Annotated in this window: 49 protein-coding genes and 3 pseudogenes (2 of these 52 cut by a window edge); 37 read left to right on the top strand and 15 right to left on the bottom strand. The window is 40.4% G+C overall.

All coding sequences use genetic code 11. From position 1 onward, the window contains the following. The 8 genes from MFF31_RS22605 to rarD form a co-directional block, all read left to right on the top strand. Positions 1-428 carry the 3' end of an alpha/beta hydrolase gene (locus MFF31_RS22605; RefSeq protein WP_238191255.1) on the top strand. 526 nt of this gene lie to the left of the window's left edge, so 428 of the gene's 954 nt are visible here — the last part of the coding sequence; the start codon falls outside the window, past its left edge; it ends in the stop codon at positions 426-428. Between the two features lie 195 nt (positions 429-623). Beyond that, entirely contained in the window at positions 624-842 is a 219-nt protein-coding gene (locus tag MFF31_RS22600) for a DUF896 domain-containing protein (RefSeq protein ID WP_238191253.1), read from the top strand. 42 nt (positions 843-884) lie between these two features. After that, complete coding sequence (locus MFF31_RS25495) at positions 885-1,097, top strand: NADPH-dependent FMN reductase (protein ID WP_375541349.1); 213 nt, start codon at positions 885-887, stop codon at positions 1,095-1,097. Then, positions 1,036-1,290, top strand: coding sequence for an NADPH-dependent FMN reductase (locus tag MFF31_RS22595; RefSeq protein ID WP_238191251.1), 255 nt, complete (start codon positions 1,036-1,038; stop codon positions 1,288-1,290). The genes MFF31_RS25495 and MFF31_RS22595 overlap by 62 nt, the downstream gene beginning before the upstream one ends. A gap of 287 nt (positions 1,291-1,577) precedes the next feature. After that, positions 1,578-2,108, top strand: coding sequence for a GNAT family N-acetyltransferase (locus MFF31_RS22590; RefSeq protein ID WP_238191249.1), 531 nt, complete (start codon positions 1,578-1,580; stop codon positions 2,106-2,108). Positions 2,109-2,368: 260 nt separating this feature from the next. Then, the gene (locus tag MFF31_RS22585; RefSeq protein WP_238191247.1) at positions 2,369-2,917 is read left to right on the top strand and encodes a hypothetical protein; all 549 of its coding nucleotides are present in this window, start codon (positions 2,369-2,371) and stop codon (positions 2,915-2,917) included. Further along, positions 2,895-3,641 (top strand): type I methionyl aminopeptidase, encoded by a 747-nt coding sequence (map, locus tag MFF31_RS22580; RefSeq protein ID WP_238191245.1) that lies wholly within the window; start codon positions 2,895-2,897, stop codon positions 3,639-3,641. The genes MFF31_RS22585 and map overlap by 23 nt, the downstream gene beginning before the upstream one ends. 131 nt (positions 3,642-3,772) lie before the next feature. Then, complete coding sequence (gene rarD / locus MFF31_RS22575) at positions 3,773-4,660, top strand: EamA family transporter RarD (RefSeq protein WP_238192209.1); 888 nt, start codon at positions 3,773-3,775, stop codon at positions 4,658-4,660. On the opposite strand, the gene MFF31_RS22570 is transcribed toward rarD, so the two are convergent. After that, the gene (locus MFF31_RS22570; RefSeq protein WP_238191243.1) at positions 4,657-5,496 is read right to left on the bottom strand and encodes an alpha/beta fold hydrolase; all 840 of its coding nucleotides are present in this window, start codon (positions 5,494-5,496) and stop codon (positions 4,657-4,659) included. The genes rarD and MFF31_RS22570 overlap by 4 nt on opposite strands. Before the next feature lie 125 nt (positions 5,497-5,621). On the opposite strand from MFF31_RS22570, the gene MFF31_RS22565 reads away from it, so the two are divergent. Then, complete coding sequence (locus tag MFF31_RS22565) at positions 5,622-6,212, top strand: TetR/AcrR family transcriptional regulator (RefSeq protein WP_238191241.1); 591 nt, start codon at positions 5,622-5,624, stop codon at positions 6,210-6,212. A 28-nt stretch (positions 6,213-6,240) separates the two neighbouring features. Here the strand turns inward: MFF31_RS22565 and MFF31_RS22560 are convergent, their stop codons facing one another. After that, positions 6,241-6,576: a hypothetical protein gene (locus MFF31_RS22560; protein WP_238191240.1), complete on the bottom strand. Its 336-nt coding sequence runs from the start codon at positions 6,574-6,576 to the stop codon at positions 6,241-6,243. A gap of 500 nt (positions 6,577-7,076) precedes the next feature. On the opposite strand from MFF31_RS22560, the gene MFF31_RS22555 reads away from it, so the two are divergent. The 5 genes from MFF31_RS22555 (at position 7,077) to MFF31_RS22535 (ending at position 16,329) form a co-directional block, all read left to right on the top strand. Beyond that, positions 7,077-8,831: a methyl-accepting chemotaxis protein gene (locus MFF31_RS22555; protein WP_238191238.1), complete on the top strand. Its 1,755-nt coding sequence runs from the start codon at positions 7,077-7,079 to the stop codon at positions 8,829-8,831. Positions 8,832-8,934: 103 nt separating this feature from the next. Next, complete coding sequence (locus tag MFF31_RS22550; RefSeq protein WP_238191236.1) at positions 8,935-12,618, top strand: non-ribosomal peptide synthetase family protein; 3,684 nt, start codon at positions 8,935-8,937, stop codon at positions 12,616-12,618. Positions 12,619-12,848: 230 nt separating this feature from the next. After that, a complete protein-coding gene (locus tag MFF31_RS22545) occupies positions 12,849-14,378 on the top strand; it encodes a spermidine synthase (protein ID WP_238191234.1) in 1,530 nt (509 codons plus the stop codon). Between the two features lie 140 nt (positions 14,379-14,518). Further along, positions 14,519-15,115 (top strand): TetR/AcrR family transcriptional regulator, encoded by a 597-nt coding sequence (locus tag MFF31_RS22540; protein ID WP_238191232.1) that lies wholly within the window; start codon positions 14,519-14,521, stop codon positions 15,113-15,115. A 62-nt stretch (positions 15,116-15,177) separates the two neighbouring features. After that, positions 15,178-16,329, top strand: coding sequence for an MFS transporter (locus tag MFF31_RS22535; RefSeq protein ID WP_238191230.1), 1,152 nt, complete (start codon positions 15,178-15,180; stop codon positions 16,327-16,329). Between the two features lie 423 nt (positions 16,330-16,752). On the opposite strand, the pseudogene MFF31_RS25490 reads toward MFF31_RS22535, so the two are convergent. Together MFF31_RS25490 and MFF31_RS22525 are read right to left on the bottom strand one after the other, a co-directional pair. After that, positions 16,753-16,864, bottom strand: a pseudogene (locus tag MFF31_RS25490) (alpha/beta hydrolase); the annotation flags it as partial. Between the two features lie 514 nt (positions 16,865-17,378). Further along, positions 17,379-17,528, bottom strand: coding sequence for a hypothetical protein (locus MFF31_RS22525; RefSeq protein ID WP_248565553.1), 150 nt, complete (start codon positions 17,526-17,528; stop codon positions 17,379-17,381). A gap of 254 nt (positions 17,529-17,782) precedes the next feature. On the opposite strand from MFF31_RS22525, the gene MFF31_RS22520 reads away from it, so the two are divergent. The 6 genes from MFF31_RS22520 (at position 17,783) to MFF31_RS22495 (ending at position 26,874) form a co-directional block, all read left to right on the top strand. Further along, the gene (locus tag MFF31_RS22520) at positions 17,783-19,744 is read left to right on the top strand and encodes a putative thiazole-containing bacteriocin maturation protein (RefSeq protein ID WP_238191228.1); all 1,962 of its coding nucleotides are present in this window, start codon (positions 17,783-17,785) and stop codon (positions 19,742-19,744) included. Next, positions 19,741-21,684, top strand: coding sequence for a TOMM precursor leader peptide-binding protein (locus tag MFF31_RS22515; RefSeq protein WP_238191226.1), 1,944 nt, complete (start codon positions 19,741-19,743; stop codon positions 21,682-21,684). The genes MFF31_RS22520 and MFF31_RS22515 overlap by 4 nt, the downstream gene beginning before the upstream one ends. 66 nt (positions 21,685-21,750) lie before the next feature. After that, positions 21,751-23,331, top strand: coding sequence for a SagB family peptide dehydrogenase (locus tag MFF31_RS22510; protein ID WP_238191225.1), 1,581 nt, complete (start codon positions 21,751-21,753; stop codon positions 23,329-23,331). Positions 23,332-24,050: 719 nt separating this feature from the next. After that, positions 24,051-25,667, top strand: a complete 1,617-nt coding sequence (locus MFF31_RS22505) for a glycosyl hydrolase family 18 protein (RefSeq protein WP_238191223.1) — start codon at positions 24,051-24,053, stop codon at positions 25,665-25,667. A gap of 149 nt (positions 25,668-25,816) precedes the next feature. Next, entirely contained in the window at positions 25,817-26,143 is a 327-nt protein-coding gene (locus MFF31_RS22500) for a PadR family transcriptional regulator (RefSeq protein WP_238191221.1), read from the top strand. Next, positions 26,140-26,874: a VanZ family protein gene (locus tag MFF31_RS22495; protein ID WP_238191219.1), complete on the top strand. Its 735-nt coding sequence runs from the start codon at positions 26,140-26,142 to the stop codon at positions 26,872-26,874. The genes MFF31_RS22500 and MFF31_RS22495 overlap by 4 nt, the downstream gene beginning before the upstream one ends. Positions 26,875-26,993: 119 nt before the next feature. On the opposite strand, the gene MFF31_RS22490 is transcribed toward MFF31_RS22495, so the two are convergent. Further along, positions 26,994-27,254 carry a hypothetical protein gene (locus MFF31_RS22490; protein WP_248565552.1) on the bottom strand — a complete coding sequence of 87 codons (261 nt, stop codon included), beginning with the start codon at positions 27,252-27,254 and terminating at the stop codon, positions 26,994-26,996. Then, positions 27,220-27,861, bottom strand: coding sequence for a formylglycine-generating enzyme family protein (locus MFF31_RS22485; RefSeq protein WP_238192207.1), 642 nt, complete (start codon positions 27,859-27,861; stop codon positions 27,220-27,222). Before MFF31_RS22485 ends, MFF31_RS22490 begins: the two co-directional genes overlap by 35 nt. A gap of 203 nt (positions 27,862-28,064) precedes the next feature. On the opposite strand from MFF31_RS22485, the gene MFF31_RS22480 reads away from it, so the two are divergent. From MFF31_RS22480 to MFF31_RS22470, 3 genes are read left to right on the top strand one after another with little or no spacing between them, the layout of a single operon-like run. Then, complete coding sequence (locus MFF31_RS22480; RefSeq protein ID WP_238191215.1) at positions 28,065-28,412, top strand: ArsR/SmtB family transcription factor; 348 nt, start codon at positions 28,065-28,067, stop codon at positions 28,410-28,412. Next, positions 28,405-28,899 (top strand): SRPBCC domain-containing protein, encoded by a 495-nt coding sequence (locus MFF31_RS22475; RefSeq protein WP_238191213.1) that lies wholly within the window; start codon positions 28,405-28,407, stop codon positions 28,897-28,899. Before MFF31_RS22480 ends, MFF31_RS22475 begins: the two co-directional genes overlap by 8 nt. A 13-nt stretch (positions 28,900-28,912) precedes the next feature. Continuing rightward, entirely contained in the window at positions 28,913-29,713 is an 801-nt protein-coding gene (locus MFF31_RS22470) for an alpha/beta fold hydrolase (protein WP_238191211.1), read from the top strand. A gap of 138 nt (positions 29,714-29,851) precedes the next feature. Here MFF31_RS22470 and pdxR read toward each other — a convergent pair whose 3' ends face one another. Next, positions 29,852-31,267, bottom strand: a complete 1,416-nt coding sequence (gene pdxR, locus MFF31_RS22465; protein WP_238191209.1) for a MocR-like pyridoxine biosynthesis transcription factor PdxR — start codon at positions 31,265-31,267, stop codon at positions 29,852-29,854. 156 nt (positions 31,268-31,423) lie between these two features. Here pdxR and MFF31_RS22460 point away from each other — a divergent pair, with 156 nt between their 5' ends. The 3 genes from MFF31_RS22460 to MFF31_RS22450 all read left to right on the top strand — a co-directional run bounded on the left by MFF31_RS22460 (position 31,424) and on the right by MFF31_RS22450 (position 34,590). Continuing rightward, positions 31,424-32,479 carry an LLM class oxidoreductase gene (locus MFF31_RS22460; protein WP_238191207.1) on the top strand — a complete coding sequence of 352 codons (1,056 nt, stop codon included), beginning with the start codon at positions 31,424-31,426 and terminating at the stop codon, positions 32,477-32,479. A 214-nt stretch (positions 32,480-32,693) separates the two neighbouring features. Further along, positions 32,694-32,996 (top strand): pyroglutamyl-peptidase I family protein, encoded by a 303-nt coding sequence (locus MFF31_RS22455; RefSeq protein ID WP_238191205.1) that lies wholly within the window; start codon positions 32,694-32,696, stop codon positions 32,994-32,996. Positions 32,997-33,198: 202 nt separating this feature from the next. After that, positions 33,199-34,590 carry a TraB/GumN family protein gene (locus MFF31_RS22450; RefSeq protein WP_238191203.1) on the top strand — a complete coding sequence of 464 codons (1,392 nt, stop codon included), beginning with the start codon at positions 33,199-33,201 and terminating at the stop codon, positions 34,588-34,590. Positions 34,591-34,667: 77 nt separating this feature from the next. On the opposite strand, the gene MFF31_RS22445 is transcribed toward MFF31_RS22450, so the two are convergent. Further along, positions 34,668-36,128 (bottom strand): MFS transporter, encoded by a 1,461-nt coding sequence (locus MFF31_RS22445; RefSeq protein ID WP_238191202.1) that lies wholly within the window; start codon positions 36,126-36,128, stop codon positions 34,668-34,670. Positions 36,129-36,294: 166 nt separating this feature from the next. Beyond that, entirely contained in the window at positions 36,295-37,161 is an 867-nt protein-coding gene (locus tag MFF31_RS22440; RefSeq protein WP_238191200.1) for a phosphatase PAP2 family protein, read from the bottom strand. Positions 37,162-37,292: 131 nt separating this feature from the next. Between MFF31_RS22440 and MFF31_RS22435 the strand changes: the two are divergent. The 5 genes and pseudogenes from MFF31_RS22435 to MFF31_RS25485 all read left to right on the top strand — a co-directional run. Next, positions 37,293-38,058: pseudogene (locus tag MFF31_RS22435) on the top strand (NAD(P)-dependent alcohol dehydrogenase); the annotation flags it as partial. Between the two features lie 178 nt (positions 38,059-38,236). Further along, on the top strand, positions 38,237-39,550 hold the full coding sequence (locus MFF31_RS22430; RefSeq protein WP_238191197.1) for a phytoene desaturase family protein: 1,314 nt from the start codon (positions 38,237-38,239) through the stop codon (positions 39,548-39,550). Further along, a complete protein-coding gene (locus MFF31_RS22425; protein ID WP_238191195.1) occupies positions 39,551-40,420 on the top strand; it encodes an RNA polymerase sigma-70 factor in 870 nt (289 codons plus the stop codon). Positions 40,421-40,750: 330 nt separating this feature from the next. Further along, the gene (locus MFF31_RS22420) at positions 40,751-42,814 is read left to right on the top strand and encodes a S8 family serine peptidase (protein ID WP_238191193.1); all 2,064 of its coding nucleotides are present in this window, start codon (positions 40,751-40,753) and stop codon (positions 42,812-42,814) included. 254 nt (positions 42,815-43,068) lie between these two features. Continuing rightward, complete coding sequence (locus tag MFF31_RS25485) at positions 43,069-43,224, top strand: IS3 family transposase (protein WP_375541348.1); 156 nt, start codon at positions 43,069-43,071, stop codon at positions 43,222-43,224. A 310-nt stretch (positions 43,225-43,534) separates the two neighbouring features. On the opposite strand, the gene MFF31_RS22415 is transcribed toward MFF31_RS25485, so the two are convergent. Both MFF31_RS22415 and MFF31_RS22410 read right to left on the bottom strand, forming a co-directional pair. Next, entirely contained in the window at positions 43,535-43,978 is a 444-nt protein-coding gene (locus tag MFF31_RS22415) for a hypothetical protein (protein WP_238191191.1), read from the bottom strand. A 357-nt stretch (positions 43,979-44,335) separates the two neighbouring features. After that, positions 44,336-45,738: pseudogene (locus MFF31_RS22410) on the bottom strand (IS1380 family transposase). Positions 45,739-46,021: 283 nt separating this feature from the next. Here MFF31_RS22410 and MFF31_RS22405 point away from each other — a divergent pair. Beyond that, complete coding sequence (locus MFF31_RS22405; protein WP_238191189.1) at positions 46,022-46,891, top strand: alpha/beta fold hydrolase; 870 nt, start codon at positions 46,022-46,024, stop codon at positions 46,889-46,891. 77 nt (positions 46,892-46,968) lie between these two features. On the opposite strand, the gene MFF31_RS22400 is transcribed toward MFF31_RS22405, so the two are convergent. Beyond that, positions 46,969-47,685, bottom strand: coding sequence for an ankyrin repeat domain-containing protein (locus tag MFF31_RS22400; RefSeq protein WP_375541347.1), 717 nt, complete (start codon positions 47,683-47,685; stop codon positions 46,969-46,971). Positions 47,686-48,414: 729 nt separating this feature from the next. Between MFF31_RS22400 and MFF31_RS22395 the strand changes: the two genes are divergently transcribed. Beyond that, positions 48,415-49,041: a TetR/AcrR family transcriptional regulator gene (locus MFF31_RS22395; protein ID WP_238191187.1), complete on the top strand. Its 627-nt coding sequence runs from the start codon at positions 48,415-48,417 to the stop codon at positions 49,039-49,041. Positions 49,042-49,374: 333 nt separating this feature from the next. Here the strand turns inward: MFF31_RS22395 and MFF31_RS22390 are convergent, their stop codons facing one another. The 3 genes from MFF31_RS22390 to MFF31_RS22380 are packed head-to-tail and all read right to left on the bottom strand — an operon-like array spanning position 49,375 to position 53,009. Further along, the gene (locus MFF31_RS22390; protein WP_238191185.1) at positions 49,375-50,463 is read right to left on the bottom strand and encodes a Ger(x)C family spore germination protein; all 1,089 of its coding nucleotides are present in this window, start codon (positions 50,461-50,463) and stop codon (positions 49,375-49,377) included. Further along, entirely contained in the window at positions 50,460-51,551 is a 1,092-nt protein-coding gene (locus tag MFF31_RS22385) for a GerAB/ArcD/ProY family transporter (RefSeq protein WP_238191183.1), read from the bottom strand. Before MFF31_RS22385 ends, MFF31_RS22390 begins: the two co-directional genes overlap by 4 nt. A 12-nt stretch (positions 51,552-51,563) precedes the next feature. Beyond that, positions 51,564-53,009 carry a spore germination protein gene (locus MFF31_RS22380; protein WP_238191181.1) on the bottom strand — a complete coding sequence of 482 codons (1,446 nt, stop codon included), beginning with the start codon at positions 53,007-53,009 and terminating at the stop codon, positions 51,564-51,566. A 383-nt stretch (positions 53,010-53,392) separates the two neighbouring features. Between MFF31_RS22380 and MFF31_RS22375 the strand changes: the two genes are divergently transcribed. The 4 genes from MFF31_RS22375 to MFF31_RS22360 form a co-directional block, all read left to right on the top strand. After that, complete coding sequence (locus MFF31_RS22375; RefSeq protein ID WP_238192203.1) at positions 53,393-54,076, top strand: Crp/Fnr family transcriptional regulator; 684 nt, start codon at positions 53,393-53,395, stop codon at positions 54,074-54,076. A 167-nt stretch (positions 54,077-54,243) separates the two neighbouring features. After that, positions 54,244-55,056 (top strand): DNA alkylation repair protein, encoded by an 813-nt coding sequence (locus tag MFF31_RS22370; RefSeq protein WP_248565574.1) that lies wholly within the window; start codon positions 54,244-54,246, stop codon positions 55,054-55,056. Positions 55,057-55,155: 99 nt separating this feature from the next. Further along, the gene (locus MFF31_RS22365; protein ID WP_238191177.1) at positions 55,156-57,114 is read left to right on the top strand and encodes an AraC family transcriptional regulator; all 1,959 of its coding nucleotides are present in this window, start codon (positions 55,156-55,158) and stop codon (positions 57,112-57,114) included. 1 nt (position 57,115) lies between these two features. Continuing rightward, on the top strand, positions 57,116-57,671 hold the 5' portion of the coding sequence (locus MFF31_RS22360) for an IucA/IucC family C-terminal-domain containing protein (protein WP_238191175.1). It continues 230 nt past the right edge of the window; only the first 556 of its 786 coding nucleotides appear in the window; it begins with the start codon at positions 57,116-57,118; the stop codon falls past the right edge of the window.

Raw genomic sequence — 57,671 nt, 5'->3', positions numbered from 1 at the left:
CGAAGGAACGCAAGGGACCGGCGATTCAGAAGCAATTGTTATTTTATCCTGTGACTGATGCAGGTAATGATACGGAATCCTACCATGAATTCAAAACAGGTTACTTCCTGCGTCGTGATGCGATGGCATGGTTCTGGGATCAATATACGACAAATAACAGCGAGAGGGAAGAGATTTACGCTTCGCCGCTACGTGCGACGATTGAACAACTCGAAGGGCTGCCAGAAGCACTAATTATTACAGCAGAGGCTGATGTTCTGCGCGATGAAGGTGAAGCCTATGCAAACAAATTGCGGAAAGCGGGCGTCACGGTAACGGCAGTTCGTTTCCAGGGTATTATCCATGATTTTGTGATGTTGAATGCGCTAGCTGATACGGCTGCAACAAGAGGCGCCATAGCACTAGCGAATGCATGGCTTAAATCTTAATTTCGTGATAAAGGTGTAAGATCAGTTGCTGCTCCAAATGGATGTACAATGAATCTATGCGGAGCGGTTAACTGTTCATTAGTCATATTGTGGAGCGAGGATTGACAAACATGTTGCGATCATTTATCTTTAATTTAAGAAATATAAATTAAAGATAAATGATTATTCTTAACTAAATGATATGAGGTGAATGTTATGATTCCGACTCTTGGTCGAATAAATGAATTGAGCAGAAAACAACGTGTGATCGGTTTGTCAGTGGAAGAAAAACTCGAGCAAGCTTCTCTGAGACAGGATTATTTGAAAGCTATTCGTGGTCAAGTGGAATCAACAATAAAAACTGTAACAATCGTAGACGAGGAAGGAAACGATGTTACTCCCTTGAAATTAGCTCAAAAAAATCAATCTGTTTAACGAAGCAGAAGACAAGCAATACTTTTGAATAGGGGTAGAATAATGACCAAGAAAATAGGTTTGATCGTAGGAAGTTTAAGGGAAAATTCGTTTAATCGCATGATCGCAAATACGATTCCTGAACTTGTGGATAATGCCGATTATGAGCACATATCGTTAGGTGAGCTCCCACTATATAATGCGGATCTCGATCGTGGGAACGAACTGGAATCGGTTCAACTTTATCGTAATTATTGGTGCTACTCCAGGATCTAAAGGTACGATACTCGCCCAGCAACAAATTAGACAAATACTGGAAGCGACTCAAACGCATGTGATGCCTTTTCAAAAAATGTTTATTTCCGATATTATGAATAAGATAGACAGCGAAAGTCGCAGAGTGACGGACGAAGCAACTCGTAAATACGTTAAGCGCTATGTGGAATCGTTCGTTCAATGGATTGAGTAATCTATTAAAAGGAATTAAATTGAGCAGCTTCGACAGGGTTAACAAGTACCTTCCTATCTCTACCACAAAAAAAGATCATGCAGCCATATTTTGGTTTCATGGTTTTTTTGTGGTTACTGCACAAAAAAATATAGCTTTGCAGGCCAAAATAAAAGAGAGCTACAGTAAACTGGATAAAATTTCAATGAACAAGTATAATGAATGCATCTTTATTAATGAAGGGACTGAATTATGCGCAGATGTTAATATTTTATCCCACCTATTAAACAATAATGGAGGTAAAAGTATTGACTACTCAGTTGTACACAGAACGATTGCATTTGAGAAAAATGCAGATGTCGGACTCATCTAGTTTGTTTAAAATTTGGTCTGATCCAGATGTTACTAAGTTTATGAATGTGAGTAACTTTACAGATGAAACTCAGGCACAAGAAATGATTAGAATACTTGATGAACTTTCTCAAGAAAACAAAGCTATTCGTTTCTCAATTATCGAATTAGAATCCAATGAAATTATAGGAACTTGTGGTTATAATTTTTTGGATTTTGAAAATCAAAAAGCAGAAATTGGCTATGATATTGCTAAATCATTTTGGGGAAGAGGATACGCTTCCGAAGCTATCCGTACTTTGCTGGAATATGGATTCTCATCATTAAATATGAATCGGATCGAAGCAAAAGTTGAACCCGAAAACGTGAATTCAATAAAGCTTTTACAAAATCTAAACTTTACGTTTGAGGGTACACTTAGACAGTATGAGAGAGTAAATGAAAAGTTTAATGATCTCAATATATATTCAAAATTAGTAACCGATTGATTGAAATGACCATACCAAACCTTTCTTAAACTAAGTGGAGTATCCATATATTCAGGCTGTTTCAGTCATTACTTTGGTAATGACTAAAACAGCCTGTTTTTGTTATCTTCTTCCTCAATGTAATTCTTTACTATGCCAGAAGTACGATACTAATAATCGAGTTTTTGGTAAGATGGTTGATCTTTGAACATTTTTTTGGTATAAATGGATTAACGATATCAATCCATTTAATTTTGAGTATAAATAAGGAGTGTCGTACAATGAGTCCTACCTTATCTCGTGAGAACTATTTTCTAACTGTAATAAATGATCTTAAAAATCACCATGTGGAAAAAGGAAGTATGGAGCATGATATGCAGGAACTGCTGCTCGATCTCGCTGAAACCGTTAAGAATAAAAATCCTATTAATCAATCGTTGTTGCTAGCAATTAATATGCTATTTGAAAGATATCAAGCTGTTCGCCTGAAAGTAAGTATTATTCCTACATTAGTGAAATCGCCTATTTATGGGTCAAACGATGAGCGAAACGATGAAGTACAGCAACAAATCCTGTTTCACACGGAATTTATTGACGCAGCTGATCAATTAAAACGAATGTACATGGAGTCGATTATAAGCTTACTTGAGACAATGGAGAAAAAGGGGCTGGATTTACAAAAGTGCATACAATGTGACAGTTGGTTTATTCCGTATCAGCGAGCCCAAATAACTAAGTTTTGCAGTTCCAAGTGCCGTAATCGCTACAATTATGTTCTTAGAAATATAACTAAAGAGGAGAAGGTATATGATTATTCTGAAATCCGATGAAGAAATAAAGATAATGCGAGAAGCGGGACGTATCGTTGCAGAATGTCATGCTTTTTTGGCGGAAACTATAAAACCAGGGATAACGACATTAACACTTGATAAATACATTGAGGAGAGGATACGTTCACGCGGCGCAACTCCAAGCTTCAAAGGGTATAACGGTTTTACGGCTTCTATCTGTGTCGCCAAAAACGATGTAATTTGTCATGGTTTTCCTGATGCGAATCCTCTAGTTGATGGTGATGTAGTAACCATTGATGTTGGTGCTTTTTATAAAGGTTATCATGGAGACTCGGGCTGGACATATGCGGTAGGAAGTGTTGCTCCAGATATTGAAAAGCTAATGCAGGTATGTCATCAAGGACTAATGCTGGGCATTGAGCAAGCGGTGGCAGGTAACCGGATAGGTGATATTGGATATACAATAGACACTTATGCCAATCAATTCGGATATGGCAACGTTAGAGAATTTACTGGCCACGCAGTTGGACAACAATTGCAGGAGGAACCGAGCGTTCCTCATTATGGAAAAAAGGGGCACGGCGTGCAATTGAAGAAAGGTATGGTTCTTGCTATTGAGCCCATGTTTACGCTAGGCAGTTGGCGCTCTTTTGTAGAAAGTGACGGTTGGACTGCTCGAACAATCGATAAGTCTATATGCGTTCAGTATGAACATACCGTCGCAATTACTGATAATGGTCCCCAAATACTAACAGTGCTTTGATCGTAAATAAATGATGTTTACAATTTCTTTTAAAAAATAAATGGAAATATATTGATATTAAGTTGTTATTCAGGCTCAAAGTGGTATGATTCTATCTATGCGAATGTGACATAGAATAGGTTGTGTTTATGATGAGAACGGGATTAATTTATGCAGTTATTGCCTATACGATCTGGGGATTGCTCCCTCTTTATTGGAAGTGGTTTGATGAGATGCCTGCTAGTGAAATATTGTCTCACCGGATTGTATGGTCATTCGTCTTTGTTGCTGGGATTATTGTATTTAAGAAGCGATGGAACGAGCTAAAGCAGACCATTACAGCAAGGGCTACAGTGCTGCCATTAATTTATAGTAGCTTGCTCATAACTGCGAACTGGTTAATTTTTATTTGGGCAGTTAACAATGAAAGAGCGGTGGAAACGAGCATTGGTTATTATTTAACTCCGCTCATAAATGTAGTACTAGCAATTATATTTCTCCGTGAAAAGCCAGTCGGGGGTCAGTGGATCGCAATTCTGTTAGCTGGTACTGCTGTATTACTAATTGCATTCGATTATGGAAGTTTTCCATGGATATCGGTTTCTTTAGCTTTAAGCTTCGGATTATATGGGCTTGCTAAGAAGAAATTAAAAATAGATGCGGCAATCGGACTTGTGACAGAGACGATGATCGTATTGCCCCTTGCGATTATTTATTGGAGTTATCTCGGCATGTCAAATCTTGATACCGCGTGGTCGCTGCCGTTATCCTCCTTGTTACTTCTGTTGTTATCAGGAGTGATGACTGCTACACCGTTGTTGCTGTTCGCTAAGGCTGTAAGGAAACTGCCATTGTCTATGATCGGATTTGTACAATATATTGGTCCGACATTAACCCTTCTCCTCAGTGTGTTTGTATTTAAAGAGACCATTAGTCCAGTAATGTATATTAGTCTTATCCTTATTTGGACTGCATTAGTTGTCTATGCTATTTCTTCAATAAGGATAGCAAAAGCGCAAAGACTAGCTGAGGCGAGTTAAATAGCTTGAGGATGCAGAAAATCTAGTAGGCCATTTACAAATGCTTCTGGTTGATCTTCTTGAACGTAGGTAAGTGAGTGATTAATGACCTTGAAGTGTGCCTTTGGAAATATACAATATACTCTCTGACCTAATTCTAGCGGGAACAATTTGGTATCATCGGCTCCCCATATAACGAGTACAGGCTTCTGGAAGTTGACAAGTTTTTCAGCCGCTAGCAAAGTGTAGTCCGTTGACCAGCCGTTTACGACTTTAATAAAATCCTCCCGAACGCCCTTTTGATGAATAAAATGATGTACATAAAGCTCCGATAACTCCTTCTTCGATAAGGTATGTGAGAGTAAACCCAGCACAAGTGATGTTTTTAATAATGGTTTGAAACGAAATGCTTGAGCCATTAACCATGTGAATCCAGGGATCTTAACACCTTGTTTGAGGAGGGAGAATGTTTTCGGAGGGAACACTTCGAATGCATCCGTATTACAAAGAATTAATTGGGATATTGTGTCTGGGTATGTCGTAGCAAAAATTTGTGCGTAAGCTCCTCCGGTGTCGTTACCTACGAGAATAATGTTATCAAGTTCAAGTGTATCAATGAATTGCTTTAGCAAGGTTGAAATGCCAGTCGGGTTTAAGTTTGTATCAGCATTTAGTGGTACAGAGTGTCCACCGAATGGTAAGTCAGGTGCTATGCAACGAAATTGATGAGCTAAAAGCGGTAATACCTTTCTCCATGTGTTTCCATTACTCAGTGCACCATGCAGAAAGACGATAGCCTGACCGCTGCCATAGTCGTGATATTTGATCCTTCCGCCTTCAATTTGTGCTTCTTTCATGTAATCTCCCCCTTCAAATCGTCTTGAAAACAACATAACATACTTTGGGTATGTTTTACATACCCAAAGTATGTTATGCCTCAAAATGAGTTTCTAACACTTCAAGCAAGCGTTATAATAATGGTATGAAAAGAAAATTGAAAAGACCCGAAGATGTCGAAACGACTAAGCAATTACTGCTTCGTCGAGCGGAGCAGCGATTTGCAGAGATTGGATATGCAAAAACGTCGATTGATGAAATTGTAAAGCAAGAACAATTAACGAAAGGAGCTATGTATTATCATTTTAAAGATAAAAGAGATCTCTTCGAGCAAGTTGTAGATCGACTGCTTCAAGAGATAGTGGATCGAATTCTAAATGCAATAGACGGACAAGATGATCCTTGGGAAAAAACGATGATAGCTATAGATACATACTTGGAGGGTTGTCTTCAACTTGCATATCGACGAATTGTCATTCAGGAAGCGCCTGCTATTTTGGGCTGGAAGGAATGGAGAGAAAAAGAAAAGCGCAGCGTCATGAAGTTGTCGACTATGCTTCTAATGGAGTTGATGGCGTCAAGCTATATCAAAGAGCAGTCTGTGGAATTGCTGAATGATATTCTTTTTGGAGCAATAACAGAAGCAGCAATTGGTATCGCACATTCAAATGACCCGTCAGAAGCACGTATTCAGGCGAAAAGTATTTTGGAACGTATGTTAAAAGCGATGACTTAAAGTATTTTGAATGCTAATATGAACCGGACTACTTGTTAGGAACATTAAAATACTCCAAAATACGTTCGATATAATCCATCACTTCATTGCTCACGCCAACGAATCGCTTGCCTCCATCGAGATAGTCCAATAGTGTGGAGTGGTTTACTAGCTGTTTGTTTGAGCAAATGGTAAAGTGATAAGTGACTATGCTTGATTGTATACATTGCTTCATGAGCTCGGAAACTCCTGCGCGAAGTGCGGCTGTACCTGCTAAAGTAGCTAGAAACAAAGCAACTACGAACAATCCCCAGCCTATCAAAACAGATACCCACCATTGCGAATAATTATTTTGATTTCCTAGTTGCAAGTAATTTAGATGCATGAAATACGCCTCCCAAACTCGTAATAAATGCAGTATAAACCCTGCCCTATAGGGGAGGGTTTATACTTTTTCATTGTCTGGCGATAAATTTAACGAAATAACGTGCGGAGTATCGTTGTAACAAAAACGCAGGAGTTCTTTTTTTGAAAGATAGATGAACTAATCATTTTGTAAAGTAATTGGTTCTATAGACCTGGAAGTCTGTATCTGTATAAGACTTTTCGATTAGTTATTATTACCTGTAAAAGTGAGATTAACTCATGTTATAATAAAAAACCAGTTGTTTTCGCCTTAATTTTTCCTTAATCTATTCAATTTTTAGTTATAAAGTACGATAATAATAAGTAGTTTGTGTAAGTGAATGGAATTATGCGGATTACTATATAGTCAAATATGATTATTATGTATTCTTGCATGTTGATAGGAGCGTGTTGTGGAAAGCAGTTAGATTTAATCTTTTTATGAAGTAGAAATAGAATTAGAAATGAGGAGCATTAACGATGCAATGGGTAAAACGAATGTCTTTTTTCACTAAAACGTTGTTGTTAGCTTGCTTTAATATTTTGCTGATTGGTACCGTCTTAATTACTTCTAGTTATATGACACAAAAAAGTATTCTAATTGATCAGTTGCAAGGACAGATTACTGCTATTACTCAAACGTGGGCTGATGAAATTGATCCTAAGCTGGTTAACGAGGCTGTCAGTCAAAAGAGCTACGAAGGAGCAGCGCAAGGGGTGCTTCAAGAGAAGTTCGACCAGGTCCATAAATATAACCCTAATATTGCCCAAGCTTACATATTCGGTACTGAACTAGTGGGAGGCAATCAAACTTCCCTTATTGCGATGCCGACAAATCTTGTTGAAGCTTTCTCCGCGGAGAAAATAATGATTGGTGATATGTATGAGCAGCCAGAAGCTATGGCAAATGCCGTTACCGAAATGTTGAAGACTGGGAAACCGGCCTTTACGAGCTTCTACGACGATACTTTTGGCACTTGGACGACAATTCTATATCCAATATCGAACGAGGAAGGAAAGGTCTTCGCCTTTTTTGCTGCGGATGTAGATGCTACTGCTGTACCAGAGGGATTGCATAAGCTACTAGTCAACGGTATTAGTATAATGGCGGCTTTCTTAATTGTTGTTTTCATTATTCAATACTTTATGACGCGTTGGACGCTTAATCCGATTAAGGAACTGGTACGTGGTATTAGTCAAGTTAGCAACGGTAATTTGAATGTCGAGTTAAAAACAGGCAGCGACGATTTAGGAATTGTTAATCAGAAGTTCAACGAGATGGTTCATCGTATTAACGATATGATGGTACAAGTACAGCGTACTTCGCACGCAGTTACAAATTCAGCTAAAAATCTGCATGAAATATCTGATCAAAATAGCAAAAATACGAGTATGATTACATCAAGCGTTAAGGAAATTGCTAATGGAATCGCTGATCAAGAACAGGCATCTGTAGAATCTACAAGAGCGATGTCTGAGCTTTCGACTGTTATTGTTACGATTGCAAATAATTCCTCTAAGGTAGCAGATGAAGCAAATGAAATGGAGCAGAAGTCGATCGAAGGAAATACGGTCGTCAAAAAAGTAATGCACCAAATGGAACAAATTCAGAGTTTCGTTAGCGAATCTGCAAATGCAATGAAATCGCTCGAAAGTCGTTCTCTAGAAATTGAGAATATCGTATCTATTATTACGGGCATTTCTAGTCAGACGAACTTGCTTGCACTTAATGCAGCTATTGAAGCAGCAAGAGTTGGTGAGCATGGTAAGGGGTTCGCAGTTGTAGCAAGCGAGGTTCGCAAGTTGGCTGAGCAATCGGACAACTCTGCAAGTCAAATCTCTGATTTGGTCAAAGAGATTCAAGAGGAAATCAAAATTGCGGTTAGAGCATTGAATGAAGGAACGAATGTAGTAAATGAAGGTTTAATTATTTCAGATACAACTGGACAGTTGCTTAATGAAATCTTGCAAGCAACTCAGAACGTTTCTCACCAAATTCAAGAGGTATCCAGCTCGACAGAGCAGCTGTCTGCGAGTACGCAAGAGCTAATCGCAACATCAGAGAACTTATCCGAGTCAGTTGGAATTACGGCGCTTAACAGCTCAAGAATATCGGATTCAGTAGAAGAGCAAAAAGTAGCGATGAATGTCATTGTAGATTCATCTACGAATCTTTCGACATTATCAGAGGAGCTTCAAGCGCTACTAAATCAATTCCAAGTGCGTTCTAAATAATAAAGATTAATAGGTACCCACACACATCTTAGATAAACATAAATATGATTCCTCGCATCAGAGCTGATGCGGGGATAATTTTCTGTAAGGAGAAATTACTATTATGACTGAAAACATGCTTGGAACTAATCAATTTGCGCAAGAGAATTCCCTGTTGTTCATACCACTTGATCGTATGCGTCACAATCGTACTTTTTCTTTCACATCAGCTGAGCTGTCGTTAAGCGAACGGGTAAATGAGCTCATGCATAAAGCTCTATTTAATAGAGAGAAAGAGGCAGCTCTGCTTGGAGCTGTCTATTTTTCATTGCTTTATCGCTTATCAGGAGAGCACGACATTATGGTAGGGTTGGCCTTGAATGAACATAGTGAAATACCTGTGTCCCTTCATTTTGAGGAAGACAATCGAACGTTTCAAAGTATTGTGAACAATATGATGGTCTGCTTGGCAGTCGGAGTTAATGCCGATCTTGATTTCGACACTCGCTTTTCAATCGGGCATACAATTAAGCCCGAGAGGGAGCTGCTTAATTGGCAGATGCTAGAGGAAAACGGTAAGTGGCGGATAAAGGTGGATTACGACACGTCAGTTCTTGAGGAAAGTTCTGTGCATCGTTTTATGTCCTACTATATGAAGTTGCTTGATTCAGCTCTTGTTGATCCGAGTAACCTCATTGCTGCAGTAAATATTTTGACGGATGAAGATATTAAAATTTACGAGCAATTAAACAATACCGAATGGGACTATGCTAAAGATCAGACGATTCATGGGATGTTCGAGGAGGCGGCAGCCAAGTTCCCAGAGCAAATCGCTTTATCTTCTATTTATGGTCAGCTTACATACCGCGAACTTAATGAGAAGGCTAACCAAACGGCAAAAATGCTCACTAGTAAGGGTCTTGAAAAAGGCGAATTTGTTACTATCTTTATGGAACGCAGCCTTGACCTGATCGTTAGTTTGCTTGGTATATTGAAGGCTGGTGGTGTGTACGTTCCTGTTGACCCGGATCATCCTGAAGATCGTAACCGTTATATTATTTCTGATACGGAATCGGCATTTATATTGACTAAGTCACAATATATAAGTGCGGCAGAGCAGCTTTGCGATCAAGTACATTCAGTAAAGGAAATTATAGCAATTGATTCCGGAGTAACAGACACCTATCAGGGTGATGAAAATGTAGGGGTTAGCGTAAGGTCGGAAGATTTGGCCTATGTGATTTATACTTCCGGATCAACGGGCAGGCCAAAGGGTGCGCTGATTGCACATGAAGGGGTTGTTAATCTTGGAGAAACCGTTAGGACGGACTGCCAGATCAAACCTGGTGATGTTCTAACGCAGTTTGCTACTTATAGCTTTGATGCTTCCGTTTGGGACACAATTGGAGCTTTATTCTATGGAGCGCATCTTTATTTACTTTCGAACGATGAGAGAGTATCGGTGGAGGAATTTGCATCCGCTATCGAAAGAACGGGAACAACAATTATTACGATTTTGCCTACCGTTTTCTTTAATCAGCTATCTACTTATCTATCTAGCGAGGGTTACCTCAAATTAGCAAAGGTCAAGCTTATTACAGTTGCAGGTGAATTGTTGTACGGCGAGCAGGTAAGGGCATTCCAGCGTAAATTCCAGGACGGCATTGATATTGTCAATGTGTATGGTCCAACCGAATGTACAGTGTGCACAACAACGTATAAAATAACGGGCTATATCTCGGACAATATGACGAATGTTCCGATCGGCAAGCCTATTCATAATTATAAAGTGTATATTGTTAATGAAGAAAATCAATTGTGCCCAGTTAACGTGCATGGTGAGTTATATATTGAAACAGTTGGACTTGCTAAGGGTTATCTGAAGCAGCCAGAAAAAACGGCAGAGGCATTCATTCCTAATCCATTCGGAGAAGGACAAATATATAAGTCCGGAGATATATGCAAGCTGCTTCCTGATGGAACAATTGATTATGTCGGACGACGGGATTCACAGATTAAAATACGTGGACATCGGATTGAAATTGGAGAAATCGAAGATAGCTTTGCCAAAATTGCTAACGTACAGAACGTAGCCGTCATTTGCAAAAAGGATGTCGACGGTCAAAATATGCTTGTAGGCTATTTTACTTCTAAGGAAGGAGAGGGCATATCAGGAGCGGTGATCAAACGAATGCTGGGGGACAAGCTTCCATCCTATTTCGTTCCGAAGTGGATCGTGCAGTTGGATGTTATGCCTACATCACCTACGGGCAAAATTGATAGGAAGGGATTAATCAATTATGAGCATCGTGCAGGGCAGTCTACGGAAGAGAGCTATGAAGAGCCGGTAACAGATGTTGAATGGAATGTAGCCCGCTCGTGGCAAGAAGCGCTCAAGCTTGATCAAGTGTCGAGATGTGATGATTTCTTCACGATTGGCGGAGACTCACTTGCAATCATTCAAGTTCTCGTTATATTGAAGCCGTATTACCCGAGTTTGAAAATTAATGATTTCTTCCAATATCGCACAGTTGAAGCAATCGCGATCCGTATTGAGGAACTGGCATTAGAAGAGCATCATAAGACCGGTTTACCACGTTACACAGGTCCGGTTATTTCTCTGCATGAGCATCCTAATCTTCAAGTTGCAGGTACGAAAGAGCAGAGCTTTGCAACACCAAGTGCGGTGCTATTGACGGGATCGACCGGCTATTTAGGCAGCTATTTGCTGCGTGAGTTGCTAGTTCAGAGCGAGGCTGTCGTCTATTGTCTCGTTCGTTCAGGATTGGAGCCAGGTATTGCGCGTATACGAAGCAGCATGGAATTTTTCTTCGGCGCAAGCTTCGTAGATGGGATGGATGGGCGTGTTATTGCACTTGAAGGAGACTTGGAGCAACCAGGTCTTGGGCTAAGTGATCAAGAACGACATATGCTTATCAATGAGTTGGATGCGATTATTCATAGTGCAGCGGACGTTAGACATTTCGGAGATGAAGAGCAGTTTGCCAGAACGAACATCGCGGGGACGCTCTCGTTGATCGAGATTGCTCAGCAAAGTAAGAAGCAGATAAGATTCCATCATATTTCGACGCTTGGCATACCAGAAGATCTTGCTTTTAGCGGACAGTGGGATACTGTAGTTGAGGGGCAGAAGCTTACTTCAGATCTTCGTTTAGACAACATGTATACGAACAGCAAATTGGAGGCTGAGAAGGTTCTTGTCCGTGCATCAGAGCAAGGTCTTGCTATCAATATATATAGAGCGGGTAACTTGTCATGCCATCCTGAAACAGGTCTTTTCCAAAAAAATATCGACAGCAACTCCTTCTATCGAATGATCAAATCGATGCTGCTGTTAGGGAAAGCGCCAGAAGCGAATTGGGAGGTCGACTTTACGCCAATCAATTATGCAGGTCAATCGATCGTACACCTTGCGCTTCGTTCGGACACGTCAGGACGCATCTTCCATATTTGCAATCCAGTATCAGTAGCCTACTCCGAATGGATCGAAATGATCCAAGCATATGGTTATGAGATCGAGACTCTTGCTCCAGAGGAATATACGAAGTGGTTGTTTAACGATCAATATTCCAAAGATCCGGAAGGTGTGAAGTTGGCAATAGCTCAGTTGGAAGGTGACGGTGCAAAGGATTCTCCGTTCCGCTACGGATGTGAGTCTACAAGTGAGCTTTTGCAGCAGTCCAATATTCGTTGTGCGGAGCCTAATGGGCAGTTTATGAACAACATGATTAACTATGCAGTCAATATAGGATACTTCCCGAAGCCGATGGTGCTGCAGAGTAAGTAAGAAACATAAGGTTAATTGAAATAAATAAGTAAAAGTTGCATATAAGCTGTTCCACAGTCACTAAAGGCTGATGGGGCAGCTTTATTTGTTGTATAGGACTGTTAAATAAGAACTTACTACTATCTGGGAGTGGACTTATTGATGTATGAAAGTAATTTAATTTGTGAATAAAAGGGTATGAATACAACTGGCTCATTGTGGGCTTATTTCGGGAAAAAGGGGGCAGTCGATTGCAAATTAAACATTCGGTTACCTTTCTTTATGTGTATGTATTTATAACTGGAGCATCCGTTATGGCGCTAGAAATTGCAGCATCTCGCTTTCTAGCTCCATATTACGGTACCTCTATGGTAGTATGGGCCAATATTATTGGTCTTATTTTGCTATCGCTATCATTGGGTTATTGGATTGGAGGCAAATGGGCAGACAAACGACCAAGTGGGAGTTTGCTAATGATTCTTTCGCTTGCAGCTGGGGTTCTTACATCATTATTGCCTCTATGGGGAGGATTTCTATTCCCATTACTTTCAGCAGGAATTATGAACACGCCGATATGGATTATTATCTGTTCTTTTTTTGCTGTACTTATCGTGTTTGCTCCCCCCATATTTCTACTGGCAATGGTTAGCCCGTTTGCTATACGATTAATTGCTCGTGAAACAGAACATGTTGGAAAGATTGCAGGAAATCTGTATGCATGTTCTACACTGGGGAGCTTGGTTGGGACATTCGGGACGGCATTTGTTACGATTCCTTTTTTGGGATCAAAAGAAACAATATTTATATGGTCCAGCTTTCTTATTATTATAAGTGTGTGGGGTCTTCGAAATCATCGAATCAAATGGATTTATGCGCTAGTATTTCTCCCATTAATAATCTACCTCATAACAAATAACAGTGACACATCGAACAGGGAAGGAAAGCTTCTATGGGCTAAAGACTCCTTATACCAGTACATCCGTGTCATTCAAAATAAAAAGGGTGATACAAGTCTTGTTTATAATGAAGGTGGCGGCATTCAGTCTATACATCGGGTGAGTCATCCATTAACGTATGATGATTACTACAGTGACTACACATTAGTTCCGTTCTTAACGGGCTCACCCAAGCAAATACTCGTTCTTGGCTCTGCAGGCGGATCAGTAGCGCATTTATTAGCAACATACGTCAAACCCCATTTCCCTGATTTACAAATTACCGGCGTGGAATTAGATCCTGAGGTGGCGAAGCTTGGACCTCGTTTTTTTGGTTTAGAACCTGAAGATGCCACTATCATTACGCAGGATGCCCGCGTATTCATTAATCATACGAATGAACGTTACGATGTTATTATAGTCGACTGTTATTCTCAGCAAATTTATGTTCCATTTCATCTTTCCACAACGGAGTTTTTTCAATCTGTACGTAAACGTTTAACACCAAATGGCGTAATAGCAATGAATGTTAATGCCACCACTTCGGAGTCACGTTTATTGGCTTCATTTGCCAAAACCGTTCATCAAGTGTTCCCTTACACATATTTAGTTAGAGCACAAGGGCAATACAATTATATGCTGCTAGGTGCAATGAATCCGTTGACGTTGGATCAATTAAATGGAATCAACGCTAACGATGCTTTGGAAGTAGTGCGTAAGAAATGGCCTGAGACTTTAAATGTTGTATCAAATATGCAAATGGCAAAAGGAACGATACTAACGGATAACAAGGCTCCTACAGAAATGATGACAGATTCAATGATTTTTGGGGAAGTGAATAAATAAAATAAGGGGCTATTTTAAATTATTCGTAATCTTAAATAATCAAATTTTATTTTAAAGTGACAATAAAACACTTTTATTGACCAGTTGGTACAAAAGGTGTATTCTACTAATGTTATCTTTAAAATGAGAGGAGAATAAGATTGAATAATCGTGGCAGACCGAGAGAGTTTAATTATTCCTCAATTGTAGATGTTGCAATGAAAACATTTTGGATAAGAGGATATGAGGGGTGTTCTACACAAGATTTATGCAGTGATACAGGACTTGGAAAAGGAAGTTTATACAATACTTTCGGAAGTAAACATGAACTGTATAAACAAGTATTAGAACGCTACCATGAAATGGGGATTAGGGAACAAAAGAAATTGTTAGATACTCCAATTCCAGTTAAAGAACGATTAAGTAATTTTTTTGAATGGGCATTGAAAGAAGACTTTGAGAATATTGATCAAAAAGGATGTTTATTGATTAATGCCAGTGTAGAACGTGCTAAAAACGATTTAATGGTACAAGAAATTTTCTCAAAGCATGTTGAGCTTCTTAAACAAGCTATTGAAACAGTAATAGAGGAAGGATTACAAACAGGTGAAATTTCAAAGAATCAATCAGCTGAAGAATTGGCTAGTCTGCTTTTAAGCAGTTATTACGGATTCCGTGTCCTTAATGTATCGATGCAAAATCAGAAGTTAGCTGAACAGGTTATCAAAGGAACAATGGAGTCTATTTTTGGCGCTTAGTGCGCTCTTTTTTAACGCTATTTTTGTACCAACCGTTACAATAATGGATTAGGGGTGTTTTTATGCCATCGATTATTTATTTATTAGCATTAGCAATCTTTTGTATGACTACATCAGAATTTATGGTTGCAGGTATGATGAACGAACTTGCTCTTGCATTCCAGGTTTCTGTATCATCTATTGGGTATTTAATTACAGCCTATGCAGGAGCAATGGTGGTAGGAGGCCCCATTTTAACTGCAATTCTCTTACGAATGCGCAGCAAACAAGCATTATTGTTTTTAATGTTTGTATTTTTAATTGGTCAATCTCTCGGAGCTATTGCTTGGAACTATGATATTATGATGATTTCACGTATCATAACTGGTATTGCTTCAGCTTCAGCTTTTGGAGTCGCGATTTCCTTTTCTGCAACATTGGTTCACTCTGATTCAAGGGGAAAAGCTGCATCAATTGTACTTGCAGGTTTAATGTTCGCAACTGTATTAGGTTTACCTATAACAACCGTTATTTCGCAATATTTTGGCTGGCGTATTAGTTTTGGGGCTGTTTCTGTTCTTGTGCTAGTATCAGGGATTATGATCCAATGGTTGCTACCATCATTATCAAATAAAGAGCAACTTAACTGGAAAGACGAACTTATGCATTTTAAGAACAGACATCTCTGGGCAGCGTACACAACAAGTTTGTTTATTATTGGTGGTACGTTTGCAGCATTTAGTTATTTCACTCCTATTTTCACTAATGTCACAGGCTTTTCAAGTGCAAGTATTCCATATTTACTTGCTCTCTATGGTAGTGCGACGGTAGTTGGGAATATAGTAATTGGCAAGTTTGCTGATAAATATACAATGAAAATATTGGTGAGCGGATTGATCATATTAATAGTGGCATTGTCTTTATTTGCTTTAGGTGCAGAGAATAAACACATTGCGGTTATTTCTACGATTTTTATTGGTTTAACTGGTGTTGCATTGAATCCGGCTATGGTTGCGAGAGTAATGAAAACAGCTAGTAATGGAACAATGATCAATACCGTTCATAGTTCTTTTATTACACTGGGTATTGTTATTGGTTCGTCACTAGGTGGTCTTGGAATCAGTAAAGGATATGGTTTTGTAACTCCGTTGTGGATTGGATCATGTTTAGCTGTCCTTGGGGTAATTTCAATATTACCATATTTATATAAGAAAAAGACGGATAAAGAGGTTTAAAGATTCTTTACATCTTTATTCCCTCTTCGCTAAATTTACTTTTTGATTATGCATTGATAATGATAGTTTTTGCTAGGTATCTAGTCGACATTCCGGTAGCTATATTATTCTTATAAAGAAAGCATCTTTCTTGTTAGCATAGATTACAAAAAAAGATGTAGTGTTTATAAAAAATTGTAATCAAACTTTGTTTTAAACCAACACTAGCTATTTCAATATTCCAGGATCAGGGGTGTCCTAAGCCAGTAGCGCGGCTTTGGGACACCCCTGATTATTGTCTTGAGATAAGAAAATTACACCTTAATCTCTTCCGGTCTAAGCTGTAAAACTTCTTGAGATCAAGTCTCTGGAACAATGATCCTGCTGGCGCATGTAGATCGGGCTCAGACATTTGATCGACTAAGCTTTGTCCATCCCTCGGGATAAAAGCATCGAAGAAGACCAAACGTTTAATGCGATCAGCAACATCCTCAGCGACTTTTGCGATAACAGTTCCGCCGAAGCTGTGACCAACTGTTGCATTTCTTGAGACTATCGTAACAAAACCACAATCGATACTCTGTAACTTCATCACATAAGCCGAACTTTTCTCAAAATAATACTGTTCGCTAGCTTCTCTAATTAATTGCCGTTTATACGAGTCGAGTTGCTTGCTTTATGAGGATCAGCAAGCAATAGGAGATGAGTGCCATCCGAACTTGATTCATTTCTCTCTCACACCATATCGATTCTTTATTTAAGCTGATACGATGAATGATTTTAGGAAGAGCAATAAAATATAGTCATTTGGAACAGTAACAAGAGCGGAGCTGATTCCATATGTTGTCATGAGGTATTCGTGTGAATGGGCGAAATTCACAGAGGGGTTTCTTGATCGCCTTAGACCTGTTCATCTTGTCGGCGGCAGCGTGTGCAGTCGTCACAACTATCTATTAAACGGAGGTTGGACAATGAACGATTTTAAAAAAGATTTAAACAATTTGAATGTTTCTGAATTTCACGCAAGCGAGGTTACACCTTTTAACGCTCAAAGTCAGTACGATGGTCGATTATGCTTCGTTTGTTTCAATTGCATCAATTGCTTCAACTGTTTCAACTGTCAAAACTGCCATCGTTGCCATCACAACTGTCAAAACTGTCAAAACTGTCATAATTGCCACAATTGTCATAACTGCCATAACTGCCACGGAGGAGGTCATGGTGGAGGACATGGTGGAGGTGGGCATGGTGGTGGAGGACATGGAGGACGGTGAGTTAGCAGTCGCTATAAGACAGCAATCATGTCCGTTGTAAGTTATAAACGTAAATAGAGGCTACTTAATAGGAAGAGGAAAGCTCCTGCAGGCGCAGGGGCTTTTTCATGCTTATTTTCCTTAAAGAATAAGACATGAGGGACAAATAGCGGTACATAGGATTACTTGTGAAGAGTAGGTAGATCGGGAGGAGGAATCGAATGACAAGTGTAAACGCTTCGATGCGACTGAAGGTGAAAAGAGATACATTTTTTCTCCCTAACACAAACGGCAGTGTGTATTTTCGTAATAATGTAAGCTCATTCCGCATGGAAGGAGTAATGATCGATAAATGGATTGAAAAACTGATACCGATATTCAACGGGGAGCATAGTCTGGAAGTTGTGACAGACGGATTATCGGACGAACATCGGAACCAGGTATATAAAATTGCAGAAATGCTGCATCGTAATGGATTTGTACAAGATGTGAGCCAAGACACTCCACATCAACTGTCGGAACAAATAGCCCAAAAGTATGCTTCACAAATTGAGTTTCTGAACCATTTCGGCAATTCTGGTGCGTACCGGTTTCAGTCCTATCGTAATGCCAAAGTATTAGTAGTTGGCTCAGGCCCATTCCTGATCTCGGCCTTTTCTGCACTACTTGATTCTGGATTACCTACGTTTTGTGTACTAGTCACGGACTCTGAAACGACGGATCGCAAGCGGATGCTGGAACTTGCAACACATGCTCGTCAAACAGATCCTGAGATAGCGGTAGAGGAATTTACGCTGCAGCAGGAGGGGGCTAGTCGTTGGTGGGAAGCTGTGAAGCCATTTGATTCAATATTGTATGTGTCGCAGGACGGAGATAGTGAGGAACTGGAGCTGCTTCATGCGACTTGTCAGGAACAGAAGAAGATGTTTCTTCCCGCTGTCTGTCTGCGGCAGGTTGGTTTGGTGGGTCAGTTCGTACACTCGGACTTCGAGGGATGCTGGGAGTCAGCTAGGCGTCGCATACACGAATCTGCGATTAGTAAAGATTCCGAGCAGCATACCTTTTCTTCGACTGCGGGAGCGATGTTAGCGAATATCGTCGTGTTTGAATTATTTAAAAAGATTACAGGAGTGAACGATTCGGAGCGGAGCGATCAATTATTCCTGCTTAATCTGGAGACATTGGAAGGGAAATGGCATTCGTTCATGCCCCATCCGCTTGTGACTGGACGTACTGCAACTGCTCTGGGTCACGAGTTCGCTACTCAGCTTGAACGGGGCTCAAAACAAAGTGAGGACGGATTGCTTCCGTATTTCAGTCGATTGACATCAACAGTATCGGGCATTTTCCATAGTTGGGAAGAAGGGAACTTGAATCAGCTACCTCTTTCTCAGTGTCGCGTTCAGGCAGTCGATCCGTTAACTGATGGGCCGGCAAAGTTGCTGCCAGAAATTATTTGTAATGCTTTGACACATAAAGAAGCTAGGCGGGAAGCAGGGCTAGTAGGGATAGAAGCATATGTATCGCGAATGGCTAGCTTACTCGTTTCGCCACTTTCATCCGATCGGGTAACAAAAGGCAATAGAATAGAACCTGAGGAATTTATCGGTGTCGGAGCGGGAGAAACGGTTGAGGAAGGCATCGGCCGAGGGTTGCAGAGGTGTTTGGCCGAGATGCTGGGAAAGCAAAAGGCATATCCATTTCCTGCTGTCTTTCGAGTACAGTTGTCTGCAATAGAAGATAGACACTGCCAGTTTTATTTGCAAAGTCTGACGACGATGAGTGAAGCACCCATTATTGGAATGGGAGAGAAAGTATCTGGATTCCCTGTGATGTGGGTCGGTACGAATGATCGCTGGTATGGTGGTGTAGGTTTGAATGTGACCCTAGCGCTGCGGGATGCTTTGCAACAGGCTTTATTAGAGGCACAAAACCGAAAGGAAAGTCTCACACCGCAAGTAGTAGAGGTTTCATCCGTTCGTTTGTCCAGACAATTACCGCAAAGCCTTGATATTCCATTAAGTGAAGAGACAGCAAGAGGGGATCTTCTAAAATCCGCCTTACAGGTTTTAGAGCAGAACGGTAAGAAGCTTTTGGTCTTCGATCTTGCTGTAGAACCGTTTCTGAAAGAGGAGATTGAAGGGGTATTTGGTGTGATGTTGCGAGAGGAGGGGTTCCGGTGAGCGCTATCGTTATGATTGTGGGAGAGGGGGTGCTCGCGGACCACGTATACGGGCAACTTTCAGATCAATTCGAGATTGTACATCAAACCGATTTCGAGGCAGGGGCTCTGAAAGAGGTTAGTTTGGTGCTGGTACTGCACGATGCTTGGTATCCTGACGTTCATCAAAAGGCAGAAGAGCTGCTGCAATCAGTCGGCATCCCTTGGTTGCGCGGCTTCGTTTCATTTGGCGAGGGAGTAATTGGACCTTTAGTTACTCCGGGTATACGGGGTTGCTCACAGTGTGCAGATATGCGGCTCCTCATGGCGGGACGCGAGCGTAGGGAGATGCGAGCGCTGCAGCAAAGACTGTTGGATCGCGAAAGAATTCAGAGTGATGCTTGGGCGTCGCGTACTGGACTTTTACAGGTAGCTCACCTTCTGGTGGCTGAGGCACAGAGAATGTTACAAGGAAAACAGGTTCATTCGGATGGTAATGTATGTTTGATCAATCTGAAATCACTGGAGAGTACACGTCACTTCTATCTTCCTGACCCGTTATGTTCGGTTTGCAGTCAATTGCCGGAAGATTCATCGACAGCAGCTAATATTTCGCTGCAACCAAGTCCGAAGACTAGTTCAGATAGTTATCGCTGCCGTACGATAGATGATCTGAATAAAGTACTGACCAAAGACTATCTGGATTACCGGACAGGCTTTTTGAATGGAAGAATGGTTGACCTAGATTCGCCATTTGCCGATGCCAGTGTGAATCTACCGTTATTATCTGAGGACGTGGGAACGGCAGGTCGAACTCATTCCTATGCGACCAGTGAGTTGACCGCCATTATGGAGGGATTGGAGAGGTACTGCGGCCTAGCACCTCGAGGCAAACAGACGGTAGTTTATGACAGTTTTCGCAAATTGAAAGATCAAGCACTCGACCCTGTCAAGCTAGGGATGCACACGAAGGAACATTACGCTCTGCCGGGATTTCCGTTCAGAACGTTTGATCCCGAGCAACCTATCCCATGGGTATGGGGTTATTCATTTTTGCAAGAGCGTCCACTTTTGGTTCCTGAACAGACCGCCTACTACAGCATGGGCCACGGACATGGATTCGTGTTCGAGTCTTCTAATGGATGCGCGTTAGGTGGAAGTTTGGAAGAAGCTATTTTTTACGGGATTTTGGAGGTGGTAGAGCGGGATTCATTTCTGATGACTTGGTATGCGCAGCTGCCTCTCCCACGCCTTGATCCTTACTCTGCTAACGACCAAGAATTGCGATTGATGCTCGATCGAATGCGAGCGGTGGCGGGGTTTGATGTACATTTCTTTAACTCGACTATGGAGCATGGGATTCCGAGTGTTTGGGCGGTAGCGAAAAACAGGAAACAAACAGGAGTCAATCTCATCTGTGCGGCCGGAGCTCATCCTGATCCTCTGCGGGCGATGAAAGGTGCGGTACACGAATTGGCCGGAATGGTTCTGAATCTTGATAAGAAATTCGAGTCAAACCGGGAGGATTATGTTCGGATGCTCCGCGATTCCTCCCAAGTGCAGCAGATGGAGGATCATTCTTTGCTGTACGGTTTACCGCAAGCACAGGAGCGCCTGCAATTTTTACTGGATGACAATCGCGTATTGCGAAAGTTTGAAGAGGAATTTAAACAGGCGGCAAGGCGAACTGATTTAACGGATGATCTGAAGGATATTCTAAAGACGTTCCGACAATTGAATCTCGATGTGGTTGTGGTGGATCTGACAGCGCCGGAAATCGCTAGAAATGGACTTCATTGCGTGAAAGTGCTGATCCCAGGGATGTTGCCGATGACATTTGGACATCACTTTACCCGCGTAGCAGGATTGGAGCGGGTATTTAGGGTGCCAGTGGAACTTGGGTACGTTAAGCAGCCGCTAAGCCCAGAACTTCTCAATCCATACCCGCATCCGTTTCCATAGGTTTTACAGGGGAAATGAAACGTGAAGTGTATTAGTTCACCCTTGTTCCTGTCAGGAGGGAGAAGCATGAGTCTTGAAGCATTTCTGCACAACTTGCATTATGACATTGAGAAGACCAAACCACCGGAGGCGGTAGTGGATTGGGAGGATGGGCCGCTTGCGTATAAGCTCTACCGCGGTTTGCCAGTCGTTCCGTTATCTCCGGCAGTGCCGTTAACGCTCGTAGATGGCGAAGCATCAGAAAAGCCAGACCTTCATCGAATGGGTCATTTTCTCTGGTACATATACGGGCTCACTGGATTGTCCCAGTCCGTTCCTGTCTCCAATTTAATGATGCAAAATGATGGCCTGTTGCAGTTGTACCGGCGGTTTGTTCCGTCGGGGGGAGCATTGTACCCGAGCGAAATATACGTGTATCTGAAGCTAGAAGATTTACCTGAGGGAGTCTATCATTATGATGTGGCACACCACCGTTTGGTGTTGCTGCGCGAAGGCAACTTCGATTCCTATTTAGTGCAGTCTCTAGGCAATCGCTGTGACGTGTCGGCTTGTTTTGGCGCTGTGTTCGTATCGACAATGTTTTGGAAAAACTTTTTTAAATACAATAACTTTTCTTACCGTCTGCAAGGACTGGATGCAGGTGTGTTGATTGGTCAGCTTTTGGAAGTGGCAAAGCGGTTCGGCTTTACGTCGGGCGTGCATTTCCAGTTCCTTGATCGGGCCATGAATCATCTCCTCGGATTATCGGAACAAGAGGAGAGTGTATATGCGGTGATTCCGCTGTCAGTGGAGCTTGCAAACCCTTGGTTAGTCAATAGAAATGAGGTTGAGGAGGGAAGTTCTGCCGCCGAATTGTGCCGGGAGTTGGCAACTGTTCACCATGATCATTACATCAGGTCTCGTACGGTCAAGGCGTTTCCGATGCTCATCAAGATGAACGAATCATCTCTATTGGAATCGTTTCGGCCTTCCCTGCAAATGGAGGAGGGGAGAATCGTTCACCGAGAGGTTCAAGCCGTAGTTCTGCCCTGTGTAAAGAGATTGTCGTATGATCTAGCGACAGTAAGCCGAAAGCGTTTTTCACCGGATGGTGATTTTGTTATGGGCAAGATAGGCCAAGAGCAGCTGGCCGTCCTGTTGCAGGAGGCAACGGCTTCTTTTCGGTATCGGAATGATTTGGATGGCGCACAAGAAAAACATGTTTCTCGCGTTTCTCTGTACGTCTGTTTGCATAACGTTGATGGTATACCTGATGGCGCGTACCATTATGACAATACTGCCCATATGTTGCGTCGGGTACGTCAAGGAGATCATCGGCTCAGGTTGCAAGAGGGGATGCCTTCCGACAATGTGAATCTCTATCAAGTTCCGCTATGCTTTCATGTAGCAGGGGATCGGGATCATCTCACAACGGCATTGGGATTTAGGGGATATCGCATTCAACAGATGGAAGCGGGGATGCTCGTGCAGCGATTACTATTGGCGGCATCCGCTATCGGGATCGGGGGGCATCCGCTCCTCGGATTTGATGCTAGAGTGTGTGATGAGATTTACGAGATGACTTCACAAGGAATAACTAGTCTGATACAGATTCCGGTTGGACCTTATCGTGATTGCCCACGATTGGCAGGGGGGGTGCATAGCTAATAGGAAATGAAAGAAAGAGTGCTTGCCTACTCGGCAGCACTCTAATTCCAATTCAGTCTTATACGAATAAGCTATACTCAGCTGCTGGAATAGATGGCTTAATCGATTATGTCCATTAGCTTTGTTCATTCAATATGAGTGATATGCCCACGTGACAATTGTAGCAGACCTTCTTTTTCCATAGCTTTAACTGTTCGACTAATTACTTCACGGGCAGTTTCAAGCTCCATTGATTCAGCTTCTTATTGACTTGAAGAACATGTTGTCAATTAGATTAGACATAATGAGTATCCGCTGTGCAAACGATTTAATAATAAGTTGTCTGAAGCTTGTTTAGGTATTCATCCACTTTTGAAAGATGTGAACGGGTATGAATAGAACAGTAGTTGGCTTCTCGACACAGGCAGAAGCTTCATAAGCCATTTCACCTAAAATACTAGATGCCATCAAAGGGCAACATTTTTCATCATAATTCAACTTTATTAAGAACAATAGATCTAACGCCTCCAACCACGATTACGGCTCCTATGTATCGTTATATAACCTGTCAAATATTAATCATTTAATGTCCGTAAAATTAGTTCCCTAAATATATGATAGAGGTTACATATTTTCAATTGGATAATTGTGTAACATTGCCTCTTCATTTTGCGTCTAGTACATGGGCTGCACCTAAACTCCATTGATCAACATGGATAAGGGAATGAAAGGGGATTAATATGTTAAAGAGGGTAAGTTTATTAGTTGTCTTATTTGTTATGGTATTTACGAATAGTGCTTTCGCTTATAATGTTCAGCTGCTCCCCTTTAAGGATGAGGAGCATGATTATTCACGAGACCCTATTTATTCATTATCTACATTAGGTATTATAAATGGCTACGAGGATCGAACCTATCGACCAAATAACGACCTTTCCAGGGAAGCTTTTATAAAGCTGCTTGTAATGGCAGGTCAGTTGGAATCGGATTCGCTAGTAGGCAGTGTTCCACAGGATGTAGCAAAGGATCGTTGGTCTGCGGCGTTTATTTCAGTAGCTTCTGAACGAAAGTGGCTTGATAGTTTGCTAGATAAAAACGGTTTATTGCACCCTACGCAGACAATTACAAGACAAGAGGTTGCAATGCTGGTAGGCAAATCGTTGCTAGATTTGGAAAAGGAAGATATACGTAAGCAATGGTTGTCTACAAAATGGAAGAAGGAGCGGGATGTTCGCTCATTTAAGGATCATTCAGCAATAGATACCGCTATGCAACCTTACATATATTACGCAGCTAATCGAGGAATTATGGAAGGGGATTCATCTGGCTTTAAACCTGATGAACCGCTGATTCGTAAACAAGCGGCAGCCGTAATCTATCGATTAATTGATAAGCGAGTTTCGGGGCAAAAGATAGATTTCACCGGTTATTATGCCATTCAATCCTTCTCAGCGATTAATCAGATGAATCTATTATCCAATGTTATATTTGGATGGTCACATTTGGAGTATAGTAGTGCTGGAAGTGCAACATTGAACACTGGCAAGACGGTTAATCGTATTCCTAAAGGTTATGAGGAGGCTCTCTCAGCAGCTGATTCTGCTGAAGTTACTAAGGAACTTATGGTCTTCTATAACAATAGTAATTTGAAAGATTTCCTTAAGGATAAGGTAGCTCAGAAGGCTTTTATTGAGTCCTTACTAGTAGTTTTAAATGATCCCACTTATTCATTTACAGGAGTAAGTATTGATTTCGAAGGCTTAAAGGAAGCGGGTAGTGCTGCTGATTATGTCCAGTTTCTTCAAGATTTGAAAGGTCAGTTAAGCACTCATACATTGTCTGTCGCTGTTCCACCAATTGATTATTACAAAGGTTATGATTTGAAGGCAATTGGCAAACTTGCTGATACGGTTATTCTAATGGCTCATGACTACACATATGACAAAGACAAGCTGCCTTCAGCGCCATTACCATTAGTGAACGATGCTGTTGTAACGGCACTTCAATTTATACCAAAAGAGAAACTGGTGCTGGGCATTTCGAAACAGGCTAATCAATGGATTACAAAAGATGGCGTAACGGCTTCTGCACTTAATCCAGCTATCGCAGAAGTAGAAAAACGTCTGGCGATGCCTGATGTGAAAAGCACTTGGGCAATCCCATATTATTTAAAGAAAGCTACATTCACTGATGAACGCGGTAGCCATGAACTATTTTATGAGGATACACAAAGTATTGCCAAGAAGATATGGCTCGCCAAGTTTTATGAACTTAAAGGCGTTTCTTTATGGTTTATGGGGAGCTATACATCTTCGGATTGGGAGATGATTGGGGAGCAGACCCGCCTTACTTCGTAATTATATCGAGGTTACGGGTGGGCAACGTGTTAACTTAGATAAAAGGAATAGTAAAGAGGGGCGAAGAATCCCTCTTTTTTTGATTTTATAACTTGTAATGCGATGTACATTGTATTACAATTTATATATTCTGAATTGGAGGTGTTGACATGGATAAGGAAATGATGAAAGGCAGTATTGATATTATGTTGTTATCTGAACTAAACAGACATGATTCGTATGGATATGAAATTGTAAAAAACTTAAAATTAAGAAGTAATAACCTTTATGATATGAGCGAAGGGACGTTATACCCTGCCTTAAAACGTTTAGAAAATAAGGGTTTCGTCGAATCTTATTGGGGAGAAACAATCGATGGTGGCAGAAGAAAATATTATCGAATTATGGAAAGCGGTAAGATTGAATTGACCCGGAAGATTAGTCACTGGAAGGATCTTAATCTCATGATTGTTAATGTTACGGAGGGGACAATATGAGTCATATCGATCAATACCTGCAACAGCTTTCATCAAAAATTGATTGCGATTTGAATACAAAACAAGAGTTAATTGAAGAGTTCCAAGACCATCTGTTGTTATTGAAGAAGGATTATGTAGAGAAAGGGCTTACAGACGATATTGCAGAAAAGTGTGCAGTGTTTGACTTTGGAGACTTTAAGCTATTTCAACAAAAGATAGAGTCTGAATTAAACCCCTTCAAAAAAATTTATCGAGTATCATTATGGTTATCTTTGTGTGTTTACATATGGTTTTTGGTTATGGTTCTGTTCATTGGTAAGTATGATCGATTAGTGTATACAGAAGGTTACGGAAGAGGGATCACATTAAGATTTGATTGGGGAGATTATGCTTCTAACTTGATCCCCTTTAAAAATATCGATCGAGAGATCTACAATTCTATATTTTGGGTTTCAAATAGAAATGCTTTTGACATTACTTTCTTTACAACAGCATTAGGTGTGATCTTATTATTTATTCCATTAGGATGTTTTCTTCCGATATTATTTAAAGCTTCAACCCTGAACAAATTAGTTATCTATTCAACTATAGTAGGTTTGATTATTGAAGTGGTACAATTTATAACCAAAACAGGGTCATTAAATGTAAATGATATCATATATGTTGTAAGTGGTTCATTTATTGGATGGCTAGTTTATTCTTACGTGCGAAAATTAAAAGTAGCTCGATTAGGGAAAATTGTATCGTGATTTATTTAACTAATTCAAGGGGTGGCAGGGGTAAAGAGCAGTTCCTTAATTATGAGGGCTACTCTTTTTAATGAACAGGCACATGACAACCATTTAGTATATAAGCGATCATGTGTTTTTTACATTTGTACAAAGATCGTTCCTTTAGTTGTCCATTTATCACATAGTTGTTCACCATCTATAATGATTGTATTACCTTCATATCGAAACAACACGGGATTAAAGTGAAGCTGATTATTTACGAAATGCTCCCATTTCTCACTAGCTGAGATAACAAGATGCCCGCATTCGTCGACTTTCCCGTAGAAGGGAGACCTTCCATCAATACTAATTTGTTCATCCTCATTAAAGTGACCGAGCAAGACGGAACCCAAGGTCATCGATGCAAAATGAAGGGTGGCTGCGGCGACGACATGTAGCTCCACACCCTCGTTCTTCTTCAGCCCAGCTGCCACCCCGAAAGATTCTATAGGTGCCATATACATTCTCATCATATAAGTCCCAGCACCATTCCCACACATTTCCGAGCATATCATACAGACCCCACGCATTTGGCTTCTTCGTCCCGGCGTCGTGGACGTCACCTTTTGAATTCCCTCTATACCAAGCGATACTATCTATTTCTCCATATCTGTAACCAACTGTCCCTGCTTTGCATGCGTATTGCCACTCTGCTTCTGAAGGAAGTCGATAACCGTTTGATGTCCAGTTACAAACGACCTCGTCACTGTCAGCATCTATCGTATAACACTCATCCAACCCCTCCCTCTGAGAAAGGAGATTGCATATATAAATGGCTTCGTTCCATGAAATATTTACGACCGGCATTCGATTTCTATCTCTAGAGGACGTTTTTCCCGTAATCGCACAGTACACATCCATAGTTAAAGGATATTGGGCGAGAGAAAATGGTTTTAATTCGGTCGTCCAGAACCTTTTTGTACGATCGTCTCTTAGTTGTACTTCTCCAGCTGGATTTTTGACCATTGGATAATTAATATCGGGACTTATAGCATCTGCCACACCACATACCTCCTTAGCAAAAGGATCAACTAATCTATAATAGGCTAAGAAAGATCTGAATACCACAATAATTGAGTTATCCACCTATTTACCCCAATTCCTATTTCTACAATTATTGATTTTTATATACGTTGACGTGAATATACACTTAAGTGTATATTTAATTCATGAATACATCAGCGATGCAATTAGCACTACTTACTATTGCCGAACCAAATCGATTTAACATTGTTGAGCTTTTAAAGAGAGGATCGCGCTCGGTTGGCGAAATTGTGCAGTTACTAGATCTCGGTCAGCCACAAGTATCTCGGCATTTGCGGATATTGAGTGAGGCCGGATTGGTATCTGTTCGTCACAAAGCGCAGCAGCGAATATATAGTCTGGAAGCTCAGCCGTTTCAAGAGCTGGATGCTTGGTTTGATTCATTCAGCGGACTGTGGGAAGAGCGACTCGACAGGTTCGAGGACTATATGCTCGACATTCAAAGAGGGGAGAAGCTTGATAATAATGAATAGGAAAACCCAAATCGTCAGAAATCACGAGGAGAGACAACTCATCGTAGAGCGGATTGTAGCTTTGCCTCGTGATCTCGCATGGCAAGGCTGGACTAATCCGAAGCATGTTGCTCGTTGGTGGGGACCGAGAAACTGGACAGCTACCATTTACGAAATGAATGTCTGCCCCGGAGGGGTGTGGCGTTATCGTTTATCACCAGACGATGGAGAAGGTGAAATAGCCTTCTGCGAAGCCACTTATCGCGAAGTATTAAAACCATCAAAACTCGTTTATGTGGACTCGTTTGCTGATGAAAATTGGAACGTCGTTGAAGGTAGTGAGATGCTGACGACTGTTGCATTCGAGGAACTAAATGAAGGTACTAGACTTTCTATTACTACCCAATTCGCTAATGTTGAACAACTTGAGACTGCCGAAGCAATAGGTATGATTGAAGGTTATACTGATGCTATCGAACGATTTGAACAATATTTGAATCAAATATAAGGGGGAACAAATAGTGTATACGATTATTTCAAAAGATGGAACTGAAATTGCCTATGAAAAACAAGGGAATGGTCCTGCAGTTGTGCTTGTTGCATCCGCTTTAGCAGATCATATGGGCGCTTCACAGCTTGCTGAACATCTAGCTAAAAACTTCACAGTTTATAATTATGATCGTCGAGGCCGTGGCAATAGTTCTAACACTTTACCGTATGATGTTGGGCGTGAAGTTGAGGATATTGAAGCGATAATTAATGAAGCAGGCGGCGAAGTAAGCTTGTTCGGGAGCTCTTCTGGTGCAGTATTGGCCCTAGAAGCAGCCAGTAAGTTAGGCAATAAAGTAACGAAGCTTTTTATGTATGAACCACCTTTTATTATCAACGATAGTCGCCCTCCAGTACCTGCAGATTATGTTCAACATCTCAATAACCTGATCGAAGCTGGCAAACGCAGCGAGGCAGTTGAATATTTTATGATAGCAGCAGCCGGAGTGCCAGCTGAATTTGTTGAATATATGAAAATGGATCCATCTTGGCAAGCCATGGAAGGTCTAGCTCATACATTGGCATATGATGGACTAGTTATGGGAACTACTCAACAGGGAAATTCTCTGCCAGCTAATAAATGGAATGTGGAAGCTAAGGCAATGGTTATGACGGGCGAGAATAGTAGTCCCTTTTTCCATGATGCTGCCAAAGCTTTGAGTGAACTGTTGTCAAACGTTGAACATAGTACATTGAGTGGTCAAGATCACGCTGCTATTATGATGGCACCTGCTGAGCTTGCAGAGGCAATTACAGAGTTTCTCAACAAATAGGGCTTCATAATGAAATTACCCGTATAAGCATTGTACAAAAATAAGGATGGGAACGGATATCACACTAACGATTCGCAACTTCTTAGGTAATACGCTTTGATGATATCCACCCATCGTCAACTCTACATACAACTCGAATTAACTAAACCAAGCTCGTTGTAGGCAAAGAACACCTTTTACTATATCCTCGTTATTCAAACCACCAAAACCGATCTGAACCATCGAACTTTCTGCCGCAGTCCGCTGTGCCCAAAATTGCGATACAGGGTAGACTCTAGTCCCTTCCGATTCTGCAGTTTGAATCAATGTATTTTCATCCATGCCATTATGCACACGTAATAATATGTGAAGGCCAGCATCCTGACCGATTATGGTCGCTTTTGAGCCAAACATTGTCTGTATGTTGGAAACCAACGTAGTTTGCTTCTGTCGGTAAACATTGCGCATCTTGCGAATGTGAGCTTCCCAATGTCCATTTCTCATAAACATCTCAAGTGTCTTCTGATGAAAACGCGAAACAGTTTGGTCATATAATTGGTAGCCTATTTTACTGTGAATGTCTAGCAAGGCCGGCGGTAGTACCATATAGGCGATGCGCAATGAAGGAAGAAGACACTTTGAGAAGGTTCCAAGGTATACAGTACGTCGCGATGTATCCAAACCTTGAAGTGAAGGTATCGGTTTACCGACATATCTGAACTCACTATCGTAATCGTCTTCAATAATGATGCCATTTTCATCCTTGGCCCATTTCAGCAATTGCATTCTTTTGGCAAGCGGCATGACCATCCCATAAGGGAACTGGTGGGATGGGGTAATGTACACAATGCGCGAAGTGCTATCATACAGCTTATGTAAATTTAGCCCGTCATCGTCCAGTGGAATAGGGTGGATCTTTAGACCGTTATGTTGAAATATTGTTCGAGCACCATCATATCCAGGGTCTTCCATCGCTATACTGTCATTGTTATTAGCCCCTAATAATCCAGACAACACTCCGAGCAAATATTGAATGCCAGCGCCAACCATGATTTGATCAGGTGAACAATTTACTCCCCTAGAACTGTGCAGGTAGTTAGCAATTTCTAACCGAAGTCCAGGTTCACCTAAAGGATCACCGTAAGAACACAGCTCAAGTTGGTTCTGATGCAAACTTTGATTAGATAACTTACGCCAAGTAGCAAAAGGGAAATGATCTGCATCTATATCCCCATATCGAAAATCATAGTGAATGGAAGTACTGTTAGGAACATCAATGTTCAACGAGGTCATGTTGTTTAAATGTAACAAAGGCAATGTTTCCAGTTCTAGATCATTTACATATAATCCACTTCTCGGTCTACTTTGAACATAACCTTCCGCTAGCAACTGTTGATAGGCTAAATCGACAGTATTGCGGCTAATATGAAGATGAGAGGATAGTGATCGGATGGAAGGCAGTCTTGTTTTGGCTGCTAACTTTCCATTTAAAATTTCTTTTTTGATATGTTGATATAGCTGAGAGTAGAGCGATTCCCCATCATTTTCATTAAAAAGCACCGTCATGTCTATCATTCATATATTCCTCGCTCTCAAAATTGACCCTATACATTAATTTAGAATTGTCACTACTTATGGTGTCAGTTAACCCTTACAATTGTAACACTTCCAGTCGTATTTGAAAGTATCAACACAATGACTGGATTACATTTATTATGGGAGGCGTGTGTATTGGACAAAATAATTAGCTCTGTTGATCAAATGGAGACAAAGCAGCAGTCGGCAACGCTGGGGGATGCTTTCAGTGAACACGCTGGCTACCGTCGCATGTTTGCTCCTCATAAACTAACAATCGGTATATTTTTGCCACTTAAATTTTATTCAGGTCACATGGATGTATTAACGGGACAAGCTGATCTAGTAGAAAAGATCGACCAACAAAAATTTTCTGCCGTTTGGGTACGTGATGTTCCATTATTTGATCCTGCTTTTGGAGATGCTGGACAAGTGTTCGATCCTTTTGTTTATTTATCCTATCTTGCTGCAAGGACGAAGAACGTATCATTGGTCACAGGCAGTGCGATCTTTACTCTTCGTCATCCGATAGATTTGGCCAAGGCAGCAGCATCAATTGATGTACTATCAGGTGGGAGACTAGTACTTGGTATTGCTTCTGGCGATCGAGCAGGGGAGTTTCCTGCCTATGGAATGGACGCTGATAGGCGTGATATCCGATTCCGTGAGACGGTCGAATTTTTCCGCGAGCTTATTCATCATCGAAGCCCCACGATTAAATCTTCCTTAGGACAAATGGGAGGTCTTCAGTTACTCCCTAAGCCTACAACCGGCAGCATACCGCTCATTGTGACTGGTTCGAGCCGACAATCTTTAGACTGGATTGCCGAGCATAGCGATGGTTGGCTTACTTATCCTGATGCAACAGCAGATGCAACGGGTCCACGCAGGCTTGCAAAAAAGATAAGTGATTGGCGTGAAAGGATACCAGCAGGGATGTTCAAGCCTCATATGACCAACGAATGGATAGATCTAGTGGAGGATGTCAATTATCCTCGTACGCCGCTTCGTGGTGGTTACATATTGCGAACTGGACGAAAGGGTTTGATTCAGCTTTTGGAAGAATGGCAGGCAGCGGGGGTCAATCATGCTGCACTTGGAATGCAGTTTGCTAGTCGGCCTCCTGCGGAAATCATTCAGGAGTTAGCAGAGGAAGTGTTGCCACTTTTTCCTACACATGATGGTCCGAGCCCGTTGTTTAACAAATGGTAATCATGAAGAGTACAAAAGCTTGAATTAGTTGTCTAGATTGAAAGAATACAAATGAGCACATAGTGATTATCCAACCACGTTTCTTAAACGTGGTTTTTTTATGGTCATTAGTTCGGTAGCATGAAACAACTAATAAATGGTCCATCAATCATATAATTGCTATATTAATGGAGACCCATATTTTACTAAGTAGTAGAGGGATGGAGGGAATAACATGAAAAAGGTATTAGTAACTGGATTCGATCCATTCGGAGGAGAGCTGATCAACCCAGCCTGGGAATCTGTGTACGCTCTAAGTCATTTGAAGTCGGCTCATTATCAAGTACAAGTATGTAAACTGCCAACTGTTTTTCAAAAGTCATTGGATCGATTGTATAGCGCTATAGAAGAGATAGAACCTCATCTTATTTTGTGTGTAGGAGCTGTAGAGATGATCGTCAAGGGACTCATAACTACGATTGAGACGACTTTAATAAGTGATACGGATATCGTAATAACAGGCGGAGTAATCAGCTAATTATATGAAGTAGTCTTGGTTACTCTCAAACATGTATGAATAACTCAATTAACCAAATATTTATATAAAAAGAAATTTAATTATTACGAAAACCTACCTATTTTAATAGAGAAACTAGATGGGAATAGGAAAAGTGTTATGGTATAATTTACTATTGTATTTCCAATATATTAGATAAACTAGCATTGAGAGGGGAAAGAACATGAAAGAAACAAAGCAATGGGGTAAGTTTAGCCGTTGGGCAGCTGTAGGTACGCTGAGTTTGTCACTCCTACTAGGCCATGTAATACCAGTTAAAGCAGAAGGACCAGTAACGGTTCCACAAATTAGTCCATGGTCGGTCAGCACCTTAAACGAAGGTGAGAAATATGGGATTTTTCCTCCACAATGGTATATGGACGGCACTTTCCAAAAGGCTATCACAGCAGATAAATTCAATTCCTTGATGAGCGCAACTGCAACAAAACTAGATCAGCTTGGCTTCAAGAAAAAAGATTCAACTTTATCTGTCGTTCACTCAGGTAAGGAAGCTATTACTAGAGAAAGTGTCATTACATCTTTCTACAAGCTGTTAACGAACTATGAATTGCCAGAGACGTTTGCGGTTACTACAGATACATCGCTTGACTACATGCAGAAACAAGGAATAGTTCAGGGTAATGGTTCAGGCCTTGGTTTATCAAATCCTTCTACAGTAGAACAAGCAGCTGTAATTGCAACTAGATTGATCGAATTTGCTTATGACAAAGCTGACAGCGGTGCTGAAGGTTTGATGTGGAAAGTAACGAATGAAAAAAATACGTTGTATTTGTTTGGCTCCATTCATGCTGGTATTACTGATATGTATCCAATGCATAAAAGTGTACGTGATGCCTACAATACATCGGACGAGCTATGGGTTGAAGCAGATATTGTAGCTGGAGACATGGATTATTACGCTCAGACGATGTTGTATAAAGAAGGAACTTCATTGAAGGATTCTGTATCGGCAGATACTTACGCTAAGTTGCAAAAAGTACTTACTAAGCTAGAAATACCAGCAGAAACATTTGACGTCTACAAGCCGTTTGCTATTTCTAGCACGTTATCATCGCTATATACTTACGGTACCTTTGAAGAAAGTCAAATGGCGCAATTTCATGGTGTCGATCGTTACTTCCTAACGAGTGCTCTCCTATCGGCTAAGCCAGTTCATGAGCTTGAGGGAATTAAGTTCCAAGCTGATTTGTTCGCTAGTGTACCTGCAGAAAAGCAGGAGAAGGAACTAAACGCATTGCTGGATGCATTCTTGTCCGATACTGATAGAGATGAAGCTGGAGAGCAGTTGAAACAAATGCAGCTTGCTTGGGTTAAAGGTGATCAGGCTGGTCTGTTGAAAGTGTTAACAACACCAGAAGGAAGCGCTGAAAGCGATACAAACAAGCTTCTATTCGGTGATCGAGACAAAAAGATGGCAATCAAACTTGCTGAATTATTGGAGCGCGAAGGAGAGAATACTTCCTTTGTTGTTGTAGGAGCGGGTCATTATGTACAAAAAGGTCTAGTTATCGACCTTCTGAAAGAAAAAGGTTATACCGTAGAGGCTATGCAATAATTGTATCATATATTTTAAAACGGCCAGTGCTAAGAGGGTTCACCCCTCCAGCACTGGCCGTTTTTTTTGCGCATATTTTAGTTATTGAACGCATAATTTTTTTGCTTGCTAAAAGCTACAAATGCAGCACATAGCAACAAAAAGATTCCTGTAATAATAAATTCATGGGTGATGGAGAAGGGAAGCCAGCCTAATACGGAAGAGCCGGCAACAACACCTAGAGAAAAGAAAGCGTAAAAGTAACCGTAAGCTTTCCCGCGCATCTCAACTGGTGTTGCTTTGATCAGCAACGTATTAATAGATGGGAATAAGAATGCAAAGCCGACTCCGTATAATCCTAAAATAACGTAAAGTGCTGATGCAGTTGAGGATTGGCTCAGAAGCAACTGACTTATACCCATTAAAGCAATTCCGATTACCATCGTTTTTGATGGGGCAATCCGATCAAATAGCCGATTAGTTGGAAGTACAAAAATTAATATAGAAATGATTCCAAAAGTGCTCATTAATGTTCCGCTAATTCTAGAATCATATCCAAGCGTCATCACATGAAGAGGTAGCAAATAAGCAATTACTCCTTGAGAGAACATTAAGATAAAGGCACCCATAAAAGCTTTTATGACACCCGAATTAAAGAGCGATCTAGAAGATAGGGTGGATCTATTGTCCTTCTCTTTTTTTGTTGGTTTATATTTGCTAAGGAAAATAGCAGACAAAATAGCAAGTAAAAAACCTAATATAGCTACATAAGTAAAGACAGATGGTACGGAAGTTTTGCTTGCCATAATGCCGCTAAAAGCTGGACCAATAATGGCGGCAAGTCCTACAAATGTACCGATGAATGCTACTTTCTGTCCTTGCTGCTCGTTGATCGTTGTATTCGCAGAGAATGTAAATGCAGCTGGAACAATTAATCCAGCAACAAATCCATGTATGATTCGAACAACAATTAAAACGAGAGGTGTTTCGACGAAATGATATAACAATAGAGCACTGCTTGAGAATAACAAACCGATCATTAACATTTTGAAGGGTCCGACCTTGTCAGTCATAATACCAGATAAAATGTTGCCAAGCGTATTGGATAATGAATATAATCCTATAACAAATCCTGCAATAAATGAGCTAGCACCAACCGAGGTTGCGAAGGTACTCATAACGGGCAACTGTGCAAATAAATCCAAAAATGAAAAGAACACTATACTGTATACGAGTAGTGCATAATTGAATGGTTTTATTTGATAGTTAGTTTGAGCTTTTTTGAGCTTCCTATCCAGAAAAAAGTTAGCGAATGGTATAAAAGCTGCACAAAGTGCTGCTACTGGCCATAGTAAACTCCATTTCATACGCATAGCAGCATAGAGTATGGCAAGCATGTATAAAATGAAGATTCCACCGTGAATACTTCCTGTAATCGATACGGCTTTGTCGAGTCCCCATATATATTTAAGGGGCATAGCGACAATAAGTAGTACTAATAATGAAATACCATCTAAAAGACCTGTTACTCGTAAGATGTGGATTGGATGTGACTTCACTTGTTATGCTCCTAGTTATTAGTGTAATTGGACTTACCCTATTGTAACATTTTATTAGCCTAGGTTAATTAGGCAAAATGTGTCTGGGTGTTGGCAAAGGGATGAACATAGCTAGACACATTTATCATTGTAATCGTCATGAAAACTTCCCGAGTACATGAAAAGTCTACTTTTTTTCCAATAAAGTAGAGTCAGGATAGAGATCAACTTTCACAATTTTGCATATGACAATGGTACAGCAGATCGTTACAAAACCACCAAATAACACATCGGTAGCAAAGTGATCACCCATCACAATTCGGCTGTATGAAGTAAGTAATCCCCACGCAATTGCCATCACTAACATGACATTTCGCCATTTCGTTTTGATAGGCATGTACAACATCCATGCAACCATTGCCCATCCATTCGCAGAATGTGCGGAAGGAAAAGATTTATAAATTTGTGATGTCGGCTCACGGAAACCTTGCGGCAGAAACCAATGCGTAAATTGTGAATGGTCGTCACCCAAATTGCGAAACCGCATCCGTCCCCAACCCATTTTCAGGACATTTACAATGACCATCTCAGCGATAACAATGATCATACACGCCCATGCAACCCGATTGTAAGCTTCTAGTTTCTGTATAGGTACAAAATGCAGCAGCCATTGGAAAACGAGTAAAACGACGACTGTACCGATAAAACATACAACTATATACATCCGCGGAGACAGATCGAATAGTCCCGCTAAAACTTTATGAATAATCGCAAATCCACCCATCATCGTCGATAACCCACTAACTAGACGAATCAGTAAAAGTTGAGCGGACTGGCCATATCTTGCGGTATGAAAGAGAATACTGCCGGATACGAATAAAAGCAGATAGGCTGGAAAAGCACCAAACTTTTCGAAAAATGCGCCGTAAGAAGAATTCGTTTCGTCATAAACGGCTTTTGAAAATGACAAATCGGCAAAGCTGAAAATGATCATAAGTACAGCCCATAGAAGAAGTAACAAGATAGTTGGCTTTCTTATTTGTTTTAAAACCATTTCTAAACTCCTTTTAATTGATACCTTATCCTACTACATTTGATGGATGAAGGAAATCTTGTTTAGTTCTTCAGATGTACCTTTAGAGTCTGTACGCAGAGGAGAAACTTTAAATAATAATTTAGTAAAACAATGAGATTTTGGTTAAGGTACACGCGACAACTGTAACCTCAGGGGATTGTAGAGTTCGAGGTTTCAAAAGCCCTGTATTATTTTGGATTCCGATGCGAATCGTTTTAGGTTTTACAATTCCAAGGAAACCAATACTCGGAGTAGAACTAGCCGGAGAAGTTGTATCGATAGGAAGAGAGGTAACACGATTTAAAAAAGGCGACCAAGTTTACGCCCTCACGGGAATGCGTTTCGGCGCTCATGCTGAATTTTTAAGCATATCTGGAGATAGTGTTGTGACACTAAAGCCGCATAATTTAACGTATAGGGAGGCCACAGCCATTCCTTTTGCCGGAACATCAGCCCTATATTATTTGAAAAAAGGAAAGCTGCAAAGCGAGCAAAAAGTTCTTATTTACGGTGCTTCGGGTGCGATTGGAACTGGCGAAATCACTAGGAGCTGATAAAGTAATTGATTACACGAAAGATGATTTTACAATAAACGATGAACGTTATGATCTGATCTTTAATGCAGTTGGAAAAAAGTCCAAATCGGTTTGTAAAAAAGCATTAGCTCCAAGTGGGATGTTCGTGTCGGTTAGACAAGGAATCGTAAAAACAAGTACGGAAGATTTATTATTTCTCAGAGATCTTCTAGAAGCAGGTCAAATTAAACCAGTAATAGATAGACACTATCCGCTGGATCAAATTGCTGAGGCCCATAGATATGTTGATAAGGGTCATAAAAAAGGGAATGTAGTAATTACGATAGATCATGTAGACTAATCTGGTTGATTTGTTGAACCAACTAATCTGTTGCACGAAAGCGGCGGAAATGCCGTTTTTTTGCGTGCGAATAGATTGGATAATGCGGAGAATTCATTTTATTTTGCATATAGCAAACCATTCTGTAACAAAACACCCCACTCATTTGTCATATGTGCAAAAAGATGAGGTGATTTGCATGAACGTATTAAAAACAACTTATGACGTGGTCATTATTGGCGGTGGATTATCTGGTTTGACAGCATCTATTTATTTAGCTAAAGCGGGTCTTTCGGTGCTCCTAGCGGAAAAGTCGACTGAGCTAGGTGGAAGAGCATTGACGATGAAAAAGAATGGAGCATATCTCAACCTAGGTGTACATGCCTTTTATCAAGATGGGAAGGGTGAAGAAGTACTTAGGGAGCTTGGAGTAGAGCTGAGAGGCGCTAATCCGCCGGCTTCTGTCGCTGCTATATGGAACAATAATATCTATTCATTGCCGACAGGTCCAATACAGTTGCTAACTTCGAGGTTGTTTTCATTGACCGGGAAAGTAGGGCTTGCCAAGTTCATGTATAAACTTGGTAAAATAGATACATCCAAACTTGGCAGAATAAGCTTTCGGGAATGGGCGGAGAGGGAGATTACTGATCCGATGATCCGGCATGTTGTATATGCCATATCACGGACAAATACTTTTGTACCCCATCCTGAGCTACATTTGGCCTCAACTGCGGTTAGGCAACTTCAACGCACGTTTGGTGGAAAGGCCTTTTATATGGATAGAGGCTGGTCTAGTCTAGTAAATGATTTGAAACAAAGGGCAGAACGTGCCGGAGTTACTATTATGACAAGTCATTCGGTGGGTGAAATTTCTTCAAGCGAAGATGGATTTCAGTTACGTCTTGCTAATGGAGATTCGATTTCAGCCTCATACGTGATTATAGCTACAGGACCGGCAGATGCTTGTAAGCTCGTAAAGGGCGCTGCTCAAACAAGTTTGGTCCATTGGAAGGAAGAAGCTCATACCATTAAAGCGGCCTGCCTAGATCTCGTATTAAGTCGCTTGCCACAGTCAACTTCGTCATTCGTAGCCGGGTTTTGGTTAGATGCACCGATCTTCTATAACAACCCAACATCCGTTGCAACCCATAGTGAAGATGGAGATTTAACCGTAATTCATATGGTCAAGTTGCTCGGGAAAAATCCCAGTAACCCTAAGGAAGATGAACGGCAATTGGAGCAAGCATTGGATCTTATACAGCCGGGATGGCGGAAGGAAGAAAAGGCTCGCCAGTTTTTACCACGTATAACCGTTTCGAACGATTTTTGTTCCATTGACAAAAAGGGAATATATCCTGGCCCCGAAGTTCCAGAAATGAAGGGACTTTATGTTGCAGGTGATTGGACTGGACATGAGGGAGAGGTATTAGTGGACACCGTACTTGCCAGCGCTAGAAGAGCCGCATTGGCAATAATAAATCAACATGCAAATAATAAAGGGGCGGGTTAATTGAATACAGAACAGCTGTATGTTGAATTGAAGCCATTATTATTTTCGCTTGCTTATCAAATGTTGGGCAGTGTCACAGATGCGGAAGATATTGTCCAAGATGCGTTTATTACACTACACGAAGAAGAACCAGTAAATATCAAGTTTATGAAAGCATATATGTGTAAAATTGTTACGAATAAATGCTTAAACAAATTAAAGTCAGCTAGCAAGCAGCGAGAAATGTATGTAGGTCCATGGCTGCCAGAACCTCTTATTGCAAATGGTTTGCAAACCAATGATCCACTTCATCTGTATATTTCAAAAGAGTCGCTGTCCACTGCATACTTGCTGCTATTGCAGCAGTTGTCTTCTATGGAACGGATTGTTTTTCTACTGAGAGAGCTATTTCATTACTCATTTCAAGATATTGCTGTCATCGTTGATAAAAGCAGCGGAAACTGTCGACAAATTTATTTCAGAGCAAAAGGGAGCATTGGCTCAGTTTCAGGTAAGGAAATTCCGCCTGTGGAGAGAACAAATGTGATAACGGAGCAATTTGCAAATGCGCTCATGACAGGCAATTTGGATAAATTGCTGGAAATACTTTCGAAGGATGCTATTTTGCATATGGATGGCGGAGGAAAAGCAAATGCGGCTTTGCGTCCGATTATTGGTCAACATCTTGTTGTGCGTTATTTTACAGGAATCAGACCCAAAGTACCTGCGAACTTTACATGTGAAGTACTTCGAATTAATGGCAGCCCGGGTATCGCTATTAAGGTGGGGAAACTAACATTTTCAGTTATTACATTCCAAATAAAAGGACACGTTATATCGGATGTTTATATCGTAATGAATCCAGACAAGTTACATCATCTGCACAAATAGTAAGTAAGGCGCACGGTTACGACCGATGCGTCTTTTTTGTTGCGTGGAAAATAAGTGACATTACTAGAAGAGTAGTGAATGTGTTGTTTAATTAAGTGTTCATATTTGTCGATTCTATGACAATTAATACCATAGGAAGTATTTTGCTATTTTCATCGATTCAATTCGACAGTGTTCCCAAAAAGAATCGTCTATATTTATTCTCATTACTTCCCATTTATGAGGATTATAGAATTATTCTCAACCTCGTTTCAAGTTTTAATAGGTTGAGAATCGAGGGTTGATGGGATAGTAATGAGATTTGAAAAGAGAGAATAGGAGAGATGGACAATGTTTAAAAGAAGGATAGCTAGTTTTATGATTGCGGTATTATTATTTGTATCAATTGTGGTTAACGGTAATGTCCCTGTCTTTGCAGCGGATGAAGGACTAACAAATGTTGTAACGAAAGCGGACCAAGCAAATCAATCAGGAGAAATTGTTATCAAATTTAAACCGGAAGCACAACTTCCTTATTACGATGGTGCGGAACGAGCGCTACAGTCAACAACAGATGCCTCGCTTTCGAGCGTATTAATCGAACATCAAGACCTTAAGTTGAATCGTTTGTTTGATAATCTCGATGTGAAGACACAGTTGGTGGATAGCAGCATATCATTATTTCACCAATACTTTACTGCTGCTGTTCCAAGCGGTGTAAATGCAGAGGAGTTACTTGCAAAGTTGAATAAGTCTCCACTTGTAGATGTAGCTTATTTGGCTCCGGTGGCAATTGCAGATCCGATAATTCCTTATGCTCCTAATACAACGCCGGTCCAGCCAAACGATGATCCACTTTATTTGAATCAAGCGCATGGACAAGTTGCACCTGGAGGTATTGATGCACCTTATGCATGGCAATTTGAGGGTGGCGATGGAAAAGGCATTACTTATGTCGATGTTGAACAAGGCTGGGCACTTAATCATGAGGATCTTGCAGCGCACAATATCGAACTTTTGCCTAGTTACATGGTAGATTCATCTGCTAGTCACGGTTCTGCTGTATTAGGAGTTATTTCGGCAGTAGATAATTCAATTGGTCATATTGGATTAGCTAACAAAGCAACGCCAAAGGTGAATTCATGGAGACGGATTGATGGATCAATTAGTGTTGCTTCGGCAATTCTAGCATCTGTTCCAGCGTTGCAACGAGGCGACGTTATTTTGATAGAGGCACAATCTACTTCTGGTACTTCGAATGGTCAATATGTGCCGATGGAAGTATTTCAAGCTGAATTTGATGCTATCCGTTACGCCACAGATCAAGGGATAACTGTTGTTGAGGCTGGTGCAAACGGTTCTGTCGATCTGGATACATATCGGGATTACGATGGTAAATTAATATTAAATGTTAACAGCCCTGATTTTAGAGATTCTGGTGCAATATTAGTAGGCGCATCAAGTTCTGCTGCACCTCATGAGCGCTTATATTTCTCTAGTTACGGCAGCCGAATCGACAACTATGGCTATGGTCATAACGTACATACACTTGACGCGGTTGATCGAAATTCAACAACAGGTTACATGACGTATTTTAGCGGCACATCTTCAGCTTCTCCAATCGTTACAGCAGCTGTCATTTCATTACAAGGGATAGCAAAAGCAAAATATGGTGTTCCGTTCTCACCAACTGAAGTAAGGGATTTATTGAGAAATACAACTTATAATACTCCGTCAGCGAACCCAAGCTTGGATGAAATCGGTACGTTACCTAACTTGAAAAACATAATCGACAACATGCCTGCACCAGCCGCTGCATCGGGCGATACGATTGCACCTAGTATTCCTGCGAATCTTACTTCGTCAAATGTAACCCATTCAAGTGTTGATTTGGCATGGACAGCTTCAGTAGATAATATCGGCGTGGCTGGATATGATGTTTATCGAAATGGCTCCAAGATTGCTTCGACTGCAGGCACCACATATACGGCAGTGGGTTTATCAGATGGTACAACGTATTCCTTTACTATAAAAGCGAAGGATGCTTCAAACAATATATCTGCTGCTAGTAATGCTGTCTCCGTGACGACTAGTTTGCAACAAGGTCAAACAATTGTCCTTTCTGTACCTGCGAATACGCCTGCCAATGCCGATGTTTATCTGTATGTTCATGGTCTGAACAACAGCTGGTCTTTAAATGATCCGAACTTTAAAATGACAAGAAATACAAATGGCACGTACAGCATTACACTTAATGTGCCTATCGGAACGACGTTCCACTATAATTTCAGCAGAGGCTCTTGGGGTACTATAGAATTATCAAATACCGGGGGATACGTTACTCCTCGTCCGTATACGGTAACAAGTGATGCGCAGTTGAAGCAAGATACTGTTGCTCGCTGGACTGATCTATAAGGTGTAGTTAGTCGATTGGACCATTACTTTAGTTTTGATTGACAGCATGTTAAAAGAGTAGGATCGGGGTCATTCCAGTTCGAGTGGAATGGCCCTGATTTATTTTGTTCTTGAAATCTGGCGTAAGTATGGGCCAGTTGTTACATTGCGTCAAGCCAATCCCTATCGAAACCTTGGAAATGACAATCGTTGAACGTACACTGGACAGTCTCAGTGAGCGTTTAGAGGTAATATTTATCATGAAGTAATCATTTATGTTAAGAGATAGCATCGAAAACGATATCGAGTACTACAATACAGATCGAAATCAGTGGACATTAATAAAGATGACTCCTGCAGAACACAGGAACCATTTATTATCAGCAACAATCCAGGGGCTTTCTTTTAAAAATCTTTATTTAAAACCTTAAATAGTGCAACCACCCATTCTCCATAGGTGTTTAATAATTGAGATGTAGATGATAATTTTATGAACCTTTCAAAACTCTTCCCCACATCAATAGGAATTCAAGTTTTAAAACCTTCTATTCAAGACTGTCGATTAGTATGTATCATTTTTTTCGAACAAAAAAGAAACCGCTTCCAACAAATGGTTGAATAGTATACCACCATCTTAAGGAGTTACGGTTTCTTTGGTTTTATAAACTAACGTGACAAATGTGAAACAAAGCAACTCAACTTACTGGTCATACTTTTGAATTCACCAATCGCCTATATTTATTAATTTGCATGTTGGGTTAACTTATAGTTAATGTCGGTAGCATGTGTTGAACCAGCAAGATTTATTTTGTAGAAGATAGTGGCACCATGAGGAAGAAGGATATTACTGATCGTTTTAGAATAACGACCTCCAGTACCTTGCAGTAAGTTAGTTTCAACGCTTCTAGAGTACTTTATTTTGAATGACAGATTCCAAGCAGGATCAATGTTAGTACCGTCTAAAGAAGCATAAACAAATTGGTTACTTCCCGTAGTGTTTGTATATTGGAACCAATCTTCATCAGCTTCTTCGCTTAGCCATAGATTCCTTACTTCATTACTAGTTTGCAGTACGGCAGCAGTATCCTGAGTATCCCAATTGCCTGAGATTGCGTATGCGGAATTAGAGAAAGTAAGTAGCATAGTCATACAAATAAGTAGCATAAACATTTTTTTGATTTTCATAGAAATCCCCCGCTCATTTAGTTTTTCATTCGTTATACCAAATACATTGAATCTAGTTAATAGAGTTAGATGCTGGCCAGTCACCTAAGATAAATGATATCACAAACAAAATAATTGTAAATATGTAAACAATATTTTATTTTGGGAATATTTAAAAATAAAAAGAACATAAAATTCAACCATCTAAGGACAAAATAAATATAGCCTGAATCCGTGATGCTTCTTTCTACGTAGTCAAATTGCATCAGCCATGACTACCCTTTCTGTATCAATAAGTTCTACTATTCAAATTGTGCAACACAAAGGAGAAGCTCCGTGTTGTGAAGCTCCGAATTGGTTAAATATGAACGTTCTTCATCAAGAGAAATGTAAGTAGAGACGACGAAGTTGTGGGAACCATGGACTCCATCGGCCGAAGCACAGCTTGAAACTCCGGGCATGGGTGACCATCCTAGCAGAAACTAACATCAGATCATGAATAACTGTTCGTATGCGCTGTCGAAACACCGCTTTCTTCTTTCTTGGTGCATCCATGTCTGTCAATGCAATTTGACCAACGATTCGAAGTAAGTTGTACACAAACACACCCATGTGCAGGATGAGATCGTTCGTAGCAAATTTGCCTGAAGGCATACGTTCTAAGTCGAGTTCTGACTTAATCTCGCTATGAAATTGTTCGCTTGTGGCATGGTCTTGATACAGGTCAGTAATCTGCTCTTCGCTTACCCCATTCAAGGTCGTCCAATATAATGAAAGCTCAATGTCTGGTACGAGCAAGGCTTGGCCATCTCGTTCAGTGGTTCGCTGGGTCACGTGGTAAACCAAGCGGACAGGCTTAATCAGTCGATCAGGTTGCACGACCATACTCCCCACATAGAGATGCTTTCCTAGTCGGACCTCCTTGCTGCGTCCTTCTCGTTTAGCAAGATCTAGCCATTGCTCGGGTTGTTCTTTACGTGGATTTCGCTTAATAATGAAATCGACCTTATGATCCAGACAAAGATTTAAGTTGTCTGCAGCATCATTACCGCTGTCCATGCGAACGAACAGCTTTTCGTCCGTCACTCGCCTTGCATAACGAAGCGCCCTATCAATGAAGTCATCCGCTTCTTTTTGAACATGGGTTTTCCCTTCCCGGAGTGCCACATGAACACAATAGCCCTCCTGTCCAAGATAGGCAAAAAACGGGGAGTAGCCGTCGAAGCCTTTGTAGGTGCGCGACACACCTTCTTTCTTTGTTCCTGAATTGTCAAAGGGAGAGACATCAAGATCGAGTGGCATTTAGTCTTCACTTCACCCGCGGTAGTGTTTACCTGAACAGGAGGAAGGGGTGCTTTAACCCGTTTGAGCAGATCGGCAGACTCCTCAAGTAAATTGGTTTGCCATAGGTTACTCGGAGCTGCTTGATCAAATCGCTGGCGCATCGTCGGTGCAGAGGTCATCTTATACATACCAAGTGCCTTCGGGAAGAATTCATCTTTGCGAAAGGGTTCGATGTGATCATAGTCGCTCTTTCCTTGGCAAAGAAGACCTAAATAAACACGAACGTTATCCGCATGAGAAATGAGAGGAACGTTTACGTCATCGATAACGGAACGGTTCAATCGTTTATTTATATGGGTAGCAGCTAATAATTGTCCGATGATAATAAGACCAGCACGAGAAGTTAAATAGTCGCTGGACGTTTCAAGCTTGAATGTCGTTTTCACAGCACTCACCTCAGGGGTGTAGATTAACAATCGTAAAAAATACGTTGTTATCTCAATTTTACTCCTGATATCTCTTAAAATCTATTGATTTTAGTAAGTGATCTTCACGGATTCAGGTATAGATTAAATGATCCATTCACTCAATAACACTAGCGTTGCATAAACCTTAAATATAAATAGAGTTAAAATTAAGGAAATAAATTTTCATCCAAAAGGTCGAGCATTTTTTAAAGGAAATCATGACCATTGGGTAGAGACGGGGTTACTGATGTTGTAAAAAATGGTAAACTATACAGTAGGAAGCTAGAAGATATGGTGGGAATGGGGAAGCTCGATGGGATCTATTTTTAGAAATGAACAGACTGAAAAAGAATATTATAATTATTACGAGAATAGTTTACGTATGTTCGAACTGGACTTCACATCAAGCTATATCCCAACCTCGTTTGGCGAGACGTATGTTATTCATTTCGGTGATCCTAATAAGAAGCCGTTGTTGCTTCTGCATGGTATGACTATGAGCAGTACGATGTGGTATCCCAATATGAAGCAACTAGTTAAAGAACGTTCCGTTTATGCAATTGATGTAATGGGTGATTTTGGGAAAAGCAAGCCCGAATTTGCCATAAAAAATAGAATCGATGCAGGAAAGTGGTTATTAGAAGTTTTAAACGGGCTGCATGTAGAAACGGTAGATTTGGCAGGCCACTCGATGGGTGGCTTTTTGTCATTAAACTTTACACTTGCTTATCCAGAGCGGGTTTCGAAGTTATTACTTTATGCGCCTGCTGGAACCTTTTATAGAATGAGTCTGAAATTTTTCGTCAAAATATATCCAGCGTTGTTGTTTAAATCGGAGAAGTGGGTCGACAAAGCTTTTAAATGGTTTTCAGGCAAGGGAGAGCCGCTTCATCCCATATTTCGTTCTCAAGTTATCGCAGGTTATAGCAATGCCAAGCCGCTTTTACAGCTAATGCCCTCCGTCTTTTCCAAAGCGGAATTCCAAAGGTTCCAGACGCCTACTTTGCTGCTAATAGGGGATAAAGAAGTCATTTACCCCGCTAACAAAGCGATAGTAAAAGCGAAGAGCTGCATTCCAGATCTAGAGACTCATTTAATTGCTGGCGCAGGTCATTCACTAACGATCGAGCATGCAGATGTTGTGAACGAGATTACGTTACTTTTCCTGCTAAAAGAAAGCTAACACAAAGAGACCCTGCACCGGAAAGTCATGCACAGGGTCATGCAAATGGGTATGCACATTAAAAATCGTTGATAGCATTATTTTGCCCCTGCATGCTCTAACATTTCTATCATATTTGTGTATCCTTTATTTTTGGCATGTTGCAATGGAGAAACGCCATCGGAATCTGGAAGATTTACATTAGCGCCGTGATCAATTAATAGCTTTACGATTGTTTGGTGGTTAGTCCCGCCATCACCAAGAATAACTGCTTCAAGCAGAGCGGTCCAGCCAAGCTTATTGACATGATCAATATGGACGTCAGATGTAGTCAACAGTTCATTAACGATGTCCACATGTCCTCGATCCGCAGCAGGAATTAACGCAGTACCCCCATATCGATTCGTAATGGTTGTATCCGCTCCAGCAGCAATTGATGCCCGAACAAACGGGAGCATTCCCTCTGCCCCAGCGTAGAGAAGTGGATTGTCAGAACGATCATCACGGATGTTAATGTCCGCCCCTTTTGCCACCAATAACTCAAAAACAGGAAGTTGGTTTGTGTGTACAGCAATCATTGCAGCAGTTCTTCCACTTTTGTCAGTTGCATTAATATTGGCTCCATCGGTAAGCAGTTTGCTTATTTGAGCTTCATCTCCGCGTTTAGTTGCCGCTAGCAGTTGTTCATTCATTTTTTCCATTTTGATTTTTTTCACCTCATGGGCTGCTTGTTGCTCTTTGTTCGTTATGGAATGATCTGGACTTACCTGACAGCCAGAGAGTACTAGTGATAATAGTATTAATAAAAATCGCAACGCAGTTCCCCATCCTTTCTTCTTTTGTATTGCATTGATTCGTACATTAACTCATTTTAAATGATTACTCTAAACGGGCTACTAAAAAAGTATTAACAAAGTATAAATAGTAGTGCTACATACACAAATGGTTAAGTTAATTGTAGCACTTCTGATCTTATTTAAATTGTAGCTGCCTCTTAGTGCAGGAAACCACAACCTTTTTCACGAATATTTATCCAATTTCTTTCTCAAACATGAAGTTTTCTTTTTGATTTTATCAGTGAAATATACCCGCGTATACCACAGTTTATTATGTTGATAGCCATCCCCTTGTCAGTTACTCAGCTTAATCACGGCAAAGCATTCATACTTTTCTCAGATCTGCACACGATATGTACAGCCCGTTCAGACAACGTATCAATGATGCATATAATTCTAAATATGTAAGCCAGCATAATTTGGGCGTGGCTTCCTTTCAAGACAGAACGGTAACCAATTATTTTTATACGGTGGCTGGAAAAGAGCAAGTGTACACGTGGAATTTTGCAAACCGAAATATGTGGGATTAAGCACGCCTCGCAGGGCGTGTATTTGATTAAAGGTAAGTATGGGGAATAATTGTTCCCTAGACTGTATTGATTTGATCCGAAATTGACAAATTGACTGAAAAATATTGATATGATAATATTTGCTCTATAAATCAGGTTGCTGATTAAGTGATCAAATTTCTTGTTTAAAGGAGATTTTATGAAGGAACCTAACAACCAGAACGAAAAGTTATCCTTTATCGCTGAAGCAAGACGCGAGCAAATGATTGAAGCTGCAATCCAAACCCTTGATGATATTGGCTACGTAAATGCAAGCTTAGCTCAAATAGCGAAAAGAGCAGGCATTAGTACGGCGTTAATTTCGTATCATTTTACAGACAAAAACGATCTAATGAACCATCTGCTTCAGAAATTAGTCGAAAAATCTACTGCTTATATTATGGAGAGAGTTAATCAAGAGAGCTCATCTACGGACAAGCTTAAAGCATTTATATTGGCAAGTCTTGCTTATCAGGGGACACACCCAGCTCGTTATACTGCGCTTATAGAAATCGTGTTTAATGCAAGAACACCAGATAATATTCCGTACTATAAAATAAATGAAAATGATGATGATGAAGACCTCATTATGCTGGAGCTTGTGCAGTTGTTGCATGAAGGACAGAAACAAGGAGAATTCGATCATTTCCAAGTGGACGTCATGGCCAATATGATCCAAGGTGCTATTGGTGAATATATGTTGAACTTCGCAATTACCAAAAAAGTTGATTTGGAGACATATAGCAATGAACTTGTAAAACTTATACATAGGGCAGTCAAAAAGTGAGGTGCACGACGGAATTCACTCTAAAGTAGTAACAATCATAAATCAGTAGAGGATTCACCGCAACAATAACTGTTTTTTTGTATGTAGTTTCGTCTACTGATATTGAAGCTGTTTTTTAGATGGCAAACAATTCGTTATCCTAGGGAAATTTGGGATTGAGTTATCAAGGGATAAGTATGAACGGTCGGTGAATGAAGGCAAGGGAGCATGCATTGTAGAAAAAAAGATAGGGCAGATATAAAAGTGTAGTGACACCATAAAGTTAGACAAGGAGCTGTCGTATGGGCAGCTCCTTTTTGTGTTCAAATGATCTCCATGTTTAGCTAATACCGTTCACTTTTCAATTGTACTATCGATGACAACTTTTATTTTGATGTCAGAATATTGCTCTTTCCACTTTTGTTCGCTCCATTTTCTTGAATGGGCTCTAACGTAATTGCCAAGACCGAGCGGGTCTATTTGCAATTTTTGAAACTTTTTCACTAAAGCTTCACTTTCTTTAACAAGTTGATTTGTCATCGTTTTGTCCATTTCTGCAGGAGTCATATCGAGTGGTTCGGCTTCATTTGATTCCATAAGTTTGCCTGTCATTCGGATATACAGTGTCATTTCTTTGCTTGCCTCAGAGTAATGATGCCGCAATTTTGTTTTTAAGTTGCGGATGGAAATTTCATCGTGATCCTTTAGTCTTACTTTAAAATAACTTGTTTCGGTACGTTTCTGTTTCATCCAGCTAAAAGGATAGGTTTCGTCCAAAGACATCTTTCCGACATAAGCAGCGTCCCTTAATAATGCAATTCCGGTTAAAGCCACTCGTTCGTCAACGATGTCAATGATGGGCATGATGGGATCGATTCCTTCCCCCTTCAGTTCATAAATAAATTGGTGAAGATTCATGCGCGGCAATCCAAACGTCCGAGTGTTGTTTTCAATCACTTGGTAGAGATAACGTCCGAGCGGCTGGTTCGTATGCGGGAACTGCGTACTGAAGATTCGATCGGCAGCACCTGTCGTCATCGCTAAAGTTATTCTGCCACTTAACAGAGGATCTTGTGATAATATTTCAGTAAAATCTTGAATACCTAATTGGATAATGGGTTTGCTAAAGAGAAGTATATTGAATTTACTAGTTGAAATATATTGGTCGCTAGTATGGTTCATATTCATTAATACACTTTTTAAGTTATCCCCTTTTCCTTTGTAAAATTGACTTACAATTTTATGATCGCTGTGGAAGGTAGGAACACTTATCGTAATTCGGTACAAATTGCTGCTATGATCACTGTGCGAGTCGTCGGTCGGCACTTTTTCTTCCAAATCTACAGCAGTTCCTAACGCAATATAAATATCTTCTACGATTTCTTTCCTCACTGTGCAGCCAGTCAATAAGCAGCCCATCAAAATAAAAATGATCCATCTCATGACTTTACAGCTCCTTTGAATTTCGATATAAGGAAGAGAATAGGAACGTAAAGAAATATAAGCGCAAATCCGAAATAACTGGCGATCCGATAAAAAACCATAACTTTTTCCGTATCTTTAAATGCCAAGCTGCACACAAGGATCAAAACAAGTGCAAGAGGAAGCGTCTTTCTTTTAGAAAAATGAAATTGTAGTTTAGTGGATTGAATGGCCATCCAAGCATATAAGGATAGCAGCGGAACGAGCCGAAATAACTGAAAAGAAGCACCAATAAATTCTACACGTTCCATAAAGGGCAGTTCAACAAATTTAAACAATGTTAAGATCGGCCATTGCTCTTCTTTTAATTGTTCTAGACTATAAAACATGATTGAAAAGATAAATGCCATTAAATAAATGACCATCGTAACGACATTTCCCCAGTGGGACCAAGTCTGAGCCTTTTTCCCATGTTTAATAAAGGGGTAAAAGATAAGTAGCGCTTCAATGCCAAGATAACTTGGCAACATGCTCCAAGAGGCTTCGAATAATTCAGTCATGTTATGTGACCAGACAGGAAGCAAATTTGAAGGATAATAATAAGGCATCAGATTAACGTAAATGACGATAAGAGCTATCGATAATTGGGCAAACAAAAAGAATCCGACAATAACACGGAATCCCCCCGATACAATATAATAGGCTAATAGCAATAAGAGAAAGATGAGTATGCTTATTTTCAGGTCTGGAAAAATCCAAATCTTTATGATTTCCGCATATAACCGTACGCTAAGGGCACCTACGAACAAAAAATTTATAATTAAAACAGAGTTGAAAATACCCCCTATTATGCTGCCGAACATCCGCTTGTTGATGGTTATAAGGTCGGTTTGTTCACGATTTAACAAAGCATACATAAACCAAATGCCAATATGCATGACGAGAGCTGCGATAATAATAGCGATCCAACCATCTTGACCGGCAATGATAGCAATTCTTCGCTGGAAAGTTAAATAATCGAGTCCTGCTTGCGCTCCAAAAGCTAAATAAAAAACAGATGAAGGCGGTATGGTCAAATGTTCTGGAACTTTGTACGCCGTCTTCATCATGATGCAACTCCTTTATTCATCAATATCCTGCAATGGCTTTAACTTTCTTTTTTTGCTTTTGAAAAGTGGTCGATTAAGCGTTTGTCTGTTTTTGAAGTCGTTTAAAGGTGCCCTAATGATTGAATCCATCCAATCCTGCGGACGAAGAGGATAAAATGGCTGTAGAAATGGCGTGCCAAGTGACTTTAAACGCAATAAATGAGTGAGCAAAAAACAAGCACAAATTAAAATGCCTACAAGACCGAGCATAGAAGCAGCGAATATAAACGGGTATCGCAATACACGAATCGTATTGCTCATATGAAAAATTGGAACGGTAAACGATGATAAAGCTGACAGAGCAACTAAAATTAGCAAAATATTGCTCGTAAGAGCAGCTTGTACTGCCGCTGTCCCAAGGACAATCCCGCCTACAATGCCGATCGTTTGTCCAATTTTGGATGGCAACCTCGCACCAGCTTCACGCAATAACTCAATAGTTAACTCCATAAAAATCACTTCCATAAAAGGCGGAAAAGGCAGACTGATTCTAGATGAAATAATCGGATCTAACAATAGAGTAGGAATCAGCTGGTAATGATAAGTCAACACCGCAATGTACATCGGAGTAATTAAAATAGAAAACAAAATAGCTAAGATGCGCAAAATACGAAAAAATGACCCGATATGCCAAGGCAAGTAATAGTCCTCATAAGCAACAATAAATTGTCCAAGTGTTGCGGGGCCAGAAAAGGCTTGAGAAGAGCCGTCTGCAATAACAGCAATTCCTCCCGCCGATAGCACATGTACTAAACGATCCGGACGCTCTGTTTCAATAAATTGAGGAAATAACGAATATTTATTGTCTTCCATTAGTTGAGTCATGCTTGTACTGTCTGTAATGACATCGGTATTAAGGCTAGTTATCCGTTTCACCATATGAGCAATATTGATGGGGTTTGCGATATTTTCTATGTACATCACAACACATCGCGTTTGCGTAACATTGCCGATTATATACTCTTCAACCCTTAATTGAGTTAGAGGAAGCCGTCTACGAATAAGCATAATATTTGTATCCAATGATTCGATGAAAGATTCTTTTGGCCCAATAACGCTGAATTCAATTTGGGGAGCTTCTATCGAACGAGATTCGGTTTGAATAACTTGAAGCGCAATACAAGCATCTTCTGTTGGGTTAAAAAGCATGATATAACCCATTAGAAGTTTTTTTGTCATTTCCTCATAATCAGTCAGAATGGTTCGGTCAGAGAAAGGAAGCTCCTCATAAATTTTTTGGATAGATGTATTTGTTAATCCATGAACAGTAGGCAAAATATATTGGTTTAGGCTGTTGCTATTAACTAACGTTTTGTAATAACAAATATAAAAGGTGAAAGAAGGAGTAGGATATACAAAGTGAAGGAAATCAGATGATTTGCCATGTAATTTAACAGCTTGGTCATATCGTTTATTCACATTGGATGCTCCTTTCATTTCCCGATTCATAGTTTGTCCGTACAAGCCGTAAATATGTACCAAATATCGCCGTGTGAATGAGGTTCCTTTTTACCGGGACAGACCATAAAGTGTTTGGTTTATTCGATGTTGTTGACGACGAGATATGCTCATGCTACTATTCGGTTAATCAATCAGCTCTTTAGTTAAATGATCAAAAAGGAGCAACCAAAAAAGTTGATTTGGAGACGTATAGCATAGCAGCGAACTTATAAAACATATTTTTAGAGCAGTTAAAAAGTGAGGTGCACGTTAAGTTGCAATCTAAAATAGTTATCCTTGGTGAATACGGGAGCGAGTTACCGAGCGGTAAGTACAACAACATGACTAATTCTGGAGAAGCAATGGACAGCATTCAATATTTATCACAGTTTGATTTGCTTCAAGCATTAGATAGGAATGATTTAATTGAGATGGACGAACTGACTTCAATTACAATTGTTCCTAAACAAACGTTTATTCAAAGACCAGAAACGTTTAGTGAGCGGTTATTTTTTGTGAAAAAAGGGAAGGTTCGCTTATATAAATTAAGTGCAGAAGGTAAACAGTTTACGTCGGACATACTAGGCGAAGGCAATGTGTTTGGCGAACTTGGAACGATATCATTTGGAACGAGAGCGCATTATATAGAAACGATGGAAGAAAGCCATATTTGTTTTATTGATAACATTAGATTCGAGGAGTTTATTAGCTATAGGCCACGATTTCTGATGTCGCTATTGCGTATTTTAAGCAGCCGTATTAAAAGTATGAGCCAACTAACACAAAATTTAGCTGTCGGAAGTCTACATGATAAATTGATATTTGTTCTATTGAAGTTATTCGACGAACATGGGATTAAGAGTGACGATAACTATGCACTAATCGATATTCCATTATCTCATCAAGAAATTGCTAGTCTGATAGGAGCAAGCAGGGAAGCTGTTACTGTTGCATTGCAGGAGCTTGTAAAAGAAGGTGTAATACATACAGGTTTCAAAACGATTCATATAAATCGCGAGAAAATATTAGCCAGGTGTATAAAATAGAAAATCAAAGACTTCCTTTCAGAAACCGAGTTGTGAATGAGATTACATCTTTTTTCCTTAGTGATACTTATAATGGGGATGAAAAAGTAGTCATCATATCTTTCAAATCGGATAAGAGAGGAAGTTTTTTTATGCATAATGAAGGTAAACCTCTGATCAGTAATGAAATTTTAAATAGAAAAGGTGCCCGAAAGATAAGCGATATTCCCCTTGAGGTTATTGCATTGTTACTGAGAGGACAATTACAAACCGTTAATTTAACGGAATGGCTGGCTGTAGACCATACTGTACTTTTGCAAAATGTGATGGATGAGCTGGGGGTAGTGAGAGAGTCTGAAGCAATTATACAAAGGGTAACACATATGTCGGAAAAGAAAGTGATGAAAATAATTCCGGCAATTGCTCATGAGTGGTTAGTGCACTTAGAAGATATGACTGAACCCGATCGTTTGCAGCATTATGCTTTTTTGGCTAAGCACCATTCAGACAGTGTTCGCTGTTGGGCTGCTTATATGATAGGACTTAATGTGCAATTGAGTTTAAATGAAAAATTAGTAGGTATTCGCCCATTTGCGGCTGACTCTCACTTTGGTGTACGTGAAATTGCTTGGATGGCGATGCGGGAGGCAACGATTAATCAGCTAAATGAGTCTGTTCATTATTTAGTAGATTGGGCTCGTGATGAAGATGCGAACATTAGAAGGTTTGCTATTGAGTTGACACGTCCGCACGGTGTATGGGCTAAACATATTACAGCCTTAAAAGAAGATCCGAGCATTGCATTGCCGCTTCTTGAACTTGTTAAGTCTGATTCAAGCAAATATGTACAGGATTCAGTAAGCAATTGGCTAAATGATGCAAGTAAAACAAATCCCAGCTGGGTAATGGACATCTGTAATCAGTGGGCGAAGGGTTCGGATACAAAAGAAACTAAACGAATTGTGATTCGAGCGATGAGAAGTATCGTAAATAAAAAATAGTGCCTAGTAAATAAATACAATTTAATCTTTGAAAATGAAAATGGTTATTACTATAATAGAAGAGATAAAAGCAGCAATCGGACATGGAAGGTGAACGAAGTGACATTACTAGAACAGCTGCCGCTATGGAATCATGCTTCGATAAGGGTGCTTGATGTTCGGCGGTCTTTCGTCCAACAGGGTGAAAGCATACAAAATTTCCGTTTACCAGCAAGCGCATTTTTAATCGCAACTTATGGTGGAGCACAGGTTCGAATCGATGGAAATGAACATGTTATAGATCGTGTTTATGTATGTCATGCTGGTAAGGGCGCTTCTCTAGATATCTTCCAAGTCGTAGAGAGACTCGACTATTATTTAATATTCTACAAAGCAATGATGGCATTGCCATGTCGGAAAGAACTGCTAACCATGTATCAGAATAACAATCCCTTTCAAGTGCAATATGGATTTGCCCCCTTTAATCCGCTTAATATCCAATCGAGAATTGAACACATGAACCGGCAATGGCAGTTGGATGCTCAATTAGAGAAGTTTCATGTGAGAGCACTATTTCATCAGTTTGTGTATGAGTTGTTTCAGCAATTCAATGGATGCACGGGAGCATCTACAAATCAGCCGGACTACGTAAGTCAAACGATTCGTTACATGAAGGAACATTATGGGGACGCCATCAGTCTTGATGATCTGGCAAGTGTACTTCATTGCACGCCAAGACAATTACAGCGCTTATTTAAGGAAAAGCTAGGCATTAGTCCGTTGGAGTACTTAATTCAAGTTCGAATGGGTCATGCGCAATCTATGCTAGTGAACACGAACGCCACACTTAAAGTGATAGCGGAATCTGTTGGTTATGCAGACCATTATTATTTCAGCCGTGCATTCAAAAAGTTTGTTGGCGTTTCACCAATTCATTATCGGTACAATTGTCGTTTAAATCCATCCTATTTGTCGCAGAATTCCATTGGCTCGAACGATATTCTTTCGTATAGTGTTGAAGATGATAATCATTATCGAAAATACGGCGAAGGAGTTCGAAACATGAATCGAAGTACGAAACCAATGTTAGCAATTAGTTTGATGTTAAGTTTGATATTATTGTTGGGTGCATGTACCACTGGTGGTGGTACAGGGAACAATGGTAGAGATGCCAATCAAACAACTCAGTCCTCTACAGTATCACCAAGTGCCCAGCCAGTAGAGGCAACGCAACAATCCTACCCAGTAGTTATTAAACATATGAAGGGTGAATATACGTTGGAACAACGCCCAGAGAAGATTGCTGTGCTCGATACTCAGTTTGTTGATCAACTGGTAGCATTAAATGAGCAGCCAGCAGGGAGTGTTACAGCAGCTGGGGATACGTCGGATTTCCCGAATTATTTAATGGATAAGTTAACAGATGTAAAAGTGCTTGGAACGAAGGATGAACCAAATCTAGAAGCTATTTTAGGCATGGCTCCTGACTTTATTATTTGTACTGAATTTCAAGAAGAAATATATGAGAGCTTAACTAAGATCGCTCCGACCATTATGCTGAATCGGAATGAGGATTGGAAAGATACGCTAGTTACTTTTGGGAAAATTGTAGGCAAAGAGCAGGAAGCAGCATCCGTTTTGGAAGCGTACCAGGAGAAGGTTGATAAGTTGAAGGCTGATTTGGTCCTCAAGCTGAATGGGCAGAGCGTTGCATTAATTCGCCCAAGAGATGATGGGATTCGAGTACATACACCTAGTCATCGCACAGCAGCAATTTTGTATAATGATTTGGGATTAACGGCTCCGGAACAAGTAAAGGTTGAGAAGGATACTGCGTATCATATCTCTTTGGAGGCCATGTCAGATGTTGGTGCTGACCATTACTTCCTGCTCAAGGATGATATGTTCAAATCATTGGCAGAAGAGTTCCAAAGCACTGAAGTTTGGAAGTCTATTGATGCAGTTAAGAATAATAGAGTTTACGAAGTAGATACAACGTTATGGATTGCCTACTATGGTCCAATTGCCATTAATATGGTGGTTGATCAGATTACAGAAGCGTTCATAGGTACTCCATAATATGTCCAATTTACTGACGAGTGTAGAGTTGGAATATTTAAAGACTCGATTCAGTATTTTTCCTGATGATGAACCGTATGTTTCAGAGCAATCCTTGTTAGCGAGCCATTTACTTGATTGGGTGAAATGTGAAACTTATCTAGATGAGCTATCACGAAATATAAGTTCTCCGTCAAGGAGAGTTACGGCATCGATGCTAGGAAAAAGGTATGCTTTTCTAACGGTTGCACCTGTCCTTTATTCGATGACAGTCTACAACAAAGGATTGATATTATCTTTAGAGAGTTGTCGACTGGAACCGCCTGATGGTGGTGCAGGCAATGTGAGCGGCTCTAAGTTTCCCGAACTTCACCTTAGTGAATATGCGGTTACGGAACCAAAAGCAGGGGCGAGGCAGAAGTGGCGGGAAGACGTAGTCCGTTCTATATTTGCAGATCATCTGACTAAAGTATTTCGTTCTTTATCTCAGGTTGGCGGGGTACCGATGGCGATTCTATGGGAAAATGCGTTTGTACGAATCATTCGGGTTTACGAAGAAGAGTCGGATAGGGAAGAAG

Source organism: Paenibacillus sp. L3-i20 (assembly GCF_022180385.2).
In the GTDB taxonomy this organism is placed as follows: Bacteria; Bacillota; Bacilli; order Paenibacillales; family Paenibacillaceae; genus Pristimantibacillus.
Note: the sequence above shows the minus strand (reverse complement) of the source record. Positions and strands in the feature narration are given on the sequence as shown.

Excerpts from the sequence above, each read along its gene's own strand:
- MFF31_RS22420 (WP_238191193.1), top strand. The coding sequence starts at position 40,751 with ATGTTTAAAAGAAGGATAGCTAGTTTTATGATTGCGGTATTATTATTT.
- MFF31_RS22480 (WP_238191215.1), top strand. The coding sequence starts at position 28,065 with ATGAATACATCAGCGATGCAATTAGCACTACTTACTATTGCCGAACCA.
- MFF31_RS22525 (WP_248565553.1), bottom strand. The coding sequence starts at position 17,528 with ATGACCTCCTCCGTGGCAGTTATGGCAGTTATGACAATTGTGGCAATT.
- MFF31_RS22600 (WP_238191253.1), top strand. The coding sequence starts at position 624 with ATGATTCCGACTCTTGGTCGAATAAATGAATTGAGCAGAAAACAACGT.
- MFF31_RS22585 (WP_238191247.1), top strand. The coding sequence starts at position 2,369 with ATGAGTCCTACCTTATCTCGTGAGAACTATTTTCTAACTGTAATAAAT.
- MFF31_RS22390 (WP_238191185.1), bottom strand. The coding sequence starts at position 50,463 with ATGAGATGGATCATTTTTATTTTGATGGGCTGCTTATTGACTGGCTGC.
- MFF31_RS22495 (WP_238191219.1), top strand. The coding sequence starts at position 26,140 with ATGAGTCATATCGATCAATACCTGCAACAGCTTTCATCAAAAATTGAT.
- MFF31_RS22450 (WP_238191203.1), top strand. The coding sequence starts at position 33,199 with ATGAAAGAAACAAAGCAATGGGGTAAGTTTAGCCGTTGGGCAGCTGTA.
- MFF31_RS22520 (WP_238191228.1), top strand. The coding sequence starts at position 17,783 with ATGACAAGTGTAAACGCTTCGATGCGACTGAAGGTGAAAAGAGATACA.
- pdxR (WP_238191209.1), bottom strand. The coding sequence starts at position 31,267 with ATGATAGACATGACGGTGCTTTTTAATGAAAATGATGGGGAATCGCTC.
- MFF31_RS22560 (WP_238191240.1), bottom strand. The coding sequence starts at position 6,576 with ATGCATCTAAATTACTTGCAACTAGGAAATCAAAATAATTATTCGCAA.
- MFF31_RS22375 (WP_238192203.1), top strand. The coding sequence starts at position 53,393 with ATGGACAGCATTCAATATTTATCACAGTTTGATTTGCTTCAAGCATTA.
- MFF31_RS22455 (WP_238191205.1), top strand. The coding sequence starts at position 32,694 with ATGAAAAAGGTATTAGTAACTGGATTCGATCCATTCGGAGGAGAGCTG.
- MFF31_RS22550 (WP_238191236.1), top strand. The coding sequence starts at position 8,935 with ATGACTGAAAACATGCTTGGAACTAATCAATTTGCGCAAGAGAATTCC.
- MFF31_RS22565 (WP_238191241.1), top strand. The coding sequence starts at position 5,622 with ATGAAAAGAAAATTGAAAAGACCCGAAGATGTCGAAACGACTAAGCAA.
- MFF31_RS22440 (WP_238191200.1), bottom strand. The coding sequence starts at position 37,161 with ATGGTTTTAAAACAAATAAGAAAGCCAACTATCTTGTTACTTCTTCTA.
- MFF31_RS22385 (WP_238191183.1), bottom strand. The coding sequence starts at position 51,551 with ATGATGAAGACGGCGTACAAAGTTCCAGAACATTTGACCATACCGCCT.
- MFF31_RS22430 (WP_238191197.1), top strand. The coding sequence starts at position 38,237 with ATGAACGTATTAAAAACAACTTATGACGTGGTCATTATTGGCGGTGGA.
- MFF31_RS22485 (WP_238192207.1), bottom strand. The coding sequence starts at position 27,861 with ATGGTCAAAAATCCAGCTGGAGAAGTACAACTAAGAGACGATCGTACA.
- MFF31_RS22395 (WP_238191187.1), top strand. The coding sequence starts at position 48,415 with ATGAAGGAACCTAACAACCAGAACGAAAAGTTATCCTTTATCGCTGAA.
- MFF31_RS22570 (WP_238191243.1), bottom strand. The coding sequence starts at position 5,496 with ATGAAAGAAGCACAAATTGAAGGCGGAAGGATCAAATATCACGACTAT.
- MFF31_RS25495 (WP_375541349.1), top strand. The coding sequence starts at position 885 with ATGACCAAGAAAATAGGTTTGATCGTAGGAAGTTTAAGGGAAAATTCG.
- MFF31_RS25485 (WP_375541348.1), top strand. The coding sequence starts at position 43,069 with ATGTTAAGAGATAGCATCGAAAACGATATCGAGTACTACAATACAGAT.
- MFF31_RS22505 (WP_238191223.1), top strand. The coding sequence starts at position 24,051 with ATGTTAAAGAGGGTAAGTTTATTAGTTGTCTTATTTGTTATGGTATTT.
- MFF31_RS22475 (WP_238191213.1), top strand. The coding sequence starts at position 28,405 with ATGAATAGGAAAACCCAAATCGTCAGAAATCACGAGGAGAGACAACTC.
- map (WP_238191245.1), top strand. The coding sequence starts at position 2,895 with ATGATTATTCTGAAATCCGATGAAGAAATAAAGATAATGCGAGAAGCG.
- MFF31_RS22415 (WP_238191191.1), bottom strand. The coding sequence starts at position 43,978 with ATGAAAATCAAAAAAATGTTTATGCTACTTATTTGTATGACTATGCTA.
- MFF31_RS22490 (WP_248565552.1), bottom strand. The coding sequence starts at position 27,254 with ATGACCTTGGGTTCCGTCTTGCTCGGTCACTTTAATGAGGATGAACAA.
- rarD (WP_238192209.1), top strand. The coding sequence starts at position 3,773 with ATGAGAACGGGATTAATTTATGCAGTTATTGCCTATACGATCTGGGGA.
- MFF31_RS22555 (WP_238191238.1), top strand. The coding sequence starts at position 7,077 with ATGCAATGGGTAAAACGAATGTCTTTTTTCACTAAAACGTTGTTGTTA.
- MFF31_RS22405 (WP_238191189.1), top strand. The coding sequence starts at position 46,022 with ATGGGATCTATTTTTAGAAATGAACAGACTGAAAAAGAATATTATAAT.
- MFF31_RS22500 (WP_238191221.1), top strand. The coding sequence starts at position 25,817 with ATGGATAAGGAAATGATGAAAGGCAGTATTGATATTATGTTGTTATCT.
- MFF31_RS22535 (WP_238191230.1), top strand. The coding sequence starts at position 15,178 with ATGCCATCGATTATTTATTTATTAGCATTAGCAATCTTTTGTATGACT.
- MFF31_RS22510 (WP_238191225.1), top strand. The coding sequence starts at position 21,751 with ATGAGTCTTGAAGCATTTCTGCACAACTTGCATTATGACATTGAGAAG.